55 protein-coding genes, 1 tRNA gene, 1 other RNA gene and 2 pseudogenes (1 of these 59 cut by a window edge) are annotated in these 54,549 nt (G+C 65.5%); 33 read left to right on the top strand and 26 right to left on the bottom strand.

What is annotated here, in order from left to right; translation table 11 throughout:
• The 7 genes from ispH to CFB89_RS13015 all read left to right on the top strand — a co-directional run.
• Positions 1–938, top strand: the 3' portion of a protein-coding gene (gene ispH / locus CFB89_RS13045) for a 4-hydroxy-3-methylbut-2-enyl diphosphate reductase (RefSeq protein ID WP_006488968.1). 43 nt of this gene lie to the left of the window's left edge; 938 of the gene's 981 nt are visible here — the last part of the coding sequence; its start codon lies beyond the left edge, outside the window; the stop codon is at positions 936–938.
• 269 nt (positions 939–1,207) lie between these two features.
• Positions 1,208–1,846 carry an amino acid-binding protein gene (locus CFB89_RS13040; RefSeq protein ID WP_089468238.1) on the top strand — a complete coding sequence of 213 codons (639 nt, stop codon included), beginning with the start codon at positions 1,208–1,210 and terminating at the stop codon, positions 1,844–1,846.
• A gap of 211 nt (positions 1,847–2,057) precedes the next feature.
• The gene (locus CFB89_RS13035) at positions 2,058–3,008 is read left to right on the top strand and encodes a branched-chain amino acid ABC transporter permease (RefSeq protein ID WP_006478051.1); all 951 of its coding nucleotides are present in this window, start codon (positions 2,058–2,060) and stop codon (positions 3,006–3,008) included.
• A gap of 19 nt (positions 3,009–3,027) precedes the next feature.
• A complete protein-coding gene (locus tag CFB89_RS13030) occupies positions 3,028–4,197 on the top strand; it encodes an ABC transporter ATP-binding protein (protein WP_089468237.1) in 1,170 nt (389 codons plus the stop codon).
• A gap of 23 nt (positions 4,198–4,220) precedes the next feature.
• A complete protein-coding gene (locus CFB89_RS13025; RefSeq protein WP_059576822.1) occupies positions 4,221–4,997 on the top strand; it encodes an ABC transporter ATP-binding protein in 777 nt (258 codons plus the stop codon).
• Complete coding sequence (locus CFB89_RS13020; RefSeq protein WP_089468236.1) at positions 4,997–5,713, top strand: ABC transporter ATP-binding protein; 717 nt, start codon at positions 4,997–4,999, stop codon at positions 5,711–5,713. Before CFB89_RS13025 ends, CFB89_RS13020 begins: the two co-directional genes overlap by 1 nt.
• A 259-nt stretch (positions 5,714–5,972) precedes the next feature.
• On the top strand, positions 5,973–6,644 hold the full coding sequence (locus tag CFB89_RS13015) for a DUF2278 family protein (protein WP_089468235.1): 672 nt from the start codon (positions 5,973–5,975) through the stop codon (positions 6,642–6,644).
• Positions 6,645–6,666: 22 nt separating this feature from the next.
• Here the strand turns inward: CFB89_RS13015 and CFB89_RS13010 are convergent, their stop codons facing one another.
• From CFB89_RS13010 to CFB89_RS13000, 3 genes are all read right to left on the bottom strand, one after another.
• A complete protein-coding gene (locus CFB89_RS13010) occupies positions 6,667–7,119 on the bottom strand; it encodes a GNAT family acetyltransferase (RefSeq protein ID WP_089468234.1) in 453 nt (150 codons plus the stop codon).
• Positions 7,120–7,132: 13 nt separating this feature from the next.
• A complete protein-coding gene (locus CFB89_RS13005; RefSeq protein WP_089468233.1) occupies positions 7,133–8,317 on the bottom strand; it encodes an acetylornithine transaminase in 1,185 nt (394 codons plus the stop codon).
• Between the two features lie 286 nt (positions 8,318–8,603).
• Positions 8,604–9,635 (bottom strand): CDP-6-deoxy-delta-3,4-glucoseen reductase, encoded by a 1,032-nt coding sequence (locus tag CFB89_RS13000; protein WP_089468232.1) that lies wholly within the window; start codon positions 9,633–9,635, stop codon positions 8,604–8,606.
• A gap of 108 nt (positions 9,636–9,743) precedes the next feature.
• Here CFB89_RS13000 and CFB89_RS12995 point away from each other — a divergent pair, with 108 nt between their 5' ends.
• Positions 9,744–10,781 (top strand): NAD-dependent epimerase/dehydratase family protein, encoded by a 1,038-nt coding sequence (locus tag CFB89_RS12995; RefSeq protein WP_089468231.1) that lies wholly within the window; start codon positions 9,744–9,746, stop codon positions 10,779–10,781.
• Here the strand turns inward: CFB89_RS12995 and CFB89_RS12990 are convergent.
• Both CFB89_RS12990 and CFB89_RS12985 read right to left on the bottom strand, forming a co-directional pair.
• Positions 10,764–10,952 carry a hypothetical protein gene (locus CFB89_RS12990; RefSeq protein WP_089468230.1) on the bottom strand — a complete coding sequence of 63 codons (189 nt, stop codon included), beginning with the start codon at positions 10,950–10,952 and terminating at the stop codon, positions 10,764–10,766. The two genes, CFB89_RS12995 and CFB89_RS12990, sit on opposite strands and share 18 nt — an antisense overlap.
• Positions 10,953–11,058: 106 nt before the next feature.
• On the bottom strand, positions 11,059–11,775 hold the full coding sequence (locus tag CFB89_RS12985) for a 16S rRNA pseudouridine(516) synthase (protein WP_089468229.1): 717 nt from the start codon (positions 11,773–11,775) through the stop codon (positions 11,059–11,061).
• 114 nt (positions 11,776–11,889) lie between these two features.
• Here CFB89_RS12985 and copC point away from each other — a divergent pair, with 114 nt between their 5' ends.
• The 4 genes from copC to CFB89_RS12965 all read left to right on the top strand — a co-directional run bounded on the left by copC (position 11,890) and on the right by CFB89_RS12965 (position 14,882).
• Positions 11,890–12,264 (top strand): copper homeostasis periplasmic binding protein CopC, encoded by a 375-nt coding sequence (copC, locus tag CFB89_RS12980; protein WP_089468228.1) that lies wholly within the window; start codon positions 11,890–11,892, stop codon positions 12,262–12,264.
• Positions 12,265–12,331: 67 nt separating this feature from the next.
• Positions 12,332–12,832, top strand: a complete 501-nt coding sequence (locus tag CFB89_RS12975; RefSeq protein ID WP_089468227.1) for a DinB family protein — start codon at positions 12,332–12,334, stop codon at positions 12,830–12,832.
• A 182-nt stretch (positions 12,833–13,014) separates the two neighbouring features.
• Positions 13,015–13,788, top strand: a complete 774-nt coding sequence (locus tag CFB89_RS12970; protein ID WP_089468226.1) for an SDR family oxidoreductase — start codon at positions 13,015–13,017, stop codon at positions 13,786–13,788.
• Between the two features lie 164 nt (positions 13,789–13,952).
• Entirely contained in the window at positions 13,953–14,882 is a 930-nt protein-coding gene (locus tag CFB89_RS12965) for a LysR family transcriptional regulator (protein WP_089468225.1), read from the top strand.
• A 108-nt stretch (positions 14,883–14,990) separates the two neighbouring features.
• Here the strand turns inward: CFB89_RS12965 and CFB89_RS12960 are convergent, their stop codons facing one another.
• Positions 14,991–15,878, bottom strand: a complete 888-nt coding sequence (locus tag CFB89_RS12960; protein WP_089468224.1) for a LysR substrate-binding domain-containing protein — start codon at positions 15,876–15,878, stop codon at positions 14,991–14,993.
• A gap of 106 nt (positions 15,879–15,984) precedes the next feature.
• Between CFB89_RS12960 and CFB89_RS12955 the strand changes: the two are divergent.
• Positions 15,985–16,875, top strand: a pseudogene (locus CFB89_RS12955) (alpha/beta fold hydrolase).
• A gap of 30 nt (positions 16,876–16,905) precedes the next feature.
• On the opposite strand, the gene CFB89_RS12950 reads toward CFB89_RS12955, so the two are convergent.
• Together CFB89_RS12950 and CFB89_RS12945 are read right to left on the bottom strand one after the other, a co-directional pair.
• Entirely contained in the window at positions 16,906–17,805 is a 900-nt protein-coding gene (locus CFB89_RS12950; protein WP_089468223.1) for an SDR family oxidoreductase, read from the bottom strand.
• Positions 17,806–17,849: 44 nt separating this feature from the next.
• Entirely contained in the window at positions 17,850–18,587 is a 738-nt protein-coding gene (locus CFB89_RS12945) for an SDR family oxidoreductase (RefSeq protein ID WP_089468222.1), read from the bottom strand.
• Positions 18,588–18,707: 120 nt separating this feature from the next.
• Here CFB89_RS12945 and CFB89_RS12940 point away from each other — a divergent pair, with 120 nt between their 5' ends.
• Positions 18,708–19,610, top strand: coding sequence for a LysR family transcriptional regulator (locus CFB89_RS12940; protein ID WP_089468221.1), 903 nt, complete (start codon positions 18,708–18,710; stop codon positions 19,608–19,610).
• A 782-nt stretch (positions 19,611–20,392) separates the two neighbouring features.
• Here CFB89_RS12940 and CFB89_RS12935 read toward each other — a convergent pair.
• The 4 genes from CFB89_RS12935 to CFB89_RS12920 form a co-directional block, all read right to left on the bottom strand.
• Positions 20,393–20,968, bottom strand: a complete 576-nt coding sequence (locus tag CFB89_RS12935) for a recombinase family protein (RefSeq protein ID WP_089468220.1) — start codon at positions 20,966–20,968, stop codon at positions 20,393–20,395.
• A gap of 455 nt (positions 20,969–21,423) precedes the next feature.
• Entirely contained in the window at positions 21,424–22,398 is a 975-nt protein-coding gene (locus CFB89_RS12930; protein ID WP_089468219.1) for a DUF4435 domain-containing protein, read from the bottom strand.
• Between the two features lie 9 nt (positions 22,399–22,407).
• Positions 22,408–23,838, bottom strand: a complete 1,431-nt coding sequence (locus tag CFB89_RS12925) for an AAA family ATPase (protein ID WP_089468218.1) — start codon at positions 23,836–23,838, stop codon at positions 22,408–22,410.
• 695 nt (positions 23,839–24,533) lie between these two features.
• Positions 24,534–24,806 carry a DUF3892 domain-containing protein gene (locus CFB89_RS12920; protein WP_256979668.1) on the bottom strand — a complete coding sequence of 91 codons (273 nt, stop codon included), beginning with the start codon at positions 24,804–24,806 and terminating at the stop codon, positions 24,534–24,536.
• 965 nt (positions 24,807–25,771) lie between these two features.
• Between CFB89_RS12920 and CFB89_RS12915 the strand changes: the two genes are divergently transcribed.
• From CFB89_RS12915 to CFB89_RS12875, 8 genes are all read left to right on the top strand, one after another.
• Positions 25,772–25,963 (top strand): AlpA family transcriptional regulator, encoded by a 192-nt coding sequence (locus tag CFB89_RS12915; RefSeq protein WP_089468275.1) that lies wholly within the window; start codon positions 25,772–25,774, stop codon positions 25,961–25,963.
• The gene (locus CFB89_RS12910; protein WP_089468216.1) at positions 25,960–26,484 is read left to right on the top strand and encodes a hypothetical protein; all 525 of its coding nucleotides are present in this window, start codon (positions 25,960–25,962) and stop codon (positions 26,482–26,484) included. Before CFB89_RS12915 ends, CFB89_RS12910 begins: the two co-directional genes overlap by 4 nt.
• 327 nt (positions 26,485–26,811) lie before the next feature.
• Entirely contained in the window at positions 26,812–26,988 is a 177-nt protein-coding gene (locus tag CFB89_RS12900) for a hypothetical protein (RefSeq protein WP_038759735.1), read from the top strand.
• Entirely contained in the window at positions 26,981–27,283 is a 303-nt protein-coding gene (locus tag CFB89_RS12895) for a hypothetical protein (protein ID WP_089468274.1), read from the top strand. The genes CFB89_RS12900 and CFB89_RS12895 overlap by 8 nt, the downstream gene beginning before the upstream one ends.
• Positions 27,276–27,488 carry a hypothetical protein gene (locus tag CFB89_RS12890; RefSeq protein WP_006765346.1) on the top strand — a complete coding sequence of 71 codons (213 nt, stop codon included), beginning with the start codon at positions 27,276–27,278 and terminating at the stop codon, positions 27,486–27,488. Before CFB89_RS12895 ends, CFB89_RS12890 begins: the two co-directional genes overlap by 8 nt.
• The gene (locus CFB89_RS12885; RefSeq protein WP_089468215.1) at positions 27,481–27,828 is read left to right on the top strand and encodes a hypothetical protein; all 348 of its coding nucleotides are present in this window, start codon (positions 27,481–27,483) and stop codon (positions 27,826–27,828) included. Before CFB89_RS12890 ends, CFB89_RS12885 begins: the two co-directional genes overlap by 8 nt.
• A gap of 10 nt (positions 27,829–27,838) precedes the next feature.
• Positions 27,839–28,165 (top strand): hypothetical protein, encoded by a 327-nt coding sequence (locus tag CFB89_RS12880; protein ID WP_089468214.1) that lies wholly within the window; start codon positions 27,839–27,841, stop codon positions 28,163–28,165.
• A gap of 111 nt (positions 28,166–28,276) precedes the next feature.
• Entirely contained in the window at positions 28,277–31,153 is a 2,877-nt protein-coding gene (locus tag CFB89_RS12875; protein WP_089468213.1) for a DUF927 domain-containing protein, read from the top strand.
• A gap of 616 nt (positions 31,154–31,769) precedes the next feature.
• On the opposite strand, the gene CFB89_RS12865 is transcribed toward CFB89_RS12875, so the two are convergent.
• The 4 genes from CFB89_RS12865 to CFB89_RS12850 all read right to left on the bottom strand — a co-directional run bounded on the left by CFB89_RS12865 (position 31,770) and on the right by CFB89_RS12850 (position 35,606).
• Positions 31,770–32,984, bottom strand: a complete 1,215-nt coding sequence (locus CFB89_RS12865) for an integrase arm-type DNA-binding domain-containing protein (protein ID WP_089468212.1) — start codon at positions 32,982–32,984, stop codon at positions 31,770–31,772.
• 172 nt (positions 32,985–33,156) lie between these two features.
• A tRNA-Leu gene (locus CFB89_RS12860) sits at positions 33,157–33,241 on the bottom strand.
• A gap of 96 nt (positions 33,242–33,337) precedes the next feature.
• On the bottom strand, positions 33,338–34,513 hold the full coding sequence (locus tag CFB89_RS12855) for an ABC transporter substrate-binding protein (RefSeq protein ID WP_089468211.1): 1,176 nt from the start codon (positions 34,511–34,513) through the stop codon (positions 33,338–33,340).
• A gap of 151 nt (positions 34,514–34,664) precedes the next feature.
• Entirely contained in the window at positions 34,665–35,606 is a 942-nt protein-coding gene (locus tag CFB89_RS12850; RefSeq protein ID WP_006478072.1) for a CysB family HTH-type transcriptional regulator, read from the bottom strand.
• 214 nt (positions 35,607–35,820) lie between these two features.
• On the opposite strand from CFB89_RS12850, the gene CFB89_RS12845 reads away from it, so the two are divergent.
• The 6 genes from CFB89_RS12845 to cobA all read left to right on the top strand — a co-directional run bounded on the left by CFB89_RS12845 (position 35,821) and on the right by cobA (position 42,004).
• On the top strand, positions 35,821–37,500 hold the full coding sequence (locus CFB89_RS12845) for a nitrite/sulfite reductase (protein WP_089468210.1): 1,680 nt from the start codon (positions 35,821–35,823) through the stop codon (positions 37,498–37,500).
• Between the two features lie 25 nt (positions 37,501–37,525).
• Positions 37,526–38,068, top strand: coding sequence for a DUF934 domain-containing protein (locus CFB89_RS12840; RefSeq protein ID WP_089468209.1), 543 nt, complete (start codon positions 37,526–37,528; stop codon positions 38,066–38,068).
• Complete coding sequence (locus CFB89_RS12835; protein WP_089468208.1) at positions 38,065–38,817, top strand: phosphoadenylyl-sulfate reductase; 753 nt, start codon at positions 38,065–38,067, stop codon at positions 38,815–38,817. Before CFB89_RS12840 ends, CFB89_RS12835 begins: the two co-directional genes overlap by 4 nt.
• A gap of 75 nt (positions 38,818–38,892) precedes the next feature.
• Entirely contained in the window at positions 38,893–39,855 is a 963-nt protein-coding gene (gene cysD, locus CFB89_RS12830; protein ID WP_089468207.1) for a sulfate adenylyltransferase subunit CysD, read from the top strand.
• Positions 39,856–39,877: 22 nt separating this feature from the next.
• On the top strand, positions 39,878–41,194 hold the full coding sequence (locus tag CFB89_RS12825; RefSeq protein WP_089468206.1) for a sulfate adenylyltransferase subunit 1: 1,317 nt from the start codon (positions 39,878–39,880) through the stop codon (positions 41,192–41,194).
• A gap of 60 nt (positions 41,195–41,254) precedes the next feature.
• Entirely contained in the window at positions 41,255–42,004 is a 750-nt protein-coding gene (cobA, locus tag CFB89_RS12820) for a uroporphyrinogen-III C-methyltransferase (protein WP_089468205.1), read from the top strand.
• Positions 42,005–42,088: 84 nt separating this feature from the next.
• On the opposite strand, the gene CFB89_RS12815 is transcribed toward cobA, so the two are convergent.
• Genes CFB89_RS12815 through lptF form a run of 3 tightly spaced genes read right to left on the bottom strand, consistent with a single transcriptional unit; the run spans position 42,089 to position 44,743 of the window.
• A complete protein-coding gene (locus CFB89_RS12815) occupies positions 42,089–42,469 on the bottom strand; it encodes a sirohydrochlorin chelatase (protein WP_089468204.1) in 381 nt (126 codons plus the stop codon).
• A 27-nt stretch (positions 42,470–42,496) separates the two neighbouring features.
• Complete coding sequence (gene lptG / locus CFB89_RS12810; protein WP_089468203.1) at positions 42,497–43,645, bottom strand: LPS export ABC transporter permease LptG; 1,149 nt, start codon at positions 43,643–43,645, stop codon at positions 42,497–42,499.
• Between the two features lie 3 nt (positions 43,646–43,648).
• Positions 43,649–44,743 (bottom strand): LPS export ABC transporter permease LptF, encoded by a 1,095-nt coding sequence (lptF, locus tag CFB89_RS12805; RefSeq protein WP_089468202.1) that lies wholly within the window; start codon positions 44,741–44,743, stop codon positions 43,649–43,651.
• Positions 44,744–44,865: 122 nt separating this feature from the next.
• Here lptF and CFB89_RS12800 point away from each other — a divergent pair, with 122 nt between their 5' ends.
• The 3 genes from CFB89_RS12800 to CFB89_RS12790 are packed head-to-tail and all read left to right on the top strand — an operon-like array spanning position 44,866 to position 47,606.
• Entirely contained in the window at positions 44,866–46,377 is a 1,512-nt protein-coding gene (locus tag CFB89_RS12800) for a leucyl aminopeptidase (protein WP_089468201.1), read from the top strand.
• Positions 46,378–46,411: 34 nt separating this feature from the next.
• Positions 46,412–46,828 (top strand): DNA polymerase III subunit chi, encoded by a 417-nt coding sequence (locus tag CFB89_RS12795; RefSeq protein ID WP_006484796.1) that lies wholly within the window; start codon positions 46,412–46,414, stop codon positions 46,826–46,828.
• Between the two features lie 25 nt (positions 46,829–46,853).
• Positions 46,854–47,606, top strand: coding sequence for a DUF2486 family protein (locus CFB89_RS12790; RefSeq protein WP_089468200.1), 753 nt, complete (start codon positions 46,854–46,856; stop codon positions 47,604–47,606).
• A gap of 146 nt (positions 47,607–47,752) precedes the next feature.
• Here the strand turns inward: CFB89_RS12790 and CFB89_RS12785 are convergent, their stop codons facing one another.
• Both CFB89_RS12785 and ilvD read right to left on the bottom strand, forming a co-directional pair.
• Positions 47,753–48,079, bottom strand: a complete 327-nt coding sequence (locus CFB89_RS12785) for a c-type cytochrome (protein ID WP_089468199.1) — start codon at positions 48,077–48,079, stop codon at positions 47,753–47,755.
• 125 nt (positions 48,080–48,204) lie between these two features.
• A complete protein-coding gene (ilvD, locus tag CFB89_RS12780) occupies positions 48,205–49,878 on the bottom strand; it encodes a dihydroxy-acid dehydratase (protein ID WP_089468198.1) in 1,674 nt (557 codons plus the stop codon).
• A 144-nt stretch (positions 49,879–50,022) separates the two neighbouring features.
• Here ilvD and CFB89_RS12775 point away from each other — a divergent pair.
• Both CFB89_RS12775 and lgt read left to right on the top strand, forming a co-directional pair.
• Positions 50,023–50,928, top strand: a pseudogene (locus CFB89_RS12775) (LysR substrate-binding domain-containing protein); the annotation flags it as partial.
• Positions 50,929–51,017: 89 nt separating this feature from the next.
• The gene (gene lgt / locus CFB89_RS12770; RefSeq protein ID WP_089468197.1) at positions 51,018–51,914 is read left to right on the top strand and encodes a prolipoprotein diacylglyceryl transferase; all 897 of its coding nucleotides are present in this window, start codon (positions 51,018–51,020) and stop codon (positions 51,912–51,914) included.
• A 150-nt stretch (positions 51,915–52,064) separates the two neighbouring features.
• Here the strand turns inward: lgt and CFB89_RS12765 are convergent, their stop codons facing one another.
• The 5 genes from CFB89_RS12765 to CFB89_RS12745 form a co-directional block, all read right to left on the bottom strand.
• Positions 52,065–52,805 (bottom strand): SIMPL domain-containing protein, encoded by a 741-nt coding sequence (locus CFB89_RS12765; protein WP_089468196.1) that lies wholly within the window; start codon positions 52,803–52,805, stop codon positions 52,065–52,067.
• A 182-nt stretch (positions 52,806–52,987) separates the two neighbouring features.
• Positions 52,988–53,449, bottom strand: a complete 462-nt coding sequence (locus CFB89_RS12760) for an EVE domain-containing protein (protein ID WP_089468195.1) — start codon at positions 53,447–53,449, stop codon at positions 52,988–52,990.
• Positions 53,450–53,519: 70 nt separating this feature from the next.
• Positions 53,520–53,701, bottom strand: a non-coding RNA gene (gene ssrS / locus CFB89_RS12755) — 6S RNA.
• A gap of 81 nt (positions 53,702–53,782) precedes the next feature.
• Positions 53,783–54,097: a cell division protein ZapA gene (locus CFB89_RS12750; protein WP_011352906.1), complete on the bottom strand. Its 315-nt coding sequence runs from the start codon at positions 54,095–54,097 to the stop codon at positions 53,783–53,785.
• Positions 54,094–54,444 carry an ATPase gene (locus CFB89_RS12745; protein WP_006478092.1) on the bottom strand — a complete coding sequence of 117 codons (351 nt, stop codon included), beginning with the start codon at positions 54,442–54,444 and terminating at the stop codon, positions 54,094–54,096. Before CFB89_RS12745 ends, CFB89_RS12750 begins: the two co-directional genes overlap by 4 nt.
• Between the last annotated feature and the right edge of the window lie 105 nt (positions 54,445–54,549).

The following is a 54,549-nucleotide window of genomic DNA, read 5'->3' as shown; positions in this document are numbered from 1 at the left end:
ACGCCGAAATCCTGCTGGCGCAGCCGCGCGGTTTCTGCGCTGGCGTCGACCGCGCAATCGAGATCGTCGAGCGCGCCATCGCGATGCACGGCGCGCCGATCTACGTGCGTCACGAAATCGTCCACAACAAGTACGTGGTCGAGGATCTGAAGAAGAAGGGCGCGATCTTCGTCGAGGAACTCGAGGAAGTGCCGGCCGGCAATACCGTGATCTTCAGTGCGCACGGCGTGTCGAAAGCCGTGCGCGACGAGGCCGACGTGCGCGGCCTGCGCATTTACGACGCAACCTGCCCGCTCGTCACGAAGGTGCACGTCGAAGTGGCGAAGATGCGCCAGGACGGCGTCGACATCGTCATGATCGGGCACAAGGGCCATCCGGAAGTGGAAGGCACGATGGGCCAGGTCGAGCGCGGCATGCACCTCGTCGAGAGCGTCGAGGACGTGCAGAAGCTCGAGCTCGCCGATCCCGAACGCATCGCGCTCGTCACGCAGACGACGCTGTCCGTCGACGACGCGGCCGAGATCATCGGCGCGCTGAAGGCGAAGTATCCGAAGATTCGCGAGCCGAAGAAGCAGGACATCTGCTACGCGACGCAGAACCGCCAGGACGCGGTGAAGTTCATGGCGCCGCAATGCGATGTCGTGATCGTGGTCGGCAGCCCGAACAGCTCGAATTCGAGCCGGCTGCGCGAAGTGGCCGAAAAGCGCGGCGTGGCCGCGTACATGGTCGATGCGCCCGATCAGATCGATCCGGCGTGGGTCGCCGGCAAGCGTCGCATCGGCGTGACGGCCGGCGCGTCGGCGCCCGAGGTGCTCGCCCAGGCCGTCATCGCGCGGCTGCGCGAACTCGGCGTGCGCAACGTCCGCGCACTCGACGGCATCGAGGAAAACGTGTCGTTTCCGCTGCCGCGCGGGTTGAACCTGCCGCCCGCCGCCTGATTGCCGCATCGCACCCTGCGGAACACCGAAGCGCGCCCTTGCGGCGCGCTTTTTTTGTGCCGCCGAATTCAAATCGCAACCATTATTCCCAGTTGTGGTGCAACCCGGTTGCTCCCGCCGCGCGCAATCGTGTCTCAAAATTGGTTGCAATGCAGGAAAACCCCATCGAATCAGGAATATTGGCGGCCTGTAAATGGAGTTACAATGCGCCCGTTTTCAAGCCGGAATGGCTTTGAAACGGGTTTTGGCAAGGCGCGGGAGACCATTCAATGCATGTGAAGTTGGCTTACGCCGTGTCCGTCGCCGCACCGGTTGCAATGCTTGCCGGCTGCAGCAAAAAGAGCGACGACGAGGCGGGCAGGGAAGCTGCGGGGTTCGCGGCGCCATCGGCCAGCGGCGTGCGCGCCGCCGGAGCCGGACGGGCGGCGCCATCGGCGCGCCGTATCGCGCAACTGGGCAAGGAAAACGGGGCACGTTTGACGATCGAGGAAATCAACGCGCTTGGACCGGCGACCGGTCCGGCAGCGGGCCTGCCGGCTGCATCGCGGCAAGCCGCCGATCGACGGCTGCCGCACGATCGCGGCGTGGCCGGCAGCGTGCCGAGCCCACTGTTCCCCCTTCAATTCGATTCGACGAAACAGCGCGCCGCCGCGACCGACCGTGTCGTGGCGCGCCGTCTGGTTCGTACGATGGATTCCGATGCGGTCCTGACGAACGTCGGGCGCGGCCGTCGCGACGCCTTGACGGGCGACGCGGCGCGGAATCCGATCCGTCCTGGCGCGATGCTTGCATGGCACCGGACGGGCCAAGGCACGGATGCCGGGAAACCGGACGACGGCCGTCTCGGCATGCTGCCCCACGACTTCAAGGAGGCCACGAACACCGTCCTCGATGTCGTGACGATTTAGCGACGGGACTCATGACGGCACCGGAACAGTGCGGTGCCGTTTTTGTATCCGCTTCGGCGGCAGGCTCGGCCGTACACGCCGGGCGGCGCGCGCCGGAACGATCCACCCTTACCGGTATCGACTAGTACCCGCAGTGTCGCCGAGAAGGCGCGATTCCTCGCTTACCCGCGGGGCGCAACGTCCTCCGGCAGCACGGGCCAAGGAGCTTTAAATGGATATTTTCGTCCAGCAGGTTCTCAACGGGCTGGTGCTCGGCAGTGTGTACGCCATCATCGCGTTGGGATACACGATGGTGTACGGCATTCTCGGCATCATCAACTTCGCGCACGGCGACGTGCTGATGATCGGCGCGATGGTCGCGCTGTCGGCCATCACCGTGCTGCAGAACCACTTTCCCGGACTCGGCAACGTCGCGACGCTGACGATCGGCCTGGGCATCGCCGCGGTCGTCTGTGCGTTCGTCGGCTTCACGATCGAGCGTGTCGCGTACCGGCCGCTGCGCCGCGCGCCGCGCCTTGCGCCGCTGATCACCGCGATCGGTGTGTCGATCCTGCTGCAGACGGCTGCGATGATCATCTGGTCGCGCAACCCGCTGCCGTTCCCGCAATTGCTGCCGACCGATCCGATCAACGTGATCAAGGCCACCGACACGACGCCCGGCGCCGTGATCTCGGTCACCGAAATCGTGATCATCGCGGTCGCGTTCATCGTGATGGGCGGCCTGCTGCTGCTCGTGCACAAGACCAAGCTCGGCCGCGCGATGCGCGCGATCGCCGAAAGCCCGAATACGGCGAGCCTGATGGGCGTGAACCCGAACTTCGTGATCTCCGCGACGTTCATGATCGGGTCCGCGCTCGCCGCGCTGGCCGGCGTGATGATCGCGTCCGAATACGGCAACGTGCACTTCTACATGGGCTTCATCCCCGGCATGAAGGCGTTCACGGCCGCGGTGCTCGGCGGGATCGGCAACCTCGGCGGCGCGATGGTCGGCGGCGTGCTGCTCGGCCTGATCGAGCAGCTCGGGGCCGGCTACATCGGCAACCTCACGGGCGGCGTATTCGGCAGCAACTACCAGGACGTATTCGCCTTCGTCGTGCTGATCATCGTGCTGGTGTTCCGTCCGTCGGGCCTGCTGGGCGAACGTGTCGCGGACCGCGCGTAACGGAAGGGGAGCAAACAACATGACATCCATTCAACCGATCGAATCGTCGACGTCGCTCGTCGAAGAGCGCAACACCGCCAAGACCGTCGTCATCGGCCTGCTCACGGCGGTCCTCGTGATCGCCGCGCCGATCGTGATCGGCTCGGCCGGCGGCAACTACTGGGTCCGCGTGCTCGACTTCGCGATGCTGTACGTGATGCTCGCGCTGGGCCTGAACGTGGTGGTCGGCTTCGCCGGCCTGCTCGACCTCGGCTACATCGCGTTCTACGCGGTGGGCGCCTACACGGCGGCGCTGCTGAGTTCGCCGCACCTGACCTCCCAGTTCGAGTGGATCGCGGCGCTCGCGCCGAACGGGCTGCACATCCCGTTCCTGATCATCGTGCCGATCGCGATGGCATTGGCGGCGACCTTCGGGATCCTGCTCGGCGCGCCGACGCTGCGCCTGCGCGGCGACTATCTGGCGATCGTCACGCTCGGCTTCGGTGAAATCGTCCGGATCTTCATGAACAACCTCGATCGTCCGGTGAACATCACCAACGGCCCGAAGGGGATCACGGGCATCGATCCGGTGCACATCGGCGGTTTCAATCTCGCGCAGACGCATACGCTGTTCGGCTTCCAGCTGCCGTCGGTGTACATGTACTACTACCTGTTCGTGCTCTGCTCGCTGCTGGTGATCTGGGTGTGTACGCGTCTGCAGCACTCGCGTATCGGCCGCGCGTGGGCCGCGATCCGCGAAGACGAGATCGCCGCGAAGGCAATGGGCATCAACACCCGTAACGTGAAGCTGCTCGCGTTCGCGATGGGCGCGTCGTTCGGCGGCCTGTCGGGCTCGATGTTCGGCGCGTTCCAGGGCTTCGTGTCGCCCGAGTCGTTCACGTTCTGGGAATCGATCGTCGTGCTCGCCTGCGTGGTGCTCGGCGGCATGGGCCACATCCCGGGCGTGATCCTGGGCGCGGTGCTGCTCGCGATCTTCCCGGAATTCCTGCGTTCGACGATGAGCCCGCTGCAGCATGCGCTGTTCGGTCACGACATCGTCGATACGGAAGTGATCCGTCAGGCGCTGTACGGCCTCGCGATGGTGATCATCATGCTGTATCGCTCGGAAGGCCTGTGGCCCGCGCCGAAGCATGAGGACAAGATCGCGAAACTGGCGAAGCGCAACGGCAAGAAGCCGGTGCGCGCTTAATCGACGGACAAGGGGATAAACACATGAGCGACAAGCAAATCCGACTGTCCGTCTCGGGCGTGAACAAGCGCTTCGGCGGGCTGCAGGCACTGTCCGACGTCGGCCTGCAGATCAAGGAAGGCGAGATCTACGGGCTGATCGGCCCGAACGGCGCCGGCAAGACCACGTTCTTCAACGTGATCACGGGCCTCTACACGCCGGACTCCGGTGATTTCAAGCTGGACGGCCAGAACTACACGCCGACGGCCGTGCACCAGGTGGCCAAGGCCGGCATCGCGCGCACGTTCCAGAACATCCGCCTGTTCGGCGGGATGACGGCGCTCGAGAACGTGATGGTGGGCCGCCACGTGCGCACCAAGCACGGGTTGCTCGGCGCGGTGTTCCAGACGCCGGCCGAGCGCCAGGAAGAGCGCGAGATCAAGGAGCGCGCGATCGAGCTGCTCGACTACGTCGGCGTGCTGCAGTACGCCGACTACACGTCGCGCAACCTGTCGTATGGTCACCAGCGTCGGCTCGAAATCGCGCGCGCATTGGCGACCGACCCGAAGCTGCTCGCGCTCGACGAGCCGGCAGCCGGGATGAACGCGACCGAGAAGGTCGAACTCACGCGCCTGCTCGACAAGATCCGCTCGGACGGCCGCACGATCCTGCTGATCGAGCACGACGTGAAGCTCGTGATGGGTCTGTGCAACCGGATGACGGTGCTCGATTACGGCAAGGTGATCGCCGAGGGTCTGCCGCAGGACGTGCAGAAGAATCCGAAGGTGATTGAGGCATATCTCGGCGCAGGGGTGCACTGATGGCAGCGGCAATGTTGAAAATCAAGGGCTTGCAGGTCAACTACGGCGGCATCCAGGCCGTCAAGGGCGTTGACATGGAAGTCCGCCAGGGCGAGCTCGTGACGCTGATCGGCGCGAACGGCGCCGGCAAGACCACGACGATGAAGGCGATCACCGGCCTGAAACCGTATTCGGCCGGCGACATCGAGTACGAAGGCAAGTCGATCAAGGGCGTGCCGTCGCACGAACTGCTCAAGCGCGGCCTCGCGATGGTGCCGGAAGGCCGCGGGATCTTCGCGCGGATGTCGATCATCGAGAACATGCAGATGGGCGCGTACCTGCGCAACGACAAGGAGCAGATCAAGAAGGACGTCGACCGGATGTTCGGCTTCTTCCCGCGCCTGAAGGAACGGGCGACGCAGCTCGCGGGCACGCTGTCGGGCGGCGAGCAGCAGATGCTGGCGATGTCGCGCGCGATTTTGAGCAAGCCCAAGCTGCTGCTGCTCGACGAGCCGTCGATGGGCCTGTCGCCGATCATGGTCGAGAAGATCTTCGAAGTGGTGCGCGAGATCTCGAAGGAAGGCATCACGGTGCTGCTGGTCGAGCAGAACGCACGCCTCGCGCTGCAGGCGGCCGACCGCGGCTACGTGATGGATTCGGGCACGGTCACGATGGAAGGCGACGCGAAGCAGATGCTCGACGATCCGAAGGTGCGGGCCGCGTATCTGGGCGAGTAAGCGATCGAGCGAACGAGTCCGGTTGCGTGCGTCGCGCCCGGGCTGTCGAAAAGCCGTCACGGGAAGCAACCGTGACGGCTTTTTTTCGTTTTGCGATTCGCGTCGAACGCCGCGCGCACAGGAGACTCCATTCGATTGTTGCGCCGCGCGTGCGGCTGGCGGGCCGGTCGCCCCTGGCCGGGCACCCCTGGCCGGGCGCCCGCAAACCGACACACGGGCCGCGTAGCATCGATCACCCATCGGCACCTGGAGAACACGCATGAGTCTGGACTACGGTTTCGTGAAGGCGAAGGTGAAGTCGGTGGCGAAGCTGAAAGGCTCGCCGCACGGCAGCGAGATCCAGTATCACGTTCACCTGACGCTGGCGCTGCCGGCGGGAGACTGGGACGTCGCGATCAACGTCGGCACCAACGACGCGGACGATCTGCTGAACTACAAGCTCGTCTACGATTTTCACCATCCGCTCACGCAGACGCTCGCCGCGGCGGCCGAAGGCTACACGGACCTGACCGGCCAAACGGCGTTGCCCGCGCTCGACTATCTGCGCAGCGACGTCCTGAACGACACGGGGGCGTGGCGCGCGAGCGCCGTGATGGATGGCGCCGAGAACGCGGAACCGATCCCGTCGCTGCTGCGGCTCGTCAATGCGGCGCAGTCGCAGGGGCTCGACGTCGTCGTGTTCGGCCGCACCTATGCGCAAGGCAACGGCATCCACGACGCGCACATGAACCAGGGTTCGACGGGCCCGAACTACCTGCATCGCGCGGGCGACGACCACAACGATCACAACGACGTGTGGCAGGACGGCGCGCTGATCGTGCGCGTGAGCGACACGCAGTGGGCCGCGTATTTCGCGGCGTTCGAACAGCAGGCCGTGCCGACCGACGCGCTCGGCAATCCGCTGCCGGGCGCGGGGCCGATCACGCGCTGAAGCGAGGCGACTGCCGGCCTCGTCAGGCCGACAGCGTCTTGCCGAACGAAATCCGTTCCTCGACGCGATAGCCGAGCGCCGCGTAGAAGCGGCATGCGTCGTCGTTGCCGGGCAGCACCTGCAGGTTGATCTTCAGGCAGCCGCGCGCGGCGAGCGCGCGTTCCGCATGCGCGATCAGCGCGCGGCCGACGCCGAGCCGGCGTGCGTCGTTCGCGACGCCGAACGAGTAGAGCCAGCCGCGATGTCCGTCGAAACCGGCCATCAGCGTGCCGACGACGCGCGCGCCGCTGGTCGCGACGAAGAACAGTTCCGGCTGCGTCGCGAGCTTCAGCTCGATCGATCGCAGCGGATCGCGGTGCGGCGGCGCTGCGGCGTCGTCGTATTGCGGGAACGCATCGCGCCATACCGCGAGCACGGCATCGGTGTCGGCGCGTTCGAACGGGCGGATCGCGACAGCATTGGCGGCGGCATCCATCGCGGCGGTCTCCTTACAGCGTGTCGAGGATCGACCGCAACATCGCCATCATCTGGTCGATTTCCTCGGTCGTCACGTTCAGCGCGGGCATGAAGCGCAGCAGGTTCGGCCGGGCGGCGTTCAGCAGCAGGCCGTCCGGCTGCATGTCGCGCGCCTTCTCGACGATCTGCGGGCCGATGTCCTTGCCGAGCAGCAGCGCGCGCAGCAGGCCTTCGCCGCGTTCGCCCTCGAAGCCGCGTTCCTCCGACAGCTCGAGCAGCTTGCGCTTCAGGTACTCGCCGCGTTCGCGCACGCCTTCGAGGAAGCCGGGCGCGACGAGCTGCGAGATGACCGAATAGCCGACCGCCGTCATCAGCGGGTTGCCGTTGTACGTGCCGCCCTGGTCGCCGGCCTCGAACACCGCGACGTCGGCCTTCGACAGCAGTGCGCCGAGCGGTGCGCCGCCGCCGATGCCCTTCGCGAGCGTCATGACGTCCGGCTCGATGCCGGACAGCTCGTACGCGAACAGCGTGCCCGCGCGGCCGCAACCGCTCTGCACTTCGTCGACGATCAGCAGCAGGTCGTGCTGTTTCGTCAGCGCGCGCAGCGCCTGCATGAATTCACGCGTGGCCGGGATCACGCCGCCTTCGCCCTGGATCGGCTCGAGCATCACGGCGACGGTCTTGTCGGTGATCAGCTTCTCGACCGACTCGATGTTGTTCAGCTCGGCCTTCGGGAAGCCCGGCACCTGCGGCGCGTAGATCGTGTCCCAGCCCGGCTTGCCGCTGGCCGACATCGTCGCGAGCGTGCGACCGTGGAAGCTGTGGTCGAACGTGATGATCTCGTACGCGCCGTTCTTGAACTTGCGGCCCCACTTGCGCGCGAGCTTGATCGCGCCTTCGTTCGCCTCGGCGCCGCTGTTCGTGAAGAACACCTTGTCGAACACGCTGTGCTGCGTGAGCAGGCCCGCGAGCTTCGCCATCGGCTCGTTGTAGAACGCCGGCGACGGGTTCAGCAGCTTTTCGGCCTGCGTCTTCAGCGCTTCGACGATGCCGTCGTTGCAGTGGCCGAGGCTGTTGACGGCCCAGCCCTGGATGAAGTCCAGATAGCGCTTGCCGGTGTGATCGTAGAGCCACGACCCCTTGCCGTGCGTAAACACGATGTCGGGGCGGTTCGTGATGTACATCAGCGAGTCGATCGGATAATCGTTCAGGGGCATGGCAGCAGACTCCAGCGGGCGTTGAAAGGGAAACGGGCAATAAAAAAGCCACGGAAGGCCGTGGCTGGTGGGTCGAACAGCTTGTGCGTAACCGGTGAAGCGGAGGAGGGTTACGCGCGAGTCCGTGACGAGCCGGCGGCATCCGGGCGGAGCGGCGAGCGGCGACGTCGGAGAGCGGACAGGAAGCGGTTCATGTGCGCAAGCATAAGGCATCCCGCGCCCCACTGTAAACCGCCGCGATGCCACGGATGTGACACGGCGGCGCGCAGCGGGGCGCGGCCGGCACTCAGACCGGATGCGCGAGATCGGCGGCGCTCGTGAACGAGTCCGCGTAGAACTCGTCGGCCGGCAGCGCGTGGTGCTGCGTGAAGTCGCGCTGCGCGGATTCGACCATCACCGGCGCGCCGCACGCGTAGACCTGGTGGCCCGACAGATCGGGCAGGTCCTCGATCACCGCGCGATGGACGAAGCCCGTGCGGCCCGTCCACTGGTCGGCGTCGTCCGGCTCGGAAAGCACCGGCACGTACTTGAAGTTCGGGATCTCGCGCGCCCACTGCTCGGCGAGTTCGGCGAGGTAGATGTCCTTCTTGCGGCGCGCACCCCAGTAGAGCGTCATCGGGCGCGTGATGCCCGAATGCTTCACGTGCTCGATGATCGCCTTGATCGGCGCGAAGCCGGTGCCCGACGCGAGCAGCACGATCGGCTTGTCCGAATCCTCGCGCAGGAAGAACGTGCCGAGCGGGCCTTCGAAGCGCAGGATGTCGCGCTCCTTCATCACGCCGAACACGTGGTCGGTGAACTTGCCGCCCGGCATGTGGCGGATGTGCAGCTCGATCGGGCCTTCCTCGTGCGGCGCGTTCGCCATCGAGTAGCTGCGGCGCGAGCCGTCCTTCAGGATGAACTCGACGTACTGGCCCGCGAGGTACTGCAGGCGCTCGTTCGCGGGCAACTGCAGCTTCACGACCATCACGTCGTCCGCCTTGCGTTCGAGCGCGGCGATCCGGCACGGCAGCTTCTTCACCTGCACGCCGTCGACGCCGGCGATCTCGCGCACGTCGATCTCGAGATCGCATTGCGCCTTCGAGCAGCACAGCAGCGCGAGGCCGCGCGTGCGTTCGTCGTTGGACAGCGCCGACGCGGCGTGCGGGCCCTGTTCGATCTGGCCCGACACGATCTGGCCCTTGCACGAGCCGCACGCGCCGTTCTTGCAGCCGTACGGCAGATGGACGTTCTGGCGCAGCGCGGCGGCCAGCACGGTTTCATCCGACTCGACCTGGAATTGCCGGCCGCTTTGCTTGAGAGTGACGTTGAATGCCATAGAACCAAACTAGAACAAAATGGGGGGGACCGTGCATGTCGCGCACGGCAGCTACAATGCAAAACCGTTGCGCGTCGCGCAACGGCGGCTACTGATCTCGCAACCAACATGATCGCGACACGAATCCTGCGCCGGCCGCGCGTACTGATCGTCGGCTGCGGCGACGTCGGCATGCGATGCGTCGCGCAATGGCGCGACACGCGCCGTAACCTGCGCATCCTCGCGCTGACGAGCCACCCGGCCCGCCGCGACGAACTGCGCGCCGCGGGCGCGACGCCGATCGTCGGCGACCTCGATCGCCGGGCGACGCTCGGCCGTCTCGCGGGCCTTGCCCGCACGATCCTGCATCTCGCGCCGCCGCCGTCCGACGGCCGCGACGACCGGCGCACGCGTGCGCTGATCGCCGCAACGTCCATGCCCGCGCGTCGGCCGGCGATACCGCCGGCACCGGCCGTCGGCCGGCTCCGAACGCTGCGCAGCGCGGCGCGACAGGCCGGCGCGCCCGTTCGGGCAGCGCGTATTGTACCCGACGGTTTTCGCGCGCCGAGGCTCGTCTATGCCAGCACGACGGGCGTCTACGGCGACTGCGGCGGCGCGCGCATCGACGAAACGCATCCGCTGCGCCCCGCGAACCCGCGCGCCTTTCGGCGCGTGTCGGCCGAGCGGCAACTGCGTGCGGCGACGGTGCGCGGCGTGCTGTCCGCGCGCATCGTGCGCATTCCCGGCATCTATGCGGCGAACCGCCTGCCGGTCGCGCGGCTCGAGCGCGGCACGCCGGCGCTCGAACCGGCCGACGACGTCTACACGAACCACATCCACGCGGACGATCTCGCGGCGATCCTGCGCCGGGCGGCCGAGCGCGGCAAGCCGGCGCGCGCCGTGCACGCGTCGGACGACACCGAACTGCGGATGGGAGAGTATTTCGACCGGGTCGCGCAGGCGCTCGGCCTGCCGAAGCCGCCGCGCGTGAGCCGCGCGGATGCGGAGCGCGTGCTCGAGCCGACGCTGTTGTCGTTCATGCGCGAGTCGCGGCGCCTGTCCAACGCACGGCTCAAGGCCGAATTGTGCGTGACGTTGCGCTATCCGACCGTAGACGATTTCCTTCAAACGCTCGCGCCGGGCAGCGCGTCAGGTGAGCGCCGGTAGCGCCTCGATCAGCAGGAAGCACAGCAGCGCACCGATCAGCGCGCCGATCAGGTTCGGATGATATTTGTGCTTCAGATGCATCGTGGCCAGCAGGCCGCCGATCACGACGACGCCGATGACCGCGAACGCGATCATCACGGACGACAGTTCGAAAGAATGGTTGATGTTCATGATGTCTCCCCCTGCATCGCCGCTCTTGCAGCTTGTGATTTCAGTATAGCGGGGGAACCTGCGGCCGAGAGGCCGCCAGACACCGAACGGTCGTGCGGATTTTCCCTTACAGGGTTTTGACCGGATTGCGCAGCATGGAAAGGTCGGCTTCATCGAGCCACCGCCAGGCGCCCGGCGCGAGATCGGCCGGCAGCGCGAAGCCGCCGATGCTTTCGCGGTGCAGCAATTCGACGCGGTTGCTCGCCGCCGCGACCATCCGCTTGACCTGGTGGTATTTGCCTTCCAGCACGGTCAGCGCGAGCGTGTGCGTGTCGCGGGCGTCGGCGGTGACCGCCGCGATCGGCTTCGGCTCGCCATGCAGCTGCACGCCGGTGCGCAGCGCGTGCAATTGGGCATCGTCGAGCGGGTGGCGCACGGTCGCGACGTAGGTCTTCGGCACCTTGCGCTTCGGCGACGTGTACGCGTGCACGAACTGGCCGTCGTCGGACAGCAGCAACAGGCCGGTCGTATCCTGGTCGAGCCGGCCGACGCACTGCACGCCGCGCGCGACGAGCGGCGCGGGCAACAGGCTGAACACGCTCGCATGGTGCTGCGGATCGCGCGAACACTCGTAGCCCGCCGGCTTGTTGAGCGCGAGATAGGCGCGCGCGTGGAACGGCCATGCCGTATCGTCGACCGCGAACACGAGGCCGTCGGTGTCGAAGGTGGCGTCCGGGTCGGTCGCGGCGGCGCCCGCGACGGCGACGCGGCCTGCTTCGATCAGGCCGCGGCACTGGCGGCGCGAGCCGAAGCCCTGGGTGTAGAGAATGCTTTCGAGATCCATAGCGCGCGCATTCTATCAAGCGGCGGCGCAGGGGCGGCATGAACGTGCATGCGCTGGTAAGCTGCCGGAACGCCGCGCCGCGCGCGGCGCCCGTTCATACTTCACGGACCGTCCATGCGTTTCGATTCATTCCCGTTCGGCCGCCACGCGGCCGCCGTCGTCGTCGCCGTGACCGTCTCGTCTGCCGCGTTCGCGCACGCGCATCTCGCGAAGAGCGACCCGGTGGCGGGCGCCGCGCCGGCCACCGCACCGGCCGCCGTCACGATCGACTTCACCGAGCCGCTGGAGCCGGCATTCAGCTCGATCGTCGTCGTCGACGGCGACGGCAAGACGGTGTCGAGCGACCGCGCGCGCATCGACGCGTCGAACCGCAAGCGGATGACGGTGCCGCTCGCGGCGCTCGGCGTGGGCGCGTATACGGTGAAGTGGGTGGCCGTCGCGACCGACGGGCATCGCACGCAGGGCGCGTACGGCTTCACCGTGAAGTGACGCAACGGCGGCGGCCGGCCCATGCCAGGGTTGCCGCGCGCCTTTATCCGACAGGGAGTTTCCCCGCATGAATCCGACGACGCTCGACGCACTCGCCGATTTCCCCCGTCAGCTCGAAGCGCATTTCGCGGCCGTGCCCGACGGCTATGCGCGCTGGACACCCGACGACTGGGCCGGCATCCCGAGCGAGCCCTTCTCGCCGCTCGGGCAGCTCTGCCACGTGCGCGACATCGAGATCGACGGCTATCACGTGCGGCTGCGTCGCATGCTCGACGAAGACCACCCGCTGCTCGTGTCGATCGACGGCGACTCTCTCGCGATCGAGCGGCGCTACGACGACGCGTATGCGTCCGACGTGCTCGCGGCGATTCGCGACGCGCGGCGCGAGACGCTGGCGCGGCTGTCGCGCGTCACGCCCGAACAGTTCGAGCGTACCGGCGCGTTCGACGGCTACGGTTCGCTGACCGTGCGCGGGCTCGTCCATTACCTGTGCAGCCACGACCAGCAGCATCTCGCCGGCATGCAGTGGCTGCTCGGCAAGATCGACGCGGCGCGGTACGCGCGCTGAGCGGGCCGGCGGCCATGCCGCGAATAATTGCAGAATCCGCCGCCGCCGTCGGTGCGGCAGACCACCTTGCGTCGCTTCGATTGGATCGGTTTTCTGGATAATCCATCCAGCCGCGGCCGGCTGATCGGCACGCCGCGCATGCCTACACTCCTAGCTTCGTTCAACGAAAAAAGGAGTCAACCGTGGCAACTCATACGCTCGCAGACAAGGTCGTCCTGATCGCAGGCGGCGCAAAGAATCTCGGCGGCCTGATCGCCCGGGACCTGGCGGGCCACGGCGCGAAGGCGGTGGCGATTCACTACAACAGCGCGGGGTCGCAGGCTCAGGCCGAGGAGACGGCCGCGGCGGTGCGCGCGGCCGGGGCGGAAGCCGCGACGTTCCGGGCGGACCTGACGACGGCGGCCGCGGTCGAGAAGCTGTTCGACGACGCGAAGCAGCGCTTCGGCAAGATCGACATCGCGATCAACACGGTGGGCAAGGTGCTGAAGAAGCCGTTCACGGAAATCAGCGAGGCCGAGTACGACGAGATGTTCGCGGTCAACAGCAAGTCGGCGTTCTTCTTCATCAAGGAAGCCGGGCGGCACCTGGAGGATCACGGCAAGCTCGTCACGCTCGTGACGTCGCTGCTCGGCGCGTTCACACCGTTCTACGCGGCGTACGAAGGGTCGAAGGCGCCGGTCGAGCACTTCACGCGCGCGGCGTCGAAGGAGTACGGCGCGCGCGGGATCTCGGTGACGGCCGTCGGGCCCGGCCCGATGGACACGCCGTTCTTCTATCCGGCCGAAGGCGCCGATGCGGTCGCGTATCACAAGACGGCCGCCGCGCTGTCGCCGTTCAGCAAGACGGGGCTGACCGACATCGAGGACGTCGTGCCGTTCATCCGCCATCTCGTGACCGACGGCTGGTGGATCACCGGCCAGACGATCCTGATCAACGGCGGCTACACGACCAAGTAACCGGGCCGCTTGCCGCCGCGCGGCGCCCCGCACTGGCGCGTTTGCGTGGACAATGGACGGGCGCGCGGCCACGAGGTCGCGCGCCCGTTTTCTCTTGTCGCCGAAGCCGGCCGCGATGCGCGGCGGCCGGCGCCGATCGTGGTTCGAACCCGGGTTTCCCGCCGATGGACAAGCTGGATCAGGTCAGGATCTTCCTGCAGGTTGCCGAGATGGGCAGCTTCATCAAGGCCGCGCATGCGCTCGACGTGCCGCGCGCGACCGTGTCGGCGGCCGTCCAGCAGCTCGAGACGGCGCTCGGCACGCGGCTGCTGCACCGCACGACGCGCCAGGTGCAGCTGACCGCCGACGGCGCGCTGCTGCTCGAACGCGGCCGGCGCCTGCTCGCGGAAGCCGACGAACTCGATCGCCTGTTCCGGCGCCGCGACCGCGACGTGGTCGGGCGGCTGAACGTCGACATGCCGAGCCGGATCGCACGCCGCGTCGTGGCGCCCGCGCTGCCGTCGCTGTTTCGCCGTCACCCGAAGCTGCAACTGTCGCTCGGCTCCACGGACCGCGCGATCGACCTCGTGCAGGAGGGCGTCGATTGCGCGATCCGCGTCGGGCGGCTCGCGGACAGCAGCCTCGTCGTGCGGCCGCTCGGACAGTTCACGCTGATCAACTGCGCGAGCCCCGGCTACCTGCGCGAATGCGGCGTGCCCGAGCATCCGGATGCGCTCGCGCACGGGCACTGGGCGATCGGCTATGCGTCGCCGACGACGGGGCGCGAGCTCGGCTGGGAATACTGCGCGGACGGGCAGCGGCACACGCTGACGCTGCCGAGCCGCGTGATCGTCAACAACGCCGAAACCTATATCGCCAGCTGTGTTGCGGGAATGGGGTTGATCCAGATTCCGCGCTTCGACGTCGAGCATTTGCTGGCGAGCGGCGCACTCGTCGACGTGATGCCCGGCCACCGCGCCGAGCCGATGGACGTGTCGGCCGTGTATCCGCACCGCCGGCATCGCTCGAGGCGGCTCAACGCGTTCATCGAATGGTTCGGCGCGTTGATGGCGGAGGCATTGAACGACGCGGGCGCGAGCGACGGCGGCGACTGAAAGCGGGATCGTGCCGGTATCCGCGGGCCGCCCGCCGTTTGCCGGCCCGTGGCGCCGCTCGAGCGGCGGCGCGAGGGGCAGCCCGTGCGGCGAGCGCGCCGCGCGTGCTCAGGCGGCGAACTGCCGCGTGCGCCCGGTCGCCCGCACCGCGTCGATCAGCGCGGCGCCGACGCCCGCGGGTTTCGACGCGAATGCGTAAAAGCGGGCGGCGGGCAGCGCCGGCAGGCCGTCGTGCGGCCCGCATGCGCGCAGGCCGTCGCGCAACTGGCTGCGCGCGAGCGCCGTGACCGCGAAGCCGGCGAGCGCGGCCGACATGCAGCCGGCCATGCTCGCGCTTTCGAACAGCACGCGAAACGGCCGCAGCGCGGCTGCGAGCGCGGACACCGCGGCTTCCCGGTACACGCACGGTTCCGGAAACAGCGCGAGCGGCACGCCTTCGTCGGCGTCGAGCGCCGTATCGGCCGCGAATGCCCACACCAGCGGCTCCTCCCACAGCAGTTCGCCCGGCGTGTCGACCTGCCGGCACTGCTTGCCGAACACGACGTCGAGCCGGCCCAACGATTGCTCCCGCAGCAGCGACGCGGTGATGCCGACCTTCAGTTCGATCGACGTGCGCGGATGGCTGTCGCGGAACGTGCGCAGCACCCGCGGCAGCCACGTGCCCGCGAAATCCTCCGACGCGCCGATCCGCAGCGGCCCGTGCGCCGGCGCGCCGCGCAGCCGTGCGCGCACCTCGCGCTCCATGTCGACGATGTTGCGCGCGTACGCGTACAGCGTGTCGCCGGCCGGCGTCAGCGCGATCCGGCGCGTCGTGCGCGCCAGCAGCACGGTGCCGGCCGCCTGTTCAAGCCGCTTGATGTGGCCGCTGACGGCGGATGGCGTCAGGGCGAGGCGTTCCGCGGCCGGCGCGAACCCGCGGCTGTCGACGACTTCGAGAAAGGTGCGCAGCAGCGCGATGTCGAGCGCGGTGGACGCGGGATCGGTCGGCGGTTGCATGGGTGAATTCAACGCAATATTTGAAGAGTTAATCATGATACTCCGCGAATCGTGATGAAAGGGTGGCCTACCATCGTAGGTTCCTGCCGACCTGACGGAGTACATGATGACGACCTATGCGCAAGCGACGACCGCGTCGCTCGACATTGCCTATCTCGAATGGAACCCGCGCGGCGAGCGCGTGGCCGTGTTGCTGCACGGCTGGCCGGACAGCCCGGTCGGATGGGAGGCGGTGGCGTCGGCGCTGGCCGCGCGCGGCTACCGCGTGCTCGCGCCCGCGTTGCGCGGCTTCGCGCCGACGCGTTTTCGCGACGCGTCCGTACCGCGCAGCGGCCAGCTCGCGGCGCTCGGGCGCGACCTGCTCGAATTCGTCGACGTGCTCGGTATCGAGCCGCCCGTGCTGGTCGGGCACGACTGGGGCGCCCGCGCGGCCGCGAACGCGTGCGGGTTGCGCGACGCCGCCGCATCGCATCTCGTGATGCTGTCGGTCGGGTACGGCACCAACGATCCCGCCCAGCCGCTGTCGCTGCAGCAGGCGCGCAACTACTGGTATCACTGGTTCATGGCGACGCCGCGCGGCGAGCAGGCGCTGCGCGACGACCGCCGCGCGTTCGCGCGCCTGATGTGGGACACGTGGTCGCCGCCGGACTGGTATCGCGACAGCGATTTCGATGCGGCGGCCGTGGCGTTCGACGGACCCGACTGGATCGACGTCGTGCTGCATTCGTACCGGCAGCGCTGGGGCTTCGCGCCGGGCGCGCCGGCTTATGCCGACGACGATGCGAGGCTGAACCCGGCGCCCGTGCTGACGGTGCCGACGCTCGTGCTGCACGGCGGCGCGGACACCTGCAATCATCCGGACAGCTCGGCCGGGCGCGAGCGGTTCTTCGCCGGGCGCTACGAGCGGCACGTGCTTGACTGAATCGGTCACTTCCCGCAGCGCGAATCCGCGGCGGCGGTCGCGGACGCGATTCTCCGGTTCTGCGAGCGAGGGTGACGCGCGCCGGCCGGCCCGACGCGCGAAGGATCAGCCGCCAGCGCGCGGCGCGAGCAGATCGGCGAGCCCGATGTTCTTGAACATCTCGCGGCGGATGCGGTCGCCGACGCGGAACACCTCCTCGGCGCCGTCCTGCGACGGGTCGACGAATACGCGGTAGGGGCGCTTGCCGGCCGGCGCCGCGACGAGCTCGGCGATCGCCGTGGCGACGGCGCCCGCGTCGGCGTCGGCCGGTTCAAGCGCGGCGAGGCCCTTCAACGCCTGATCGGCGACGCCTGCGTACGGCCCGCTGTCGTAGGCGGCCTGCACGGCGGTATCGGCCGGCTTGCCCGCATGAAGAAAGTGATTCGTGCCGCGGGTGAACGCGCCCGGCACGACGATCGACGTTTCGATGCCCCAGCGCGCGAGTTCGGCCGCGTAGGACACCGCGAGCGAATCCATCGCGGCTTTCGCGGCGAAGTAAGGGGCGAGGAACGGCGGGGTGCCGCCGCGCGCCGACGAGGACGACACCCACACGAGCAGGCCGCGGCCCCGGCGGCGCAGGTGCGGCAGCGCCGCGCGGTTCACGCGCTGGGTCGACACGACGTTGACGTCGTAGAGCTGCGCCAGCTGTTCGGGCGTGAACGCTTCGGCCGGCCCGAACACCATGTGACCGGCGTTGTGGACGACGACGTCCAGACGGCCGTGGTCGGCGATCACGCGGTCGATGGCGGCGTCGACCGATGCATCGTCGCCGACGTCGAGTTCGACGCTGCGCAGGTCGACGCCGTGTTGTCGCGCATAGGCGGCGATGGCGGCGACGCGCGGCGCATTGCGCCCGGTGCTCTCGCGCATCGACGCGTAGACCGTGTGACCGGCGCGGGCGAGTGCCTGGGCCGTCAGCCAGCCGAAGCCGCTGGACGCGCCGGTGACGAGGACGATTTCCTTCATGAGCGATCTCCTGGCGAAAAGATGAGGCGGCGGCGAGCGGCCCGTCAGCACATGCCGCCGTTGGCGCGCAGGATCTGCCCGTTGACCCACGCGCCGTCGGGGCCGGCGAGGAACGCGACGACGCGCGCGATGTCGTCGGGCTGGCCGAGCCGCTCGAGCGGGTTCAGCTTCGCGAGCCGATCGACGAGTTCGGGGCTCTTGCCCTGCAGGAACAATTCGGTCGCGACCGGTCCCGGCGCGACGGCATTCACGCGGACGCCGCGCCCGCGCATTTCCTGCGCGAGCACCTGCGTCAGGCTTTCGACCGCCGCCTTGCTGGCGACGTACACGCCGTAAGTCGGCATGCGCATGCCGATCACGCTGGTCGACAGGTTGATGATGCGTCCGCCGTCGCGCACCCGCCTGGCCGCTTCGCGGCAGACGTTGAACGTGCCTTTCACGTTGATGGCGATCGTTTCGTCGAACAGCGCGTCGTCGCAGTCGGCGATGGCCGCCAGCTTCATCACGCCCGCGGAATTGACCACCACGTCCAGGCCGCCGAATGCTTGTTGCGCGGTGTCGAACAGCGCGGCCACGGCCGCCGGGTCGGCGACGTTCGCCTGCACCGCGACCGCCTGCCCGCCGTCGGCGACGATCGCGTCGACCACTTCGCGGGCCGGGCCGGCGCTTCCGGCATAGTTGACGACGACCCGGAAGCCGTCCCGGGCGAGTTGGCGGGCGATTTCCGCGCCGATGCCGCGCGACGAACCCGTGACGAGGGCGACTTGTTCCGATGTGCTCATGTCCTGCTCCTGGTGAGTGGATGAATGCCGTTCGATCCGGCGACAGGGCTACTGTAGGCTTCCTCGATAAATAAAAATAATGAATAATGATCAGTCAATGGATGACTGAAAGTATGTCTCATGAGATTCGACAGCAGGCTGCTCAGCGGTATCGGGGTGCTCTCCGCGGTGATCGAGGCCGGCACCTTCGCGCGGGCAGGCGAGGCGCTGGGGTTGACGCAACCGGCGGTGAGCCGCGCGGTCGCCCGGCTGGAAGAGCGGGTCGGCATCCGGATCTTCAACCGCACGGCGCGCGCGATCACGTTGACCGACGAAGGGCGACGCTTTTACGAGGCGGTCGCGCCGCTGCTGGCCGGCATCGAGGAGGCGGCGCTCGATGCCGGCCAGTCGAAGGCGCGCGTGAGGGGGCGGTTGCGAGTCAACGTGGACGGCACGTTCGGCCACGCCGTGCTGGCGCCGCGGATGGCGGAATTTCTCGACCGCTTTCCCGACCTGTCGGTCGAAATCAGCGTGCGGGACCGGATGGGCGACCTCGTCGCCGACGGCTTCGACGTGGCCGTGCGCTTCGGCATCCCGGAGCCGTCGTCATATCGCGCGCGCCTGCTGCTCGAGACGCGCGTGCTGACCTGCGCGTCGGCGGCCTACGTCGCGCGTCATGGCGAGCCGAGGCACCCGCGGGATCTCGCGGACGGTCATCGGTGCGTGCTGATCCGCGATCCGGTGACGGGGCGGCCGTACGAATGGGAGTTTCATCGGGGCAAGGAAGTCGTGCCGGTCGACGTCGCCGGCAGGCTGACGGTCAACGATACGGGCGGGCTGCTCGGCGCATGCGTGGGCGGCGTCGGCATCGCGCAACTGCTGGAGCTCTATGCGCGGGACGTCCTGGCCGACGGGCGGTTGGTGCAGGTGTTGCCCGAATGGGCGGACGAGACTTTCCCGCTTTACGCGTATCACCACGCGTCGAATCTCGTTTCGGCCAAGGTGAGGGTGTTTCTCGACTTCGTGCGCGAGTTGACGGCTTGAGTGGAGCGGCTGCCCGGCGAAGGGCGCCCGTCAGGTCATTCGGTGCGGTGGGGGAAGGTTGTCCGGGAACGGATAGGGCGCATGTGGCCCGGGACAGTCGGGTACGGGCGGTGCGCTCGGTCTGCCGCCCCCCGAGCATGAGCGCCAGCACGGTGGCGAGCACGCCGCCGCAGATCCGGCAGGCAATCGCGCGCATGGACATGGGCGGCCTCCGTGGTCGGCATTCCCTGAGGCTTGGACTGCCGGGCGGGCACCTGTTGCGGCGAACGCGGCGCAAAAACAAAAAACCCGCGAAGCGGCGAGCTTGCGCGGGTTTCGACGAAGGCAGCGCGGACGCTGCGAAAGACTGGTGCCAGGGCCGGAATGAAATTATTCGCTGTAAGGCCCGTGCTGTAAGGGGATTGCTTGGGGGGTGTTGTGGAGTTGCCCCCGGAGTTGCCCCCGCGCTGCCGGCGCAGCCACTATACGAAGAGATCAAGGTCCATTCTTGCCTCGCCAGATGCGAAATTTTCTGGAGAGTTGGAGATAACGGCTCAACTCGGCCTCTCTGCCTTATCTGGCGGGGCTTTGGTTATCTCCAAGTGTATCTCCAACACACCTATTTTTCTGGAGATAAGTTTGGAGATAAGCGTCGAATGCATCGAGCCACGTCGACCAGCTCGGGAATTGGCCCGCCGTCTGGGACGCTGCGCGCAAAGAATCTCCCGTGCCGCCACTCCTCCGCGCGCAGAAACAGAAACGGGCCTTGCGGCCCGTGAAAAGTGAATTTGGTAGGAGAGGCGTTACGCCGCGTCGCGTACCCGCATGATTGTCTGGCGGCTCGTGCCGAATTGTCGGGCGAGCGCGGCCACGCTCGCCCCCGCATCCAGCTCGCGCAGCACCTCCGCCCGCTGTTGGTCCGACAGGGCGGACGGCCGTCCCATCGTCTTGCCTTCTGCCTTAGCGCGAGCGATGCCGGCATGCGTTCGTTCGATCAGCAGATCGCGTTCGAACTCGGCCACCGCGTTCAACACCTGCATTGTCATCCGGCCGGCCGCACTCGTCAGATCGACGCCGCCCAAGGCGAGACAATGAACCCGGATACCGCGCTCGGCCAAACCCTCGACCGTGGCCCGCACGTCCATTGCATTGCGGCCGAGCCGATCGAGCTTCGTCACGATCAGCACATCGCCTTCTTCCATCCGGTCAAGTAACTTTGCGAAGCCCGGCCGCTGATCGGCGCTCACGCTCCCTGAAATGCTTTCCGATACGACGCGGCGCTTGTCGACGGAGAAGCCGGCCGCCTCGATCTCGCGTAACTGGTTCGCGGTGGTCTGGTCGGACGTGCTGACGCGGGCATAAGCGAAGGTTCGGGACATATCGGGCACTCAATCTGTACGAAATAGATGTCCGAATATAGACGCCTGTCCAAAATACTTCAACCCTTATTTTTGGACAGGGCGGAAAGGGGTTGTCCGAAAGGGATCGGTTTTGGACTGGTGCATTTTGATTGGAGGCCGGTTACCTTCTGGTCGGTCTTTACCGTCGCTCGCGATGTCGTCGTCTCGAATATCGGATGCCGATGCCGATGCGAGCGAAGACAAATCGTCGGTATTGGCTGACTTCCACCGATCAGGCGCCCGTTTGACTGGCGTATGCCGCTTTGCTTTCATTGAGATGCCGTGCAGACTGATCGGTTGAGGGTAAGTGCGAACGAGTCCTTACGACCACGAACAGCACTCCACACGGCGTCCCATTTCTGTCTACAAAACGAATTCGACACCGCCATTCGACGCTATCTCGCTCGTGTATCGTCTTGCCTGCAATGGAGGAGTCACGCCGTCCCGCTCGCTGGGACGATCCTCCTATCCAGGAAGTCTGACAAATCTGGGGGGCACGGGAGAAGGCTCGCCAACGATTCAACGCACCCGGCAAGTGATAGCGTCCACGTTGGAGTCGCTCGTTTTAGCCCCGAGAGTTTTGCTTTCTCACGATCGCTGACATCACGGGTGAATAATGTGAGAATCTTCCAAAAGAACCAAAGCTCGTACTTTCCGCGGATATAACTTTGCGGTTCGCGTTCTTTGAGATATCGCCGGTAAATCGTCCTCAGCTCCCGAGACGTCGGCTTGGCTCCGCTATTTAGCATATTCGTTGCGCCAAGAAAATGTTGACCTGCTCCGTGTGCGTAGACGCAATTCTGTGAGCCGATGTCAATATCGAAAATTTTGTCCAGTTGAACGTTGTTAAGGTTCAGCTTAACGATCGGTCGGCTATCTATACCACGTCCGAAAAGCACGATCGCCATAAGAATTCGACTTCGATTTTGGAACTTGCGCTGCAGTGTTCGCAGTTTTTCGAGCGAGTCCTGCAAACGCTCGTCCCTGCTCGACAGATGGAGGCGTTGGACCCAAAATTCTCGAAGTACAGCTTCACTCACCAAATAGTTCTCGATCGAGTAGCAACGCGTTTGAAACAGGTTCGATTCCGCTATTTGCTCTTGTGCAGTTCCGACGATGTCGCTGTGGTCTTTGTCGATGAAAAACAGCGATCTATCGGAACATCGTCCGTCTCGCAACGTAAGTTCGTTGACCTTCAATACTTCCGTCCTTCCGTTGCAAATGAACGAATGCAACTGACGCGCGCCCAATCTGCGTAAGATATGTGGCGCATAAAATGACGCGTCCTCGTCGCCCTCATAAAAAGCAAAGTGCGCGTCGGCTGGAACTTCAGCAAGCGCTAATATGAACTCGTGAAATACAGAGTGTCCCCGGCGCGACTCTGCGCGCAATTCGTCCGCATAGCTCATAGACGGGCCTTAGTGCGTTAATTTTATTAATTTTGAAAGATCAACGGCATACGGATCCAAGGCATTCGAATAGATAAACGGGGAATGTGTAACGGCGACGAGCAGCTTGCAGTTCTCCGAGTCGACTATGTCTGGTAATAATAGTTTCTGCCAAGGCACAGATAGCGACAACTCCGGCTCGTCGATCAATACAATCTGAGATTTTTCCTTTGAAAGATAGAGGTGCGTAAACAACGATGCGACCTGTTTCTCGCCCGATGAGAGCATTCTCCAATCGAGAGGGCTTCCGTCGCGGTCGATGACTGTCGAAGTGAAATTCGCATCGTTATAGACAAGCTTTTTTCCCACTAAATATTTATTGCAAGTCTTGACTAATGTCCTTATCGCGATCTCACTGCTGTGCAAGTCAGTATAAATATCCAGCAATCGAGAGAAGAAATAGGCCAAATAGCGATCTCGTGCCTCTGGAGGATTTGCGCCGGTCCTTATTCTCCGGATAGCATTCTGGACCTCGCGCTTGTCGTCGGCGCTCAAAGTGTTCTCCTCAACGCGACGCAATACCGTCTCGACAACGGCGTCACTCATTGTCTCGATAAGTTCCGGCCTGACCTTATCCGCGCGACTCCTTATGATGTCTTGAAGGTAACTTGCCGTTAGAGTAGTAAGCTGCTCGCGGGTTCGCTTTTGTATGGTTTCGAGTTCTTCTGAAAGCTTCTTTTCTACGTCCTGCATGCCGAATTGCACCAGTTCGACGTAACCCTTAGAGCGTGTCCGAACCGTGTCGTCAACAGACATTGTTAATTTCTGTAGATCTTCATTATCGGCGTGGGGGAAAATTGCCTTCAGATCCTGTTCGATGCGCCTGTAGGTGGGCAGGTAAATGACCTGGTGCCCACCAGCTTCTCTAATGATCGAATTAAGTGCAATTATTGAGTGTGGGTCGGCGAGCGATTCAAAGAGATCTGCTTGCATTGAACTCGGTAAATCTCCTATCATTCGACGAAGATACATCGACGGCATATTGAGGTCGCGGGAGATTACAGCGAAGAGCTTATCGCGATCCGAGTCGGGTGTGTACCGTATCTGCTGAAAAAGTGGGTGCGATAACATCTTAGAAAGCAGCGCGCGGGGCAGCATATTGCGGTTCACGTACCGTGCCACTAGCTTCTGATACCTATCAATCGAATTAACTTTCGACTCGACATCGGATCTTGTGATTTCGACCTCGCTTCCATTAATGCACAATTGAATGGAGGAGAATTCAAAATCGATTAGCTTCGTCCACTGATCACTGAGTACGAAGTACATGAAGTTGATGACCGTCGTCTTGCCGAGTCCATTTACCCCAACAAGAATTAGTCTATTATCGGCGATCGGAATTTCAATGTTGTACTTGCCATGAAGGCCGATAATTGAAAACCGTGTTAACTGTAAGCTCATCGCATGCACTCAAAGTGTGAAAATCGATTGTCTGTGTTTCAAATTGTAACGCAATTTAAGCTAAAGAATCCTGGGCCGTTAGCCAGACGGCCGCTGAGGCGGCACGGGTTGAAGCATCATAACGCCGCTAATCGCCTAACACTGGTCAGCGCCGAGGCATAAGACGCTTCCTTTTGCAATTGAGGTGGCGGCCGCGCTTACCATGGGGGGCAGGATCGTCTATTTGCTTGCCGTTGTGCATACGCCTCTTGCCGTACTGGTGGATGGGTGCTTTGTGTCGCACTCGGAGCACGGGACATCCGGGTCTGTGTCTGGCAGGCGTGCCTGAATACTGGCGGGGCAGTCCGGCTCGTCGTGAGCTGACGCTGGCCGCGCCAAGCAAATTTGACTGGCTGGGGATCGATCTGAATCTGCCTTACAGCAGCCCAGACATGGACGTCAGCGATCGCCGACAACTGGGCATCGGGCGGGCTTCAGAGTGGACCAGTCGTTCTAGCGATTACCACATGGCTCCGGCGAGCGTCCGAAAGTGGCCGACTACAGCCCAACGGCGAGTCGCTGTCGGATGCCGGCGTCGAACGGACTGCATCCGGCGGAAGCCGACCCGAAGCAGCCGGTCGGCATACCGCAGAGCTGAAGGCTGTTGTGCGGTCACCTGTTGTCTTGCTCTAACCCAAGAGCGGTAATCGTTTCCTCTACCGATCCGGTAGCGCTAACAGGTTGTCGGTCCAACGTCCATCGGCGACCGTCTGGACGTATTTAGTTGGGCCATTATGATTGACGTGTACCCATGCGCCCTGACGTTGTGGATTCTGGTCTGGGCACCAAACAGACGTGTTTCCATTTTTTTCAATGAACGAGACCATCTGATCTCGGCTTGAGCTTCCACTTTCGGTCGTTTCGCGACCATCAATGCACTTGACCCACCAAAGTTGGCTGAGGTGCTCGTGGCGCTGGCCTCCGGTCATGCGTTTAGCTATGCATTTGAAGGTGGTTGTCATGGTTTGCCCCCGTTCAGACAAAGAATCGTGTTTGTTCGGACTATAGGACAAGGTATTTACGCTGGCTAACCGAATTCGAATAGGGAATTCCCTATCGGTGGATGCGAAGATCCGAACGGCCGATGAAGCAATGCAACATCCACTCGTGAAGCTCAATGACCGGTTGCTGGGTGGAGTTGAAATTTGGAAAGCAGAGCAATGAGGCCGACGAACGTCGCCTCATGGTCGATAGCTACCGTCCCCACGAATCCTTCTGGTGACGCTCCACTGGCGCAGTCCGTGTCTCGGTTAATCATCACGTGCTCAATATCACGTTCGATCTCGTGCGCCGGGTGTGACGATGAAGCTTAATTTTGCGACGGCCGAAATTTAGGTGCCTATCGTGGCCTGTCCCTCTCGCGCGGTGACGATATCCTGATATACGAACGGTTTCGTTTTTCTTTGTGGCCAAAAGAGACCGCCCAAGACACTTTGCGTCGGAGCAATTTCTCGTGTTAGTCCGAGACAAATCTTTTATGGGGGCAGACCTTTCGATATAATTGAGGTACTTGTTGGCACCTAATCGAACACGGCTCTAGGAATCTGTGGGCGATGCAGGGGAAAAAAGGCGGGGAATGCTCAATCGTTGAGCATATTTCGTCGCGCTGACGAGAGGGTGCCGGGGGTGTGCTACCAACACATCCCACCGGCGATTTTTTGGCTTGGCTGCCTGTTCCATAATTGGAGGAACCACAAGAGCCACCGCGCCTAGGAAACGCATAGCTCTTGTTAGGACGAATGATACCGCGCGCGGCGCGCCGTGCAAAGTAACTTTGCAAAGTTACTTTGTGCCTCTCCCGCGAACTTCATTGCGCCCGTACTTTGATAGTACGGCGCGGTTTATTGCCGCCGCTTTCCTCCTTCTTGCGGAACAGGCCATTTCTGAACAGAAAATGGCTCTTAAGATTCTTCGACTTATTGGTGTACTGGATTGCGTCGGCGTCAAGAAAACGACGCTGTATCGCTGGATTCGTGAAGGCAAGTTTCCAGCGCCGGTCCAGTTAGGGACCAGGAGCGTCGGCTGGCGCGCGCAAGACGTCCAGAACTGGGTCGAATCCCGCCAATCGACGCGGGGGCAAGCATGAGCGCGCCCTCCCTTATGATCGATCGCGGCGGCCCGTATGGTCGCGCGATGGGCGCGGCCGTCGCGGCGCGCGACGCCGCGTTCGTGCGTTGCCGCGACGCCCGCCTCCGCAAGCTCGCTGGAATCCTCGATGACATCGAGGGTTGCTTCTGGAATCGTGGCGACGACACCGCGAAGCTCGTAGCGATCGCCGTCACGCTCGCCTCGACGCTCGCGCTCGAAGCCCCGCATCTGACGACAAAGCAACTTGGCACCGCCTGCGAGAAGTTCGTCCAGGCGATCGCCGCTGCTGAACAGGATTCGGCGAACTATCGTCGTCGACAGTATCGACAGCTGCGGAAAGCCTATCGTGCGCTTTACAACGACATCGATGCGCAGTGCACGGACGGGACGCGCCGCTTGCAAGTTAGCGCCCTGCTGCGGGGCGTCGCGCTCGGCCAATCACTGGCGCAGGGCAGCTCGCGACTGGATATCGAACAGCTCAAGCTGGCGACCGCTGTGCTCAAGGGGGAGGCCGCCTGATGCTCCCCCAAAGTCACTTTGCACTAAGCAATACACGGCGTGGGCGTCGCGATTTGCGTCGTCCAGCATCGCGCGGTATCCTGTGCGCGTCGCTGAGACAACAGCGACCCGGATTGGCGTCCGGCAATCTCCAGAGGCGGATGACCGCCTCAGCGCGGTTTTTTTACGTCCGCACACTAAGCGCCTTCTACGGTCGGGCCTTGGTGGTGGAGCGCTCGCGCTCGCCGGTTTCCTCTGGGTCCGGTACGCCAACGCCGCCATGCGCCCGGCCACCTCAATTGGCGTTGAGGTCCGGGTGGTTCAACCCACCAGAGGAGGTCGCAATCCATGCGCCAGTCCATGCACGCCCATACCGGGCAGCAATCCCACCTCATTCAATCCATCGTCCGCGCAGCACTGCGCGACGCAGCAACCGCCAGCACGTATCAAGACGCGCTCGATGCAACCGGCGCGGCACTGGCCGCGATCGCCGCGCTTGTCCGTGCGGAGGTGCGCCATGGCTGAGCTGCGCTGCAAGATCGGCGATCTGGCGATCGTCACGAAGTGCGATGCTCGTTCGCGTATCGGCATGCTGGTTGAAGTGGCATCGGCTCGTCCGACGCTCGATCACGATTGGCGCGTGCGGATCTTGGGCGGCCCCGTCTCGGGGCGCAGCGTCTACGGTCGGCGGTCCGGCGAATTCACGCATGCAGCCGTCCACGACTGGAACCTCACGCCGATTCGCGGCGAAGCGGAGCTGGATTGCACGATCGATGTCGGGCAACTCCTCACGTCGATTCTGGAGGTACGCCATGTCTAAATACCGCCTGCCGAACGAAGTCACGATGATCGCCATGTGTGCGGCCCATCAATTCGCCCAGCTCGAAGCCCTGTTCGATGCTGTCCGTTCCCATCTTGCGGAGGGCACTTACGAGCGAGCGCTCGTCGACATGGGGCAAAGCGTTGCAAGCCGCTATTCGGCCGAAATGCGCCGCACTGCGCAGCCGGAGGTGTGCCATGACTGACCAGCGCCTCCGAACCGCGGTTGTCGACGGATTCGACAACGCACCGCCACTCGATACCGGCGCACCGATCGAGCTGCAATTCGCCGTCGACCTGGGCGCGATCTGCGCCGACGCATGGCTCGACCTGAAAGGCGATGTGCGGCTGCACGACTATGCGGCGCATCAAGCCGCTGCGTTCGCGCGCGGCATGGAATCCGCCATGCAGGACGCGGGCGACGTCGACGCGCACCGCGTGACGATCAGCCGCCAAGCATTCGCGGCCGGCCTGATGGGCCGCGTGCAACAGCACCTGTTCGCGGCACTCGGCCTCGTCACGCGCGAACCGCGCACGACACACTGAGGGACCGGCCATGGCAAATACGAACAAGAATGCCGTGCAACCGCTCGCGCCGCACTTCGTGGCCGAGGTGAACCGCCCCGATCCTACCCGCATCGGGACACGGATCAGCGATGCGATGGAGCTGCTGGACAGCCTGCATTGGGCGGCCGACAAGGCCATGTCCGATGACGACTACTGGCTTGTGCTGAGCCTGTTCCGCGCGTCCCTGCCGTCGATCGGCGCCGCGCTGGAGGCCGCCAACGACGCCCTTGGCGAGTCGCGGCTCGGCCGCTACGTGTACAGCAACGACGTCACGGCCGGCGGGGCGGTTCTGTCGGTGCCTCGCGCGGCCGGCTGACGCCCGCCGCTAGGCATCGCCGCATCATTCAATTCTTCGCGCGTCGGGTAGCTGCTTGCCCGATATGGACTACTAATCGGGAGTCTGCCGACGCGCGTCCAGTGGGAACCTATGAGTCACGCACTCCTATCCGAATTCGAGCGGGCCCGCGTCGCGCTCGGATATATCGCACCCGACGACCGCGACACGTGGCATCAGGTCGGGATGGCGCTCAAGGCCGAGTTTGGCGAGGAGGGCTTCGCCCTCTGGAACGAATGGAGCCAAGGCGCGCAGAACTACAACGGCAAGGACGCGCGGGATGTGTGGAAGTCGTTCAAGGGCGGCAAGATCACCATCAACACGCTGTTTCACCTCGCCAAGCTTGGCGGCTTCGATCCGCGCGCGCATCGGGCGAAGCCGGTCAATCCAGCAGAGCGCGAGCGGCAGAAAGCCGAGCGCGCGGCCCGCGAAGCGGCCGAGCTGGCCGAACTGACCGAGAAACAGCAAACCGCGTCGGCGCTCGCTGAATCGATCTGGTCGGCGGCCGAGCCTGCGCCGGCCGATCACCCGTATCTCGTTCGCAAGCGCATCCCGGTCGACGCGCTGCGCGTCTATCGCGGCGGCTTGTGCATCGGCACGGCCGCATGCGACGGCGCCCTCGTCATCCCGGCCCGTGACGCGGACGGCAAGCTGTGGACGCTGGAGTTCGTCCTGACGGACGGCCAGAAACGCTATCTGCCGAACGGCCGCAAGGCGGGCTGCTTCTCGTTGATCGGCGGCCCGCTATCTTTCGCGCCGTCCACGCTGCTGATCGGTGAGGGCTACGCCACGTGCGCGACGCTCGCGGCCGCGACCGGCTATCCGGCCGCCGTCGCGTTCGACGCCGGCAACCTGCATGCCGTGGCGACGGCGTTGCGCGGCCAGTATCCGGCCGCCCGCATCGTCGTGTGCGCCGACGACGACCACACGACAAAGGGCAATCCGGGCGTCACGAAGGCCCGCGCGGCGGCCGAGGCTGTCGCCGGCATCGTAGCCGTGCCGGACTTCGGTCCGAACCGCCCGGCAGCCGGCACCGACTTCAACGACCTGGCTGCGCACCTCGGCCCGGATGCGGTGGCCGCCGCCGTGCGCGCTGCGCTCGCGCCGGCCGGCTCGGCTGACGTCGGCAAGGGCAAGGTCGCACCAGCCACCGCGAAGCCCGCCAAGCGCCCGAAAACGGCCCGCGCGCAGGACGGCAAGTCGCGGTTCGTCGTCGACGACAAGGGCGTGTGGTTTCACGGCTTCAACAATCAGGGCGACCCTCTCCCGCCGCATTGGGTCAGCACGCGTATCGACGTGATCGCGGAGACACGGAACGAGATGAACAGCGAGTGGGGCTACCTGCTCGAATTCACGGACCGCGACGGCATCCTGAAACGATGGGCGGTGCCGGCCGGCCTCTTTGCCGGCGACGGTACGGAGCTGCGCCGCATGCTGCTCGACATGGGCGTGAAGCTCGGCGTGACGCAGATCGCCCGCACGCAGATCGCCAACTATGTCCAGATGGCGCAGCCGGACGAGCGCGTGCGCTGCGTGCCGCGCGTCGGCTGGCATCACGGCGCGTTCGTGCTGCCCGATCGCGTCATCGGCACCGGCAAAGAGGCGCTGATCTATCAGGCCGATACGCCGATCCAGAGTCAGTTTAAGGAGCGCGGGACGTTGGACGACTGGCAACGCGAGGTCGCAGCCTACTGCGTCGGCAATAGCCGGCTGCTGTTCTGCGTCGCAACCGCCTTCGCTGGTCCGCTGCTGCACTTCTCCGGGCTTCAGTCGGGCGGCTTTCACCTGCTCGGCACGACGTCCAAGGGCAAGTCGACGGGCGGCGTCATCGCCGCGTCCGTGTTCGGCTCGCCGGACTACGTGCGGAGCTGGAAGGCGACCGACAACGCGCTCGAAGCCGTCGCGACGCAGCATAGCGACGCGCTGCTGATCCTCGACGAAATTGGACAGGTCGAGCCGCGCTTGGTCGGCGATGTGATCTATATGCTCGCGAACGAGTCGGGCAAGGCCCGCGCGTCGCGTAGCGGCTCGGCCAAGCCCGTGCTCACGTGGCGGCTGCTGTTCCTGTCGAACGGCGAAAAGAGCGTGTCCGCGTTGATGGCCGAGGGCAACAAGCCCATGAAAGGCGGTATCGAGGTGCGCTTGCCGGCGATCCCGGCCGAGGTCGGCGAAATGGGGGTGGTGGAGAAGCTGCACGGCTTCCCGACGCCGGCCGCGCTGATCGAGCATCTAGAGCGGCACGCCGGCATGCACTACGGCACGGCCGGCCCCGCGTTCATCGAATGGGCGTCGTCGCAGGCCGGAGAGCTGGCCGAGCATCTGCGTGTGCGCGTCGATGAGCTGGTCGGGCAATGGGTGCCGGACGGCTCGCATTCACAGGTCGCGCGCGTCGCCAAGCGGTTCTGTCTCGTTGCGGTGGCCGGCGAGCTGGCGACGGCGCACGGGCTGACTGGCTGGCCGCAGGGCGAAGCGGTCGAGGCAGCACGTCGCTGCTTCGAAGGCTGGCTCGAACTACGCGGCGGCACGGGCAACTCCGACGAAGCGGAAGCCGTGCGGCAGGTACAGCATTTCCTCGCCGCACACGGCGACAACCGTTTCGTGTGGATGAACCGGGCGCAGGACGACCATCGGCCGAACGTGCCGCATCGAGCGGGCTTCAAGCAGCACGTGAAACGCGACGAGCGGCGCACGCCCATCGCATCCGATCGCGAGTATTACGCCGAGTTCGGCGGCAAGATGAGCGCCGACGATGCCGAAAGCGTCGAAACGGAATACCTGATCGAAGCGGCCGTATTCCGCAAGGACGTGTGCGCCGGCTTCGATCACAAGATCGTCGCCAAGGCACTGATGAAGCGAGGCGTGCTGATGCCGCGTAGCGACGGCTATCCGTACCGGCAGGAATACATCCCCGGTCACGGCAAGTTCATGGTCTACCGTGTGCTGCCGTCGATCTTCACGCTTGAGCTGTGAAAAGCACCGCCGCCGTCCGGGAGGGCGGTGGCGGGCGTTCCTTTGCGCGGCATTTTTCACCCGCGTGTCAAAGTTACTTTGAGCGATCCGCTCCAGATGGAACGGGGCGAGCGCTTGCTGCGAATCTTGCCTCAGCCGTAACAATCCAGCCCGGTTTATCTCCAGTATCTCCAGCGTTCTCCAAATCGTTTGGAGACACGCGAAGCCTTACCCCATAAGGCTTTGCGGCCGATTCAAGCGTTTATCTCCAAATCTCCAACTCGTTTTGCAGTGAGCGGACAGACGTCGACCGTCTGCATCGACCGTGAAGCTAGACGGGGCGCGGCTCTCCGGGATTTGACGGGCATCAGAGACGTGTTTTCGAGGGGGGTGTCCGAGATACGCCCCGATCGGGCATTGTTGCGCCGGCCGCAAGTGTCGGGGCGGCCAGAAAGCGGGGGACCCTGCGTCTAGGGCAAAGACGCGGGGGCTCACACCCGCGTGTTTTTCCTACTCTCGGCGCGCCTAAGGGGGGTCATACTCATACCGAAATGCAGGGAGCCGGCAGTGCAGTGCCAACTCTGAAAAATCGGTGGGAGGTGCGCAGCAAGGGGGTCATACGTGTGGCGGCACGGGTCTATCTTGCAGCCGCGATCGGAATGATTTCCGCCCCGGCTTTGAGCTTGTCGAGGTAGTCCGCCCACTGTTGCATCATCGAGCGTCGTGCCTTGATGAACTTTGTTCGGTTGTACGCCCGCCCAAGGCTGTCAGGGACCGTATGCGCTAGTTGGTGCTCGATCACTTCCGGCTTTTCCTCCAACTCTTCATGCAGGATCGTCCGTGCCATTGCCCGGAAGCCGTGACCGGTAATCTCGGTGCGAGTGTCGTAGCCGAGCCGACGAAGGGCTGCATTGATAGCGGCCTCGCTCATCGGCCGATTTCGGTCGCGAGCACCGGGGAACACGTAGACGCCTTCGCCAGTCAGGGCGTGAAGCTCGCGCAAAATCGTGACAGCCTGCGCGGCCAGCGGAACAAGGTGATCCGTTTTCGTTTTGTTGACGAAATAGCGCCATTCGCCTTTGTCGAGGTCAAATTGCGCCCATTCTGCCTTCCGCAACTCGCCCGGCCTAACGAACAGCATGGGGGCTAGCTTGAGCGCGCAGAGAACCGGGAACGTGCCCGTGAAGCCGTCGAACGCGCGAAGCATCTCGCCCACTTTCTCCGGCTCAGTGATTGAGGCAAAGTGTGTTGTCTGCGCGGGCGGGATTGCATCTACCAGATCGCGGGCCGGATCGGCCTTGCAGTGCCCCTCTTTGATGCCGTAGCGGAATACCCGGCTTATCTCGCTGCGGATGCGATGGGCGGTAAATCTCGCTCCGCGCCCGTCTACGCGCTTCAGTACAACCAGTATCTCCGGGGCGTCGATTTCAGCGATAGGGCGCTTGCCGAGCCATGGGAATACATCGTTCTCCATGCGGGCGAGCGTCTTGGCATGCTGCGCTGGCTCCACGGTCGTCTTGCGCTCGGCCATCCAGCCACGGGCGACAACCTCAAACGAATGGGCGGCCGCGAGCAGGCTGGCTCTTTTTTCCGCCTTCTTCGCTTCACCCGGATCGATGCCGGCAGCAAGCTTTTCACGGGCTTCGTCGCGCTTCTTCCGTGCGGTCGCCAATGTAACTTCCGGGTAGACGCCGAGCGAGTAGCGCTTTTCCTTGCCCCCAAATCGGTATTTGAGGCGCCACCACTTGCCCCCGCTCGGGGCGATTTCCAGATAGAGGCCGCCTCCGTCGAACAGGCGCACGGGCTTGTCGGCTGGCTTGGCGTTCCGGATGGCTGTATCGGTTAATGGCACGGGGGCAACTCCTGACGGGTAAGGCAACTTCGGATCGGTTGCCCCCAATGTTGCCCCCGCTTGCCCCCGGCTGTCTACGCACTAAACGGCACTTTGCCGGAATGAAAAAACCCGCGAAGCCTTGTGCTGTCGCGGGTTTCGGGACTTCCGGAAGCTTCCCGGAACTATGTCATGGTGCCCAGGGCCGGAATCGAACCGGCACGCCTTGCGGCGGGGGATTTTGAGTCCCCTGCGTCTACCAATTTCACCACCTGGGCTTGATCCTGGCCGCGCATGCGATGGTGCGCGGCGAAACGCGGATTATGGCGGAAAACCGAGCACCGGGCAAGCAGCCCGGCGACCGGCCGCGTCTGCTACTGGCTCAGATAGACGAACCGCCCCTGTTTCACGATCCCCATCACGCTCGCGCGCTGATCGAGCCCCACGTGATCCTTGTCGCTGGTATTGACGACGCCGTTCGGCACGACGAGCTCGTGCGCGCGTTCGAGTTCGCGCCGCAACGCGGCCCGGAAGGCCGGCGTGCCGGGCTGCGCGACCTTCAGCGCACGGCCGACCGCATCGGCCAGGCGCGGATACACACCCGCTGCATCGCCCGCGAACTGCGTGACCGTGCCGGCGCCGTACTTCGCCTCGTACGCATCGACGAACGCGAGCGCGGCCTGGCGGGCCGGGTGGTCGGCCGGCAGCGTGCGCGCGACGACCACCGGCTGGGTCGGGAACAGCGTCCCGTCGACGTCCTTGCCGCCGAGCTTGATGAATTCCGGCGTCGCGATCCCGTGCGTCTGGTAGATCGGGCCCTTGTAGCCGCGCTCGATCAGCGTGCGCTGCGGCAGCACGGTCGGCGTACCGGCGCCCGCGATCAGGATCGCGTCGGGCTTCGCCGCGATCAGCTTCAGCGCCTGGCCCGTGACACTTGCATCGGTGCGGTTGAAGCGCTCGGTCGCGATCACGCGGATCTTGCGCAGGTCGGCGAAGCGCGTGAATTCGTTCAGCCAGCTGTCGCCATAGCTGTCCGCGAAGCCGATGAAGCCGACCGTCTTCACGCCGTGGTTCGCCATGTAGCGGGTCATCACGTCGGCCATCGCGCGGTCGCTCTGCGCCATCTTGAAGGCCCAGGTTCGCGCGCCTTCCTGCGGCTCGACGATCGAGCCCGAGCCGACCAGCGTGATCATCGGCGTCTGCGCGGCGGCTACCGCGTCGAGCGCCGCGAGCGCGGCCGGCGTGATGTTCGGGCCGACCACGACGTCGACGTGGTCCTCGTCGACCAGCTTGCGGATGTTGCGCACCGCGGCGCCCGGGTCGGACGCGTCGTCGAGCACCGTGACCTGCACGGGTTGCCCGGCGATCGTCTTCGGCCACATCAGGATCGCGTTCTTGCTCGTGATGCCGATCGCGGCGGCCGGGCCGGTCGACGACAGGTCGACGCCGACCTTCAGGTCGGCATGCGCGGCCGCGCAGGCCAGCACGAGGACGGCGCCGGCGGCGCGGCGCAACGAGGCGGGCAGCCGTGGCAGGGCGGGAAGCGTCATGCGGGAATCTCCGTCTGGCAACAAAACGGGGCGCGACAGGCGCCCCAGTGTTCACAGTGTTCATACACGCGGGCTCGGGAAAACGCCGGGCCGTCCCGGGTTTTCTCGATCGCCCCGGAGGCCTGGCGCGAAGCGGCAGGCCCGGGAGCGCTTACAGCTCGTACGATTCGGCTTCGCCCTTGAGCGCCTGCTCGATCAGCTTGCGGTTCAGCGTCGGCGACAGCAGTTCGACGAGCGTATACACATAGCTGCGCAGGTAGGCGCCTTGCTTGAGCGCGACACGCGTCACGTTGCTGCCGAACAGGTGGCCGACCGGAATCAGCCGCAGGCCGCGATCGCGCTCGGGATTGAACGCGATGTCGGCCATGATGCCGACGCCGAGGCCGAGTTCGACATAGGTCTTGATCACGTCGGCGTCGATCGCCTCGAGCACGATGTCCGGCGACAGCCCGCGCAGCGCGAACGCATGGTTGATCTTCTTGCGGCCCGCGAACGCGTCGTCGTACGTGATCAGCGGGTATTGGGCGAGATCGTCGAGCGTGACCGGCTTGCGTTCGAGCAGCGGATGGTCGGCCGGCACGACGGCCGCGTGATGCCACTGGAAGCAGGGCAGCGACACGAGTTCCTTGTAGTCGGAGATCGCCTCGGTCGCGATCGCGAGATCGGCCTGATCGTGGATCACCATCTCGGCCACCTGCGTCGGGCTGCCTTGCAGGATCGACAGGTGCACCTTCGGGAAGCGCTTCTTGAACTCGGCGATCGCGGCCGGCAGCGAGTAGCGGGCCTGCGTGTGGGTGGCCGCGATGGTCAGGTTGCCCTGGTCCTGGGCCGCATAATCTTTTCCGACCCTTTTAAGGCTTTCCACTTCCTGGAGAATCCGCTCGACCGACGCGAGGATGATCCGGCCCGGCTCGGTGAGCGAGCGCACGCGCTTGCCGTGCCGCGTGAAGATCTCGACGCCCAGCTCGTCCTCGAGCTCGATGATCGCCTTCGACACCCCCGGTTGCGACGTGTAGAGCGCCTTGGCGGCCTCGGTGAGGTTGAAATTCTGCCGGACGGCCTCGCGCACGAAGCGAAATTGGTGCAGGTTCATTTATAACCCTTCCGCATATCAACAGAATTTTTTAGTCGTTTGAAATATAAGGCGAGTTTATTACGATTCACCGGAGTTTTTCAAATATGGATATCTGTTTTCGTCATTAGCAATCCAGCCGGCCGCGGTTGGCGGCGGTGACGACGGAACGGAGATTCGGGCGCGACGTGGCTAGGACGTCGCGCGGTCACCACGAAAACCCTGGGGTCCCCGAATGTATCAGTACGACCAATACGACCAGACGATCGTCGACGAACGAGTCGCGCAGTACCGCGATCAGGTGCGCCGCCGGCTGTCGGGCGAGTTGAGCGAAGACGAATTCCGTCCGCTGCGTCTGCAGAACGGCCTGTACATGCAGCGTCACGCGTACATGCACCGCATCGCGATTCCGTACGGCAACCTGCGCAGCGACCAGCTCCGGATGCTGGCCCGCATCGCCCGCGAACACGACCGCGGCTACGGCCACTTCTCGACGCGCTCGAACATCCAGTTCAACTGGATCGAGCTCGAAGACACGCCCGAGATCCTCGCGAAGCTCGCGTCGGTGCAGATGCATGGGATCCAGACGTCGGGCAACTGCATCCGCAACATCACGGCCGACCAGTTCGCCGGCGTCGCGCAGGACGAAGAGATCGATCCGCGCCCGTGGTCGGAAATCCTGCGCCAGTGGTCGACGTTTCATCCCGAATTCGCGTGGCTGCCGCGCAAGTTCAAGATCGCGGTGTCGGGCTCGAAGCACGACCGCGCGGCCGTGCAGATCCACGACCTCGGCGTGTACCTGAAGAAGAACGCGCAGGGCGAGGTGGTCGCGAGCATCCTCGCGGGCGGCGGCCTCGGCCGCACGCCGATCGTCGGCGCGGTGATCAAGGAAGACCTGCCGTGGCAGCACCTGCTCACGTACTGCGAAGCCGTGCTGCGCGTGTACAACCGCTACGGCCGCCGCGACAACCTGTACAAGGCGCGGATCAAGATCCTCGTGAAGGCGCTGTCGCCGGCGAAGTTCGCGCAGCAGGTCGAGGAGGAGTGGCAGCACCTGAAGGACGGCCCTTCGACGCTCACGCAGGCCGAAATCGACCGCGTGTCGCAGTATTTCCAGCCGCCCGTCTACGAGAAGCTGGCCGACACCGACGCGTCGTTCGAACAGCATCTGCTCGAGAACAAGGCGTTCGCGCGCTGGGTCGAGCGTAACGTCGCGCCGCACAAGGTGCCGGGCTATGCGGCCGTCACGCTGTCGCTGAAGGATCACCGCGTGGCGCCGGGCGACGCGACCGACGCGCAGATGGAGCTGGTCGCCGACTGGGCCGACGCGTACTCGTTCGGCGAGCTGCGCGTGTCGCACGAGCAGAACCTGATTCTCGCGAACGTGAAGAAGCGCGACCTGTTCGCGCTGTGGGAAAAGGCGAAGGCGGCCGGTTTCGCGACGCCGAACGTGGGCCTCCTGACCGACATCATCGCGTGCCCGGGCGGCGACTTCTGCTCGCTCGCGAACGCGAAGTCGATCCCGATCGCGCTGGCGATCCAGCAGCGTTTCGACGATCTCGACTACGTGTACGACCTCGGCGAACTGTCGCTGAACATTTCCGGTTGCATGAACTCGTGCGGTCACCATCACGTCGGCAACATCGGCATCCTCGGCGTCGACAAGGACGGCGCCGAGTGGTACCAGGTGTCGCTCGGCGGCGAGCAGGGCACGGGCCGCAACGGCGCGCGCCTCGGCCGCGTGATCGGGCCGTCGTTCTCCGCGGAAGAAGTGCCGGACGTGATCGCGAAGCTGATCGATACGTTCGTCGAGGCGCGCATCGACGGCGAGCGCTTCATCGACACGTACGATCGCATCGGCATCGCGCCGTTCAAGGAGCGCGTGTATGCGGCGCGCCAGGCAGTGAACGCGTAACCAACCGGGTAGAGGGAATTTGCAGATGGCTTCGATTATCAAGAACCGCGCAGTGATCGACGACGCATGGCAGGTCGTGCGCGCGGCGGAAGACGGTGCGCTGCCCGCGGTCGACGCATTGCCGGCCGGCAAGGTGCTGGTGCCGTTCGCGTGGTGGCAGGCCGAGCGCGCGGCGCTCGTCGCCGCGAAGACGAAGGACGAACTCGGCGTGTGGCTCGCGCCGGACAGCGAGCCGGCCGATCTGGTGGCCGACTTCGGCGCGATCTCGCTGATCGCGGTCGACTTCCCGCGCTTCGCGGACGGTCGCGGCTACAGCATCGCGCGCCTGCTGCGCGAACGTCATGGCTGGACCGGCGAGCTGCGCGCGATCGGCGACGTGCTGCGCGACCAGTTGCTGTACATGTCGCGTTGCGGCTTCGACGCATTCGCGGTGCGCGCCGACAAGGACATCCACGACGCGTTGAACGCATTCACGGAATTCACGCAGCGTTACCAGGGCGCGTTCGACGAGCCGGTGCCGCTGTTCCGCCGCCGCGCGGCTGCGGCCGACACGAAGGTGAGCGCATGAGCACCGCGACCGCCACCGCGCTGACGCCGGAACTCGCCGCGAAGGTCGAGCGCCTCGACGCGCTGCTCGCGCGGATCGCCGAGCGTCACGACAAGGTGAAATTCGCGAGCAGCCTCGCCGCGGAAGACATGCTGCTCACGCACGCGATCCTGTCGAAGGGCGTGTCGATCGGCATCTTCTCGCTGAACACGGGCCGCCTGCACGCGGAAACGCTCGGCATGATCGACCGCGTGCGCGAACGCTACGGCTACGAGATCGAGCAGTTCCATCCGCGGCAGGACGCGGTCGACCAGTATGTGGCCGAGCACGGCCTGAACGCGTTCTACGAGAGCGTCGAGCTGCGCAAGTCGTGCTGCCACATCCGCAAGGTCGAGCCGCTGAACCGCGCGCTGGCGGACGTCGGCGCGTGGGTGACGGGCCAGCGCCGCGAGCAGTCGGTCACGCGCGCGGAGCTGCACGAGGAAGAACAGGACGACGCGCGCGGAATCGCGAAGTACAACCCGCTCGCCGACTGGACGGAAGCCGACGTATGGGCGTACCTTGAAGCGTTCGACGTGCCGGTCAACCCGCTGCATGCGCGCGGCTATCCGAGCATCGGCTGCGAGCCGTGCACGCGCGCGATCCGTCCCGGCGAGGACAGCCGCGCGGGCCGCTGGTGGTGGGAATCGCGCGACACGAAGGAATGCGGGCTGCACATCACGACGATCACGCCGATTCCCGCGAACGCCGAATCCGGCGCCGCGCACTGAAAGCCGACAAGAAACCGAATATTGCGCCGCCTGCGACAGCGGGCGGCACGAACCCAGAAGAGAAGGACTGAAATCATGAGCACGACGCTCGAGCAATCCGCCTTTGCCCCGCCCACCGGCGCCGAGAGCCGCATGGGCCACCTCGACTGGCTCGAAGCCGAGTCGATCCACATCCTGCGCGAACTCGTTGCCGAATGCAGCAAGCCGGCGCTGTTGTTCTCGGGCGGCAAGGATTCGGTCGTCGTGCTGCATCTGGCGCTGAAGGCATTCGGCCTCGGCCCGAACCGCAAGACGACGCTGCCGTTCCCGCTCGTGCATATCGACACGGGCCACAACTACGAGGAAGTGATCGACTTCCGCGATCGCCGTGCGCAGGAGCTGGGCGCCGAGCTGGTGGTCGGCCACGTCGAGGATTCGATCAAGCGCGGCACGGTCGTGTTGCGCCGCGAAACCGATTCGCGCAACGCCGCGCAGGCCGTCACGCTGCTGGAAACGATCGAGCAGCACGGCTATACGGCGCTGATCGGCGGCGCGCGCCGCGACGAAGAGAAGGCGCGCGCGAAGGAGCGCATCTTCTCGTTCCGCGACGAATTCGGCCAGTGGGATCCGAAGGCGCAGCGCCCGGAACTGTGGAGCCTGTACAACGCCCGCCTGCACAACGGCGAGCATCTGCGCGTGTTCCCGATCTCGAACTGGACCGAGCTCGACGTGTGGCAGTACATCGCGCGCGAGAACCTCGAACTGCCATCGATCTACTACGCGCATCAGCGCGAGATCGTGCGCCGCAACGGGCTGCTGGTGCCGGTCACGCCGCTCACGCCGATGCGTGACGGCGAGACGAGCGAGCTCGCGCAGGTGCGCTTCCGCACGGTCGGCGACATCAGCTGCACGTGCCCGGTCGAGAGCGACGCGGACGACGTCGAGAAGATCATCGCCGAGACGGCGGTGACCGAGATCACCGAGCGCGGCGCGACCCGGATGGACGACCAGGCATCGGAAGCCGCGATGGAACAGCGCAAGAAGCAAGGTTATTTCTGAAGCACACGAGGACATTCACATCATGAGCATCATCGAGAACACCGAAGACCTCGGCGTGTTGCGTTTCATCACCGCGGGCAGCGTCGACGACGGCAAGAGCACGCTGATCGGCCGCCTGCTGTACGACAGCAAGGCCGTGCTGTCCGACCAGCTGTCCGCGCTGTCGCGCGCGAAGAACAAGCGCACGGTCGGCGACGAGCTCGATCTCGCGCTGCTGACGGACGGCCTCGAAGCCGAGCGCGAGCAGGGCATCACGATCGACGTCGCGTATCGCTACTTCGCGACCGCGAAGCGCAAGTTCATCATCGCCGACACGCCGGGCCACGAGCAGTACACGCGCAACATGGTGACGGGCGCGTCGACCGCGCACGCGGCGATCGTGCTGATCGACGCGACGCGCATCACGGTCGAGAACGGCGTCGTGCAACTGCTGCCGCAGACCAAGCGCCACAGCGCGATCGTCAAGCTGCTCGGGCTGCAGCACGTGATCGTCGCGATCAACAAGATGGACCTCGTCGATTACAGCGAGGCGCGCTTCAACGAGATCCGCGACGCGTACGTCGCGCTCGCGAAGCAGCTCGGCCTGACCGACGTGCGCTTCGTGCCGGTGTCGGCGCTCAAGGGCGACAACATCGTCGGCGCGAGCGAGCGCATGCCGTGGTATGCGGGCGAGCCGCTGCTCGACGTGCTCGAGTCGCTGCCGGTCGAGACGCAGGCGCATGACGCGCTGCGCTTCCCGGTGCAGTGGGTCGCGCGGCAGGACGGCAGCTCGGCCGACGATTTCCGCGGCTACATGGGCCGGATCGAGTCGGGCGAAGTGAAGGTCGGCGACGCGATCGTCGTGCTGCCGTCGAACCGCACCGCGACGGTCGCCGAGATCGTCGCGCCGGTGCCGGGCGGCACCGCGTCGGTCGCGCACGCGTTCGCGGGCCAGACGGTGACGATTCGTCTCGCAGAGGACGTCGACGTGTCGCGCGGCGACATGTTCGTCACGACCGCCGAGCCGGTCGAGCCGGCCAAGAAGCTGGAGGCCGACCTGTGCTGGTTCGACGACGCGCCGCTGTCGCAGCAGCGCAAGTACCTGCTGAAGCAGACCACCAGCACGGTGTTCGCGAAGATCGGCGCGGTCAAGCAGGTGCTCGACGTGCATACGCTGTCGCACGCGACCGACCGTCAGGAACTGAAGATGAACGACATCGGCCGCGTGGCGCTGACGCTGCAAAAGCCGATCGTCTGCGACACCTACGATGCGCACCCCGGTACGGGCGCGTTCGTGCTGATCGACGAGGCGACGCATCACACGGTCGCCGCGGGCATGATCCGCGCGTTCTCGGCGTAATCGTCAATCCGCGCGGCGGCGAACCGGCCGCCGCGGCAGGACCCTAGCGAAGCGACACATATGGGCAAGGTATATCTGATCGGCGCAGGGCCGGGCGCCGCGGACCTCATCACGGTGCGCGGCATGCGGCTGCTCGAGCAGGCTGACGTCGTGCTGCACGATGCGCTCGTCGAGCCCGCGATGCTCGACTATGCGCCGAACGCGCGGAAGATCGCGGTTGGCAAGCGCTGTGGGCAGCGTTCGACCGCGCAGCATTTCATCAACAAGCAGATCGTCGATGCGGCGCGCGAGCATGCATGCGTCGTGCGGCTGAAGGGCGGCGATCCGATGCTGTTCGGCCGCGCGGAAGAGGAAATGCGCGCGCTGGAGTCGGCCGGCATCGACTACGAGGTCGTGCCGGGCATCACCGCGGCGCTGGCCGGCGCGGCGACGCTCAAGCGTTCGCTGACGTTGCGCGGCGTATCGCGCAGCGTGGCCTTTGCGACGCACAGCCGGGCACCGGGCAGCGACGAGATCCGCGAAGCCGCGCGCGCCGATTCGATCGTCTACTACATGGGCCGCGACAGCGCGCCCGGCATCGCGCAGGAATTGATCGACGCCGGCCGTGCGCCGGCGACGCCGGTGGCGATCGTCGAGGCCTGCAGCACCGCGCGCGAACGCACGCTGACGTTGACGCTCGCGCAGATGGCGGCCGGCGATGGGCAGGCGTGGCTCGATCCCGCGGAGCCGAGCTTGCTGATGATCGGCGATGCGTTCGCCGAACGCGCACGGCAGGCGCAGGCGGGCGATCCAATCCGCAATGCCGCCTGAGCACGGCTCGAACGCGGTCCCCAACGAAAAAAGCGCTGGCAGATGCCGGCGCTTTTTCGTTGGGGACGACGAATGCGTGGGCGGCTACGCGTCGTCGCCGAGCTGGTCGACGCAATAGCGCGCGACCGCGTCCAACACGCCGTCGTCTTCCCCGACGGCCGTCGCGCAGCGGATCTCGACGCCCGGATGCGCGGCGCGGCATGCGTCGACGAGCTGCGGCAGGTCGCGGCGGACATGGCCGCCCTGGCCGAAGAACACGGGCACCACGGTGATGCGCGCGCAGCCGGCCGCGACTTGCGCGGCCACGGCGTCAGCGAGCGACGGCGTCATCAGTTCGAGGAACGCGAGCGACACCTGCGCGGCCGGGGAGGCGCCGCGCAGCCGCGCGGCGAGCCGCTCGAACGGCTCGGCCCAGCGCGGATCGCGCGCGCCGTGGCCGAACAGGACGATACCGTGCGAATGCATGTCGAAGCCTCCGTCGCGACGCGGCGCTCAGTGCCGGTCGACCCACTTGAGCGCGAACAGGCCGAGCGCGAGATAGATGAGGCCCGGCGTCGCCGCGGTGAGCGGCGCGGGCCACGTGTTCAGCGTGCCGATGTGCGAGAACAGCGTGTTGAGCAGCTGGAAGCTCATGCCGAGCATGATGCCGCCGAACACCTTCACGCCGACCACGCCGGCCCGCGTGTGCAGGTACGCGAACGGCAGCGACAGCACGAGCATCACGAACACCGCGAACGGGTACAGCAGCTTGCGCCACAGCGCGATGTCGTAGCGCTGCGTGTCCTGCTGGTTCTCGCGCAGGTGCTGGATGTAGCGGAACAGGTTGATGATCGACATGCGCTCCGGCGACACGAGCAGCACCGACAGGATCTGCGGCGTCAGGTCGGAGCGCAGCCGGTATTCGGGCAGCGACACCTGCTGCGACCGGTACACGGGGTTCAGCGCGTCGGCCGGCTGGCCGGTGATCGGCTTGATCGGCGTCAACTCCGTTTCGGTGACGCCCTTCAGCAACCAGTGGCCGGGCGGCTCGTAGCGGCCCGTCTGCGCGATCCGCACGTTCTGCAGCTGGAATTTCGAGTCGAATTCGTAGATGCGCACGTTGCTGATCGTCGAGTCGGGCGACAGGCTGCCGACGTTGACGAAGCGCGTGACCTGCTCGCCGTTCTCGCGGGCCGCGAGCGTGTCCTTCACCCACACGCCCGACTGGAAGTTCGACGACACCGATGCGCCGAGCGCCTGCAACCGCACGCGTTCGGACAACTGGTCGGCGTACGGGCCGACGAATTCGCCGATCAGGTAGGTGACGATCACGAGCGGCACGCCGATCTTCAGCAGCGAGCGCAGCGCCTGGTTGGTCGCGAGGCCCGACACGCGGAAGATCGTGAATTCCGAGTTCGCGGCCATCTGCGCGAACACGTAGATCGCGCTGATCAGCGCGGCGACCGGGATGATCTCGTAGAAGCGCGACGGCGTCTGCAGCGCGACGCGCAGCACCGCGTAGCCGAACTTGTAGTTGCCGTGCCCGACCGAGTTCAGTTCGCTGATCAGGTCGAAGAAGAAGAACAGGCCCGAGAACGCGAACAGGATGAAGATGAACGTGACGTAGATCTGCCGCGCGAAGTATTTTTCATAGAGCCGCATCGATCATGCTCCCGAGCGGCCGAACAGCGCGCGTGTCAACAACGGACGATTGCGCACACGCAACCAGAAAATGAACGCGACGATCGCCGCGACGAGCAGGTGCAGGCCGATGAGACCGACGCCGAACGACATCTTGCCCTGCTCGATCTGCGCCTGGACGACGTTCAGCAGGTTCGAGTACGTGAGGTAGATCAGCACCGCCATCACGAGATTGATCGTGCGGCTGCGGCGCGGGTTCTGGTACGCGAGCGGGATGCCGAGCACCATCAGGTTCAGCGCGATCAGCGGCAGCCCCGCGCGCCACGCGAATTCCGCGAGGTTGTCGCGCGTCGGGTTGCGCAACAGGTCCGGCGTGGGCGTGCTGTTGGTGGTCTGCACGTTGACGACCGGCTTGCTCGTGATCTTCACGCCGTAGCGCTCGAACTCCATGATCTTGAAGTTCGGCTGGCCGGGCGTGCCGTCGTAGCGGCGGCCGTTTTCGAGGACGACGAACCGATCGCCGTCCTTCGAGGTTTCCGTATGGCCGGTTTGCGACACGACCACGTTGACCTTGCCGTTTTCCGTCGACGTGACGAAGACGTTCTGCACCTTGCTCTGGTCGGGCGACATCTTCTCGATGAAGAACACGCGATGGTTCGCGGCCGATTCGCGGAACTGGCCGGGCGCGAGCAAGGAGATTTCGTCGCGCTGCTGGAAGCGTGCCTTGATCATCTTGCTCTGCTGGTTCGACCACGGCCAGCCGACGAACGCGAAGAAGGCGATCAACAGGATGATCGGCGCGGCGAACACGCCGATCGGCTTGATGAGGCGCGTGAGGCTCACGCCCGACGCGAGCCACACCACCATTTCGGAATCCCGGTACCACCGGGTCAGCACGAACAGGATCGACACGAACAGCGTGACGACGAGCATCACGGCGAGGTAGCCGATCACGGTCAGGCCGATCAGCACGAGCACGTCCCGCGGATCGATTTCGCCGGACGCGGCGTAGCCGACGATGCGAATCATCATCGTCGTGAGCATGATCGTGAGCAGCACCATGAACACGGCGCCAGCCGTATACGCAAGCTCGCGCTGGAGGGAGCGTTCGAAGATCATTCTTGATGAGAAGAGGGCGGGAGGCTGCGCACGCGTGGTGGAGCGCTCGCGCCGCCACGGGAAAAATAGCGGATAATTGCGGCTTTCATCCTTAGCCCAGATTTTATCCGAGGACAAGCGCGATGGACTTTAGCATAAAAGGCTGTGATTGGAGCAAAGGCGAAGCCAAGGGGTTCCTGACCGGGAAGTCCGACTGCATCGTGCTCGGCATCTTCGAGGCGCAGACCCTGTCGGGCGCGGCGCTCGACATCGACACGGCCACCAAGGGGCTGATCTCGCGCGTGGTGAAGGCCGGCGACATGGACGGCAAGCGCGGCAAGACGCTGTTCCTGCACGAAGTATCGGGCATCGGTGCGTCGCGCGTGCTGCTCGTCGGGCTCGGCAAGCAGGATGCTTTCAATCAGAAAGCCTATAACGACGCGGTGACGGCCGCGTGGCGCGCGCTGCTGGCGACCAAGGTCGTCCAGGTCACGTTCTCGCTCGCGCAACTGCCGGTCGACGAGCGCAGCTCCGACTGGGGCGTGCGCGCCGCGATCCTCGCGCTGCGCAACGAGACCTACCGTTTCACGCAGATGAAGAGCAAGCCGGAACCGGCGTCGCACACGCTCAAGCGCGTCGTGTTCAGCGTCGACCCGGCCGACGAAAAGGCCGCGAAGGTCGCGATCAAGCAGGCCGTCGCGCTCGCGAACGGGATGGATCTCACCCGCGACCTCGGCAACCTGCCGGGCAACGTGTGCACGCCGACCTACCTCGGCAACACCGCGAAGAAGATCGCGAAGGATTGGGGCCTGAAGGCCGAAGTGCTCGGGCTCAAGCAGATCCAGGCGCTGAAGATGGGGTCGTTCCTGTCCGTCGCGCGCGCGTCGGTCGAGCCGCCGCAGTTCATCGTGCTCCACTACCAGGGCGCCGCCGCGAAGGCCGCGCCGGTCGTGCTGGTCGGCAAGGGCATCACGTTCGATACGGGCGGCATCTCGCTGAAGCCGGGCGAGGGCATGGACGAGATGAAGTACGACATGTGCGGCGCGGGCTCCGTGCTCGGCACGATGCGTGCGGTCGCCGAGATGGGCCTCAAGATCAACGTCGTCGCGATCGTGCCGACCTGCGAGAACATGCCGGGCGGCAACGCGACGAAGCCGGGCGACATCGTCACCAGCATGAAGGGCCTGACGATCGAGGTGCTGAACACCGACGCCGAAGGCCGCCTGATCCTGTGCGACGCGCTCACGTATGCCGAGCGCTTCAAGCCGGCCGCCGTGATCGACGTCGCGACGCTGACGGGCGCGTGCGTGATCGCGCTGGGCGGCCACAACAGCGGGCTGTTCTCGACGAACGACGCGCTCGCGGGCGAGCTGCTCGACGCGTCGCGCGAAGCGAACGACCCGGCATGGCGCATGCCGCTCGACGACGAGTACCAGGATCAGCTGAAGTCGAATTTCGCGGATCTCGCGAACATCGGCGGGCGTCCGGCCGGCGCCGTGACGGCCGCGTGCTTCCTGTCGCGCTTCACCGAGAGCTATCCGTGGGCCCACCTCGACATCGCGGGCACCGCGTGGAAGGGCGGTGCCGCGAAGGGCGCGACGGGCCGTCCGGTGCCGCTGCTCGCGCAGTTCCTGATCGACCGCGCCGGCCAGTGATGGCGGGGCGGACGACGCTGCGGGTGCGCGGGCAATGACGCGGATCGATTTTCACTCGAACGTCGGCGATTCGCTCGCATACGCGTGCCGGCTGCTGCGCAAGGCCTATCAGGCCGGGCAGCCGGTCGTCGTGCTCGCCGAGCCCGCGCGCCTGCGCGCGCTCGACGAGCGGCTCTGGACGTTCTCGCCGCTCGATTTCATCCCGCATTGCGGCGTCGACAGCGAGCACGCAGCCGGCACGCCGATCGTGCTGGCCGCCGATCTCGACCGCGCGCCGCATCATCACGTGCTGCTGAACCTCGGCGCGACCGTGCCCGCGCAATTCGCCCGCTTCGAGCGCCTGCTCGAAGTGGTCGGCAACGCGCCGGACGAGCTGGCCGCGGGCCGCGACCGCTACCGGTTTTACCGCGATCGCGGCTACGCGCTGAACAACTACAAGCAGGGCGGCTAGCCGCAACCGTCGACGGAGTGTTCCCGTGACAGAAGCCGATTCATCCTCGATCCCGACGTTGACCGACGTGCTGGTGCCCGGCAAGCCGGTGCCGGCGCGCTCGCCCGCGTCCGTCGCCCCCGGGCCGCACGACGACGCGACGATTCCGGTGCTCACCGACGTGATCGCACCGGCGGCCGCCGCTGCCGCGCCGGGCGAATTCCATCAAACCGAAGCCGACCCCGATTCCGTCGTGGTCGAGCCTGTGCCGACGCCGCACGTGCCGGCCGTCGAACTGCCGGGCGACGTGGCGACGGCCGCCGCGGGTGAGACCGACGCGCCGGCCGAACCCGGCGCAGCGGAGCACGTGGTCGCCGAAGAGGCGGCGGCGATGACGGCGCCGCTGCGCACGTCGCTGGTCGACGATGAGTTGCCGCAGTACACGTTCGCCGCGATTGCGCGCGACGCGGCCGCACACGCGCCCGACACGGCGATGCCGGAACCAGGTCTGACCAGCGCCGCGCCGCAGCCGGATGCGCAGGCCGCGGCCGCGCTGACGCCGGAGGACGCGCAGCACATCGCCGAACGGCTTCGCAATCGCCTGACGACCTATCTGACCGGGCCGGGGCGCGAGGCCATCGAAGCGCGTTGTCGCGATGCGTTGCACGAGCATTCGGCCTGGCTGGTCGGCCAGGTCACGCGCGAAGTCGCACTCGCGCTGGAAACCGAGGTGATGGACTGGGTGCGCGATGCGGTCGATGAAGAGATCGCCCGCCGTCGCGCCGGTCATTCCGGCTGAACGGCAATCGTTCGCGGCGGTGAAGAAGAAGGTGCGGCCCGCTCAGGGCCTGCGAGGCCGGCGGTGATGCGCCGCCGGTCGGGGGGACGGGATTGCCAACTGCCACGCGCTGCACACGGCGTCGGTGCGTCGCGCGGGTAGCCGATTCAGCGAACCGACAGCACCCACTGCGCGAGCGTGCGCGCTTCGGTGCCCGTCAGTTGCGTATTGGCGGGCATCGGCACGCTGCCCCATACGCCGACGCTGCCTTTCACGATCGATTGCGCAAGATAATCGGCGGCGTCGTTGCGCGTCGCGTACTTGCCGGCGATGTCGTGGAACGACGGACCCATCAGCGGCTTGCCGATCGCATGGCAGGCCATGCAGTTCTTGCGCTGCGCGAGCGCGAGCCCGTCAGCCTGGTCGGCGCGCGCCGCCGCCGCGCTACCGGTCAGCAGCGTCGCGAGCAGCACGCGCAATATCGTCTGTTTCATGCGGTTCTCCGCCGGCGGGGACGGCCGGCTTCATGGTCCGCGCATTATAGAAGCAAAGGGAAAGCGCGTTTTGCGCGTTCCCCGGCGGCCCGTTTGTCGGGGTCGCCTGTCCTGCTGCCTTTACATCAACCCGTGACCGCCCCCTGGTTCGCCGGCCGCGCGAGCGCCGCGAATTTCGCGAGCACGCCGCGCGTATAGCGCGGCGCGGGCTGCTGCCATGCGGCGCGGCGGCGCGCGAGTTCGGCGTCGTCGACGTTCAGTTGCAGCAGCAGCCGGTGCGCGTCGATCGTGATCGAATCGCCTTCCTGCACCAGGGCGATCGTGCCGCCGACGAACGCCTCCGGCGCGACGTGGCCGACCACCATGCCCCAGGTGCCGCCGGAGAAGCGGCCGTCCGTGACGAAGCCGACCGATTCGCCGAGCCCCTTGCCGATGATCGCGGAGGTCGGCGCGAGCATTTCCGGCATGCCGGGGCCGCCCTTCGGCCCGAGGTAGCGCAGCACGAGGATGTCGCCCGCGCGGATCCGGTCGCCGAGGATCGCGTCCATCGCGCTCTGCTCGTCGTCGAACACGCGCGCCGGGCCCGTGATCACCGGGTTCTTCAGGCCGGTGATCTTCGCGACCGCGCCGTCTTCCGCGAGATTGCCCTTCAGGATCGCGAGATGGCCTTCCTTGTACAGCGCGCGGTCGATCGGGAAGATCACGTCCTGATCCGCGCGCGGCACGGTCGGCACGTCCTTCAGCTCGTCGGCGATCGTGCGGCCGGTGATCGTCATGCAGTCGCCATGCAGCAGCCCCGCGTCGAGCAGGATCTTCAGCACCTGCGGAATCCCGCCGGCCCGATGCAGGTCGGTCGCGACGTACTTCCCCGACGGCTTCAGGTCGCAGATCACCGGCACGCGTTTGCGGATGCGCTCGAAGTCGTCGATCGTCCAGTCGACCTCGGCCGCGTGCGCGATCGCGAGATAGTGCAGCACCGCATTGGTCGAGCCGCCGGTGGCCATGATCACCGACACCGCGTTCTCGATCGATTCCTTCGTGATGATGTCGCGCGGCTTCAGGTCGCGTTTCACGGCCTCGACCAGCACGCGCGCCGATTCGGCGGCCGAATCGACCTTCTCCTGGTCGGGGTTCGCCATCGTCGACGAATACAGCAGCGACATCCCGAGCGCCTCGAACGACGAGCTCATCGTGTTCGCGGTGTACATGCCGCCGCACGAACCCGACGTCGGGCACGCGTTTTTCTCGACGCCTTCGAAATCCTCCTGCGACATCCGGCCCGCGGTGAATTCGCCGACGGCCTCGAACGACGACACGATCGTCAGGTCGCGGCCTTTCCAGTTGCCCGGGCGGATCGTGCCGCCGTACACGTAGATGCCCGGCACGTTCAGGCGCGCGAGCGCGATCATGCCGCCCGGCATGTTCTTGTCGCAGCCGCCGACCACCACCACGCCGTCCATCCACTGGCCCTGCACGCAGGTTTCGATGCAGTCGGCGATCACTTCGCGCGACACGAGCGAGTACTTCATCCCTTCGGTGCCCATCGACATGCCGTCCGAAATCGTCGGCGTGCCGAAGATCTGCGGGTTCGCGCCGGCCGCCTTCACTGACGCGACCGCCGCGTCCGACAGCCGCTGCAGGCCGGAATTGCACGGCGTGATCGTCGAATGGCCGTTCGCGATGCCGATCATCGGCTTGTCGAAATCGTCCTTCTGGTAGCCGAGGGCGTAATACATCGAGCGGTTCGGCGAACGGGCCACGCCTTGCGTGATGTTTTTAGAGCGGCGGTTGTACGACATGGGGAGCTCCATCGTTGTTGTGGCGACGCCGGCGCGACCGGTGCGCCGGGTGGGTCGATCAAGCATGGAGTTTCCGTTCTGGGATGTCCAATATATTATTTGTCGTACATTAAGTCGTTTTTCGAATGAGTCGAGCATGGCCGACCCACCCCCGACCTCCGCCAGTGGCGCTATTTCGCGACCGTCGCCGACGAGCGCCATTTCGGCCGCGCGGCCGAGCGCCTGTCGATGACGCAGCCGCCGCTGTCGCAGGCGATCCGCGCGCTCGAGGACGCGCTCGGCGTCGCGCTGTTCGTGCGGACCAAGCGCTCGGTCGCGCTGACGGCGGTCGGCGCGGCGCTGCTGCCGCAAGTGCGCCGGCTGCTGGCGTCGGCCGATGCGCTGCCGCCGCTGGCGCGCCGGCTCGCGCGCGGCGAGGCCGGCTCGCTGTCGCTCGCGTTCGTGTCGACCGCCGATTACGGGCTGCTGCCGTCGTTGCTGCGTGCGTTCGGCGCGCGCTATCCGCAGGTGCGGCTGCAGCTCGCGGAGGCGACGAGCGACGTGCAGATCGACGAACTCGTCGCGGGGCGCATCGACGCGGGGCTCGTGATTCCGCCCGTGCCGCCGCGCCACGCGGCCGGGCTGTCGTACCTGCCGGTGGTGCGCGAGCCGCTGGTGATCGCGATGCCGGCCGGGACGTCCGACGCGCCCGAGGACGAGCCGGTGCAGCTTGCCGACGTCGCCGCGTTGCCGCTCGTGATCTTTCCGCGCCGTTTGGCGCCCGGCTTTTATGACATCATTACGGGCTGCTACGGCGCGGCGGGGGAAACCCCGCGCATCGGCCAGGAGGCGATCCAGATGCAGACGATCGTCAGCCTCGTGTCGGCCGGCATGGGCGTCGCACGGGTGCCGCAATCGCTGCGTAACCTGCGGCGCACCGGCGTGGTCTACCGGCCGCTGGCCGGTCACGCGCCGGTCGTCGAGACGGGCCTCGCGTGGCGCAGCGGCGACGTGAGTCCCGTGCTCGCCGGCTTCATCGACGTCGTGCGTGCGCACGGTCCGGCCGCGTGACGTGAACGATGGCGCGCGGTCGCCGTCCAATGCGCGGTCCTGCATCTGTGCGATGGCCGTACCGTATTCGAAAACTTCTTCGCTAACCCATGATCATTCACCCGAATTTCGACCCCGTTGCGATCCATCTCGGGCCGCTGGCCGTGCGCTGGTACGGCCTCATGTATCTCGTCGGCTTCATCGCGGCGATCGTCGTCGGTCGCATCCGCCTGAAGCTGCCGCACGTCGCCGCGCAGGGCTGGACCGCAAAGGACATCGACGACATGATGTTCTACGGCGTGCTCGGCACCGTGCTCGGCGGCCGGCTCGGCTACGTGCTGTTCTACAAGGCCGATTTCTACTTCTCGCATCCGCTCGACGTGTTCAAGGTGTGGGAAGGCGGCATGTCGTTTCACGGCGGCTTCCTCGGCGTGACGCTCGCGATGGTGCTGTTCGCGTGGCAGCGCAAGCGGCACTGGCTGCAGGTCACCGATTTCGTCGCGCCGATGGTGCCGACGGGGCTCGCGGCCGGGCGGCTCGGCAATTTCATCAACGGCGAGCTGTGGGGCCGCGTGACCGATCCGACGGCGCCGTGGGCGATGCTGTTCCCCGGCGCGATGCGCGACGACGCGGCATGGCTGCCGAAACATCCCGAGCTTGTCGAGAGGTGGCATCTCGCCGACGTGTTCATGCAATACCAGATGCTGCCGCGCCATCCTTCGCAGCTCTATGAAATCGCGCTCGAGGGGATCGCGCTGTTCTTCGTGCTGTTCCTGTTCGCGCGCAAGCCGCGGCCGATGGGCGCGATATCCGCGCTGTTCCTGATCGGTTATGGCCTCGCGCGTTTCACGGTCGAGTTCGCGCGCGAGCCCGACGACTTCCTCGGCCTGCTCGCGCTCGGCCTGTCGATGGGGCAGTGGCTGTCGCTGCCGATGATCGTCGCGGGTATCGCGCTGATGGTGTGGGCGTATCGCCGCCGCGCGGCGAATGCGAATGCGGCTGCTTGAAGTGGACGCATGAGGTGGCCGCATGAGGTGGCTGCATGACGCGGTATCGATGCACGCGCGACCGGCGTGCGCATCGGCTACCCGGATGCACATGAAAAACGCCGGCCCGAGGGCCGGCGTTTTGCGTTTCCGACAACGGCGCGATGCGCGTTACTTCATCTGCACGGAGCCGTTGACGGTGACCGACACGGTGGCCTTGCCGCCTTCGACCGCGATCGGCGCGCTCATCTTCGCGCTGTCCATCGGCGCCGCGGCCATCGCCATCATGCGCGGGTACGGCTGCACGTTGCGGCCGCTGCCGACGTTCACGTCGCGGATCGTGTAGCTGTTGTAGCCGAACGCCTTCGCGGCTTCGTCCGCGCGGGCGCGGAACGACTTGATCGCTTCGGTCGTGAGCTTCTGCTCGGCCGTGCGCTGGGCTTCCGGCGACAGCGAGAACTCGACGTTCGCGACTTGCATCAGGTTCGACAACTGGCCTGCCAGCTTCGATGCCGCGGCGAAATCGCGCGATTCGAGCGCGACTTCGGTGCGGCCGCGCCATGCGGAGATCTTGCCGTCGCGATCGGTGCTCGGATACACCGAGAACGCGCCCGTGTGCGCGGTGACGCCCGACACGCCCTTCGCCTGCGACAGCGCCGCATCCGCGCGCTGGTTCAACTGCGCGGTGAGACTGCCCGGGTCCTTGGCCTGCTGCTCGTAGAACAGCGTGATGTGGATGATGTCCTGCGGCACGTCGGCGCTGGCCTGCGACGAAAGCGACAGCACGCCGGCCGGCTCCGGAAAGTGCGGGTTCGCGGCCTGGGCGTGCGCGGCGGGCGACGCGAGCGTCAGCGCGACGGGAACGGCGGCGGCGAGGGCGAGCGACAGCGCGAGAGCGGATTTCTTGGTCATTGTTGGACTCCTTGTGCGAGGGCGCGCACGCGGATCACGCGTGCGCGACGCGGGCGTACCGCGCGACGAAAAAAACGACAGCCGGCCCGATCGGCCGACAGCGGTTGCTTAGGCCGCGCGAAAGCATCGCGAGTTCCGTGACGACCGTGCGTACTGACCAGATTTGACGTTTTGGCCGGTGCCTACTTCATCAACTTTTCGGTGATGAACCGCCATTCCGCGCGCGTGACGGGCGTGATCGACAGCCGGTTGCCGCGGGCGAGCACGCGCATGTCGGCGAGCTCGTCGTGCTCGCGCAGCGAGGCGAGCGGCACGAGCGGCGACTTCTTCACGAAGCGCACGTCGACGAGCAGCCAGCGTGGCGCTTCCTGTGTCGATTTCGGGTCGTAATAGGGGCTTTTCGGATCGAACTGCGTGGGATCGGGGTAGGGCGTGGACGACACTTCGGCGAGACCCGCGATGCCCGGTTCGGGGCAGCTCGAGTGATAGAACAGCACGCCGTCGCCGATCTTCATCGTGTCGCGCATGAAATTGCGCGCCTGATAGTTGCGCACGCCGGTCCACGGCAGCGAACGCTGCGGTGCGTTGGCGAGATCGTCGATGCTTGCTTCGTCCGGTTCGGACTTCATCAGCCAGTATTGCATGGTCGTGATCGACGCAAAAAGAGGCTGCTACAAAAGAAAACGGCACCGGGAGTTGCCCGATGCCGTTGGATAGGCCCCCGCCTTGGCCGCTAGGCCGGCATCCTGAACCTGAGGTTCAGAATTGGTCGCAGTTAGCAGCACTTCGGGTACATCAGACAGAGTGACGCGCGCGCCCGTGCTACAAATTTCCGCAACCGTGCACATGGCATTGGTTCAAGGAATATATGACCTTGGCGAACCAGGCAGGGAAGCTGACTGAACTGTGTTTCGATGCGCCAATTTGACCACCGTTGACCGTCGAGATCAAGCGGAATCGACGCATCGTTTGAAACGTTACTGCGTCTCGTGCTGTGCGAGCACCGCGCCGAGTTGTTCGTTCATCTGGTGCATTGTACGACGGATTTCTTCCGCCGGAAATGCTTCACCGTGCCGCACGCTCGTTTGCAACCGCAGCAATTCCGACGCGAGCGACAGTGCCGCCATCACCGCGATGCGATCGGTGCCGCGCACCGAGCTGTTCGAGCGGATTTTCGACATTTCGGCATCGACGCGCGCGACCGCTTCGAGCAGCGCCGCTTCGGTCTCGGCCGAACAGGCGAGCCGATAGGCCTGACCGAGAATCGAGACTTCGATCTGCTTGGTGCTCATGCATGTTCTCCGTGGCTGGCCGCATCATCGCCATCCGTGCGCGCTTGCGCATCGAGCAGGTCGAGCTGGTTGTCGGCTTGCTCCGCGCTCTTCGAGCGCGGCAGCTTTTCGAGAATCGCGTTCAGTTTTACCTGGGCGTCGTCGATCTTCGCCGACAACGTGTCGCGCTCGGCCGCGAGCGCATTGCGTTCGTCGCGCAGCTGCGCGAGTTCCGCGCGGACCGTGTCCGCTTCCGCGCGCAATTGCGCGACCTGCTCCTCGAGCGCGAGCCGTTCCGAGTGATAGCGCTTGTTCAGCGAAATCAGACGGCCAATATTTTGAGACAGGGTTTCGAGTTCGTTGAGCATTTGCTGCGTCCTCTAAAGACCCAGCATTTTAGCGCGGAATACCGCCCAATCCGACATCTGTAACGTTTCCAGTCGTAACACCCCTGCTTCTTGCCGCGAATCGGC

It is taken from the genome of Burkholderia sp. AU16741 (assembly GCF_002223345.1).
GTDB classification, from domain to species: domain Bacteria; phylum Pseudomonadota; class Gammaproteobacteria; order Burkholderiales; family Burkholderiaceae; genus Burkholderia; species Burkholderia sola.
The sequence above is the reverse complement of the archived record's forward strand: the minus strand, read 5'-3'. Positions and strand labels throughout refer to the sequence as shown.

Bases quoted from the DNA above. Each gene is read 5' to 3' on its own strand.
- CFB89_RS12750 (WP_011352906.1), bottom strand. From the start codon at position 54,097: ATGAGCACCAAGCAGATCGAAGTCTCGATTCTCGGTCAGGCCTATCGG.
- cysD (WP_089468207.1), top strand. From the start codon at position 38,893: ATGAGCACGACGCTCGAGCAATCCGCCTTTGCCCCGCCCACCGGCGCC.
- CFB89_RS13040 (WP_089468238.1), top strand. From the start codon at position 1,208: ATGCATGTGAAGTTGGCTTACGCCGTGTCCGTCGCCGCACCGGTTGCA.
- CFB89_RS12840 (WP_089468209.1), top strand. From the start codon at position 37,526: ATGGCTTCGATTATCAAGAACCGCGCAGTGATCGACGACGCATGGCAG.
- lptG (WP_089468203.1), bottom strand. From the start codon at position 43,645: ATGCGGCTCTATGAAAAATACTTCGCGCGGCAGATCTACGTCACGTTC.
- CFB89_RS12910 (WP_089468216.1), top strand. From the start codon at position 25,960: ATGAGCGCGCCCTCCCTTATGATCGATCGCGGCGGCCCGTATGGTCGC.
- lgt (WP_089468197.1), top strand. From the start codon at position 51,018: ATGATCATTCACCCGAATTTCGACCCCGTTGCGATCCATCTCGGGCCG.
- CFB89_RS12935 (WP_089468220.1), bottom strand. From the start codon at position 20,968: ATGTCCCGAACCTTCGCTTATGCCCGCGTCAGCACGTCCGACCAGACC.
- CFB89_RS12885 (WP_089468215.1), top strand. From the start codon at position 27,481: ATGACTGACCAGCGCCTCCGAACCGCGGTTGTCGACGGATTCGACAAC.
- CFB89_RS12795 (WP_006484796.1), top strand. From the start codon at position 46,412: ATGACGCGGATCGATTTTCACTCGAACGTCGGCGATTCGCTCGCATAC.
- CFB89_RS13015 (WP_089468235.1), top strand. From the start codon at position 5,973: ATGAGTCTGGACTACGGTTTCGTGAAGGCGAAGGTGAAGTCGGTGGCG.
- CFB89_RS12925 (WP_089468218.1), bottom strand. From the start codon at position 23,838: ATGAGCTTACAGTTAACACGGTTTTCAATTATCGGCCTTCATGGCAAG.
- CFB89_RS12940 (WP_089468221.1), top strand. From the start codon at position 18,708: ATGAGATTCGACAGCAGGCTGCTCAGCGGTATCGGGGTGCTCTCCGCG.
- CFB89_RS12930 (WP_089468219.1), bottom strand. From the start codon at position 22,398: ATGAGCTATGCGGACGAATTGCGCGCAGAGTCGCGCCGGGGACACTCT.
- CFB89_RS12895 (WP_089468274.1), top strand. From the start codon at position 26,981: ATGGCTGAGCTGCGCTGCAAGATCGGCGATCTGGCGATCGTCACGAAG.
- CFB89_RS12835 (WP_089468208.1), top strand. From the start codon at position 38,065: ATGAGCACCGCGACCGCCACCGCGCTGACGCCGGAACTCGCCGCGAAG.
- CFB89_RS12920 (WP_256979668.1), bottom strand. From the start codon at position 24,806: ATGACCGGAGGCCAGCGCCACGAGCACCTCAGCCAACTTTGGTGGGTC.
- CFB89_RS13010 (WP_089468234.1), bottom strand. From the start codon at position 7,119: ATGGATGCCGCCGCCAATGCTGTCGCGATCCGCCCGTTCGAACGCGCC.
- CFB89_RS13020 (WP_089468236.1), top strand. From the start codon at position 4,997: ATGGCAGCGGCAATGTTGAAAATCAAGGGCTTGCAGGTCAACTACGGC.
- CFB89_RS12815 (WP_089468204.1), bottom strand. From the start codon at position 42,469: ATGCATTCGCACGGTATCGTCCTGTTCGGCCACGGCGCGCGCGATCCG.
- CFB89_RS12745 (WP_006478092.1), bottom strand. From the start codon at position 54,444: ATGCTCAACGAACTCGAAACCCTGTCTCAAAATATTGGCCGTCTGATT.
- CFB89_RS12765 (WP_089468196.1), bottom strand. From the start codon at position 52,805: ATGACCAAGAAATCCGCTCTCGCGCTGTCGCTCGCCCTCGCCGCCGCC.
- CFB89_RS12915 (WP_089468275.1), top strand. From the start codon at position 25,772: ATGGCTCTTAAGATTCTTCGACTTATTGGTGTACTGGATTGCGTCGGC.
- CFB89_RS13000 (WP_089468232.1), bottom strand. From the start codon at position 9,635: ATGGCATTCAACGTCACTCTCAAGCAAAGCGGCCGGCAATTCCAGGTC.
- copC (WP_089468228.1), top strand. From the start codon at position 11,890: ATGCGTTTCGATTCATTCCCGTTCGGCCGCCACGCGGCCGCCGTCGTC.
- CFB89_RS12900 (WP_038759735.1), top strand. From the start codon at position 26,812: ATGCGCCAGTCCATGCACGCCCATACCGGGCAGCAATCCCACCTCATT.
- CFB89_RS12890 (WP_006765346.1), top strand. From the start codon at position 27,276: ATGTCTAAATACCGCCTGCCGAACGAAGTCACGATGATCGCCATGTGT.
- CFB89_RS12945 (WP_089468222.1), bottom strand. From the start codon at position 18,587: ATGAGCACATCGGAACAAGTCGCCCTCGTCACGGGTTCGTCGCGCGGC.
- CFB89_RS12800 (WP_089468201.1), top strand. From the start codon at position 44,866: ATGGACTTTAGCATAAAAGGCTGTGATTGGAGCAAAGGCGAAGCCAAG.
- CFB89_RS13005 (WP_089468233.1), bottom strand. From the start codon at position 8,317: ATGCCCCTGAACGATTATCCGATCGACTCGCTGATGTACATCACGAAC.
- CFB89_RS12845 (WP_089468210.1), top strand. From the start codon at position 35,821: ATGTATCAGTACGACCAATACGACCAGACGATCGTCGACGAACGAGTC.
- CFB89_RS12960 (WP_089468224.1), bottom strand. From the start codon at position 15,878: ATGCAACCGCCGACCGATCCCGCGTCCACCGCGCTCGACATCGCGCTG.
- CFB89_RS12985 (WP_089468229.1), bottom strand. From the start codon at position 11,775: ATGGATCTCGAAAGCATTCTCTACACCCAGGGCTTCGGCTCGCGCCGC.
- CFB89_RS13030 (WP_089468237.1), top strand. From the start codon at position 3,028: ATGACATCCATTCAACCGATCGAATCGTCGACGTCGCTCGTCGAAGAG.
- ilvD (WP_089468198.1), bottom strand. From the start codon at position 49,878: ATGTCGTACAACCGCCGCTCTAAAAACATCACGCAAGGCGTGGCCCGT.
- CFB89_RS13035 (WP_006478051.1), top strand. From the start codon at position 2,058: ATGGATATTTTCGTCCAGCAGGTTCTCAACGGGCTGGTGCTCGGCAGT.
- CFB89_RS12850 (WP_006478072.1), bottom strand. From the start codon at position 35,606: ATGAACCTGCACCAATTTCGCTTCGTGCGCGAGGCCGTCCGGCAGAAT.
- CFB89_RS12785 (WP_089468199.1), bottom strand. From the start codon at position 48,079: ATGAAACAGACGATATTGCGCGTGCTGCTCGCGACGCTGCTGACCGGT.
- CFB89_RS12760 (WP_089468195.1), bottom strand. From the start codon at position 53,449: ATGCAATACTGGCTGATGAAGTCCGAACCGGACGAAGCAAGCATCGAC.
- lptF (WP_089468202.1), bottom strand. From the start codon at position 44,743: ATGATCTTCGAACGCTCCCTCCAGCGCGAGCTTGCGTATACGGCTGGC.
- CFB89_RS13025 (WP_059576822.1), top strand. From the start codon at position 4,221: ATGAGCGACAAGCAAATCCGACTGTCCGTCTCGGGCGTGAACAAGCGC.
- CFB89_RS12825 (WP_089468206.1), top strand. From the start codon at position 39,878: ATGAGCATCATCGAGAACACCGAAGACCTCGGCGTGTTGCGTTTCATC.
- CFB89_RS12880 (WP_089468214.1), top strand. From the start codon at position 27,839: ATGGCAAATACGAACAAGAATGCCGTGCAACCGCTCGCGCCGCACTTC.
- CFB89_RS12875 (WP_089468213.1), top strand. From the start codon at position 28,277: ATGAGTCACGCACTCCTATCCGAATTCGAGCGGGCCCGCGTCGCGCTC.
- CFB89_RS12990 (WP_089468230.1), bottom strand. From the start codon at position 10,952: ATGAACATCAACCATTCTTTCGAACTGTCGTCCGTGATGATCGCGTTC.
- CFB89_RS12975 (WP_089468227.1), top strand. From the start codon at position 12,332: ATGAATCCGACGACGCTCGACGCACTCGCCGATTTCCCCCGTCAGCTC.
- cobA (WP_089468205.1), top strand. From the start codon at position 41,255: ATGGGCAAGGTATATCTGATCGGCGCAGGGCCGGGCGCCGCGGACCTC.
- CFB89_RS12950 (WP_089468223.1), bottom strand. From the start codon at position 17,805: ATGAAGGAAATCGTCCTCGTCACCGGCGCGTCCAGCGGCTTCGGCTGG.
- CFB89_RS12965 (WP_089468225.1), top strand. From the start codon at position 13,953: ATGGACAAGCTGGATCAGGTCAGGATCTTCCTGCAGGTTGCCGAGATG.
- CFB89_RS12855 (WP_089468211.1), bottom strand. From the start codon at position 34,513: ATGACGCTTCCCGCCCTGCCACGGCTGCCCGCCTCGTTGCGCCGCGCC.
- CFB89_RS12995 (WP_089468231.1), top strand. From the start codon at position 9,744: ATGATCGCGACACGAATCCTGCGCCGGCCGCGCGTACTGATCGTCGGC.